We start from the raw sequence: 54,407 nt of genomic DNA, 5'->3' as shown, positions 1-54,407 counted from the left end.
AGGCCTCCGGTCGGTGAAGCGGTTCCTAGACACCTCCACTTCACAACCGGAGGCCTTCACCTGTCAGCACGACAGGCCGCCGCTGGTCACCTCAAATCGGGACAACGTCCCTGGACATCACACCTAGCGGTCCGCTCGCCCCAGCGGCTGTGCGCGACGGGGCGAACAGCGGCCGTCATGTTTCACGTGGAACCGGATTCGTCTCGATCCGACCCGTAGCTGACCGCTGGGCGAGTGGAGTTGTCCACATCTGCGGTCTGTCGGCTCGTTTTCGCGTCGACATCAGGGACAATCTAATGAGCGCGGTTTCACGTGAAACCCGCGGACGAGGAGTAGCCGGAGTGAGCTTGGAGCAGGCCGCGGTAGCGGTGCGGACCGCGGCGGAGCGAGTGTTCGGCGCGCACGTCGACCAAGCGGCTGGGTATGTCGAACTCCTCGAGAGCCACGGCGTCGAGCGGGGGCTGATCGGTCCGCGGGAGGTCGAGCGCCTCTGGGAACGGCACGTGCTCAATTCGGCGGTCATCGGCGAGCAGATGCCCGAAGGGGCTCGCGTGGTCGACGTCGGGTCGGGTGCGGGGCTTCCGGGTGTACCGCTCGCGATCGCGCGACCGGACCTCGATATCGTCTTGCTCGAACCTATGGCCCGCCGGGTTGACTGGCTGGCCGAGGTGGCCGAGAAGCTGGAACTCCCGATCACCATCGTCCGTGGACGCGCGGAGGAGCGGCCTGTGCGTGAGCAGCTCGGTGGCGCCGACATCGTCACCGCTCGCGCGGTCGCCCCGCTCGCCCGGCTCGCGGACTGGTGCTTGCCGCTGGTTCGTCCGGACGGCTTCCTGGTTGCCCTCAAGGGCGCCAGCGCGGCGGACGAGATCGAGCGGGACGGTGCCGCCATCAGGAAGGTCGGCGGCGCCGACCCGTTGATCGTGGAGTGCGGTGTGGCAGTGCTAGAGGTCCCCAGCACGGTCGTGAAGATCCGTCGCCTGCCGTCGAAGACGGGGAAGCCGCGGAGCAGGAAGCGCTAGCGCAGACAACGGGCCGCGATGTTCCACGTGAAACGACGCGACTCGTCCATCGACCAGACGTCTATATGGAGGAGGTGTCGAGACCGGTGAATCCCCCGCCGTCCGACTCCACGGAGACCAGCCACGACGTGGGCTGGACGCCGATCGCCGAAGAAGCCACCCGCGCCGCGCGTCTGCTGCACCCGGACGGGTCGCTGCCCCGGCCTGGCCGTCGCCGCGTGATGACCGTCGCCAACCAGAAGGGCGGCGTCGGCAAGACCACCAGCACGGTCAACCTCGCCGCCGCGCTCGCCGTCCACGGGCTCAAGACGCTCGTCGTCGACCTCGACCCGCAGGGCAACGCGAGCACCGCGCTCGACGTCGACCACCGGTCCGGGACGCCCTCCATCTACGAGGTGCTCATCGGCGAGGTGACGCTCGCCGAGGCGGCGCAGCCGACTGAGCAGTCCCCCAACCTCTTCTGCGTTCCCGCCACGATCGACCTCGCCGGCGCCGAGATCGAGCTCGTCTCGATGGCGTCGCGCGAGTCCCGGCTCAAGGAGGCCATCTCCTCGGAGATCCTCGACGAGATCGGCGTCGACTACGTCTTCATCGACTGCCCGCCTTCGCTCGGCCTGCTGACGGTCAACGCGATGGTCGCCGCGCAGGAGGTGCTCATCCCGATCCAGTGCGAGTACTACGCGCTGGAAGGTCTCGGGCAGCTGCTGAGCAACATCGAGCTCGTGCAGCAGCACCTCAACCGCGAGCTCCGTGTCTCCACGATCCTTCTCACCATGTACGACGGCCGGACCAAGCTGGCCGACCAGGTGACGAACGAGGTGCGGAACCACTTCGGCGACACTGTTCTGAAGACCGTCATCCCGCGCAGCGTGAAGGTGTCGGAGGCACCCGGGTACGGCCAGACCGTGCTCGCCTACGACCCCGGTTCGCGCGGGGCGATGAGCTACGTCGACGCGGCGAAGGAGATCGCCGAGCGAGGTGCACTCATGGAAAGGGGTAGTTCGACATGACCGAGCGCAGAGGAGGGCTGGGGCGCGGCCTCGCCGCTCTCATCCCGACCGGGCCGGCCGGTGGTCCGCTGCCCGCGCCCGGTGAGGGGTCGGCCGCGGAGAAGAAGGCGGCCGAGGAAAAGGGCTGGTTCGCCGCGAACGGTCAGGCGAAGCAGCACAGCGGCGAGGTCGCCGGCGCGGTCTACCGCGAGATCCCGGTCGGCTCGATCAAGCCCAACCCGAAGCAGCCGCGGCTCGCTTTCGACGAGGAGGCGCTCGCCGAACTCGAGCACTCGATCCGCGAGTTCGGGCTCATGCAGCCCATCGTGGTGCGCGAGCTCGGGAACGACGAGTACGAGCTCGTCATGGGCGAGCGGCGGCTCCGGGCGTCGCAGCAGGCGGAGCTCGAAGCGATCCCGGCGATCGTCCGGCAGACCGCCGACGAGTCGATGCTGCGCGACGCGCTCCTGGAGAACATCCACCGCGTCCAGCTGAACCCGCTCGAAGAGGCGGCGGCGTACCAGCAGCTGCTCGACGAGTTCGCGGTCACGCACGAGGAGCTGGCGAGCCGGATCGGCCGCAGCCGGCCGGTCATCACCAACACGATCCGGCTCCTCAAGCTCCCCCTGCCGGTGCAGCGCCGGGTTGCCGCGGGCGTCCTCTCCGCCGGGCACGCGCGTGCGCTGCTGTCGCTGGAGGACCCCGAGAGTCAGGAAGAGCTCGCCGCGCGCATCATCGCGGAGGGCATGTCGGTCCGGGCGACCGAGGAAGCCGTCACGCTCAAGAAGAGCGAGAAGCCGGCCAAGCCGAAGCCCGCGCCACGCAAGCCGATCCAGGCGCCCGGACTGCAGGATCTCGCGAACCGGCTTTCGGACCGCTTCGACACCCGCGTGAAGGTCGACCTCGGCCGCCGCAAGGGCCGGATCGTGCTCGAGTTCGGCTCGGTCGACGACCTCGAGCGCATCGTCTCGATCATCGACGCGAATGGGGCGAATCAGACACCGGAAACCGATTAGGGATCACCCCAGGGTGTTTCGTCACGGTGATGATTGCTCCACGCGGTTGCGGTGACCACGTCCGGTGATGGACGCTCGCGACACGAAAAAGGCCACCACGGAGGTTTCCGTAGTGGCCTTTCGCGTACGTAAAAGTCAGCGGGAGATCGCGCGCCCGATCAGGTCGGCGAAGACCGTGCCGAGCGACTTGCCCGCCGCGTCGATCGCCATCGGGACCGTCGACGTCTCGGTGAGCCCGGGTGACGGGTTCACCTCCAGGAAGTGGACCGTGCCGTCTTCGGCGACGATCGCGTCGGTCCGGGAGATGTCCCGCAGTCCGAGGACGCGGTGCGCGGCGACGGCGAGTTCTGCGACGGCCTTGGCCGCGGCGTCGTCGAGCCGGGCCGGGGTGAAGAAGTCCGTCAGGCCGGCGGTGTAGCGGGACGTGTAGTCGTACACGCCGCTCTCCGGCACGATCTCGACCGCCGGCAGGGCCTCGGGACCGTTCTCGCCTTCGATGACCGTCACGGCCACCTCGACGCCGGCCACGAGCCGCTCGGCGAGCACCGTGTCGCCGTAGGCGAAGCAGCCGACCATCGCGGTGGGCAGCTCCGCCGCCTCGCGCACCACCTGGGTGCCGAGCGCCGAGCCGCCCTGGTCGGGCTTGAGGATCAGCGGCAGGCCGAGGCGCTCCACCATCGCGTCGAGCACCGCCTGGGCGCCGAGCTCGCGGAACGTGCTGTGCGGCAGCACGGCCCAGGCCGGCGTCACGAACCCGGCGTTCTCGACGAGCGCCTTCGCCGTCGGCTTGTCCCACGCGCGGCGGCAGCCCTGGGAGCCGGTGCCGACGAACGGCACCTCCAGCATCTCCAGCACCGTCTGCACCGAGCCGTTTTCACCCTCACCGCCGTGCAGAGCGACGACCACCGCGTCCGGCCGCTGGGTGCGCAGGCGCTCCAGCAGGCCCGCGTCGGTGTCCCACTCCTCGATGCCGAGGCCTTCGGACTTGAGCGCCGCGGAGAGCCGTCGCCCGGACCTCAGCGAGACGTCGCGTTCGTGCGAGAGCCCGCCGGCGAGCACGGCAACGGTACGGTCGACCACCGTGGAAACTCCTTAGCTGGAATGAATTTCAGACCGTGTCCGGGGACGGGTTCTGCGGCCCCTGGATCTGGCGCGAGCCCACGTTACCGAAGGTGCGGGCCAGGTCCATTTCGGACTCCAGCACCGCGGCCAGCCGCCGGACGCCCTCGCGGATCCGCTCCGGCGTCGGGTAGCAGTAGGACAGGCGCATCTGGCGGCTGCCGAACCCGTCGGCGTAGAAGCCGGTTCCGGACGCGTAGGCCACCCGCGCGGTCACCGCGCGCGGCAGCATCGCCTTGGTGTCGACACCTTCCGGCACGGTCACCCAGACGTAGAAGCCGCCGTCGGGCTTCGTCCACGAGCAGCCCGGGGGCAGGTACTGGTCGAGCGCCGACAGCATCGCGTCGCGGCGCTCGCGGTAGTTCTCGCGGAACTTCTTGATCTGGCCCTTCCAGTCGTGCGTGGCCAGGTAGCGCGACACGATCATCTGGTTGAAGGTCGGCGGGCACAGCGTCGCCGACTCCGCGGCCAGCACGAGTTTCTCGCGCACGGCGTGCGGCGCCAGCACCCAGCCGACGCGCAGGCCCGACGCGAACGTCTTCGAGAACGAGCCGAGGTACACGACGTTCTCGGGGTCCGTCGAGCGCAGCGCCGGGTACGTCTGCCCGTCGAAACCGAGCATCCCGTACGGGTTGTCTTCGACGACCAGCACTCCGTGCTCGCGGCAGATCTCCAGGATCTCCGCGCGGCGCTCCACAGCCAGCGTCACGCCGGCCGGGTTGTGGAAGTTCGGGATCGTGTAGAGGAACTTGACGCGCCGGCCGGCCTTCTCCGTCTGGACCAGCGCCTCGCGCAGCAGTTCGGGCACCAGGCCGTTCTCGTCCATCGCCACGTGCACGACCTGCGCCTGGTACGCGGCGAACGAGCCCAGCGCGCCGACGTAGGACGGGCCCTCGGCGATCACGACGTCACCCGGGTCGCAGAACAGGCGCGTGACCATGTCCAGGCCCATCTGGGAGCCGACGGTCACCACGACGTCGTCCGGGTGTGCCTTGATGCCCTCCAGCGCCATGATTTCGCAGATCTGCTCGCGCAGCACGGGGACGCCGTGCGCCGAGCCGTACTGCAGGGCCACCAGGCCGTCTTCGGCGATGATCTCCGCCACCTGCGCCGAGAGCGTGTCGAGCGGGAGCGCGGCCAGGTTCGGCATGCCACCGGCGAGGGAGACCACCTCGGGCCGGCTGGCCACCGCGAACAGGGCCCGGATCTCGGAGGCGGTCATCCCGGCGGTGCGCGCGGCATACCGCTCGAGGTGCGGGTCGAGGTTCTGGCGGCCGCTCAGAGACGTTTTCTGGGGCTTGCCGGGGCGGTTCTCGGTCATCGACGATTCACCCGGGGGTCGGTGGACAAAGGCCCGCTCCCGCACGGGAGCGGTAGATCCATCGAGTGTAACCGGGCACCCATCCGGGACCCCTGACCTTTCGGTGCTTCTCACATCGGCCTACCATCGACTCTGGCTACCGTGTTCGTGCTGTGGTTCCGCGCGGCTTGACGACCGGGCAGCCTGTCAGGGGAGCGCAGGTCAGGGAGGTCGCGGGTGTCGCGTCGCGTCGTGGGCGTCACACTGGACAACCTCGAGCACTTGCCGAAGAGCTGTCGCAGGTGTGTGTACTGGGAGCTGGCCCCGCACCTGAAGAACCAGGCCGAGGAGTTCGGCGCCACCGAGGTCGAGAAGGAAGCCTGGGTCTCGAGCGTCCTGCTTGAGTGGGGCTCCTGCGGCCGCATCGTCTACAGCGACACGCTGCCGGTCGGGTTCGTGCTGTACGCCCCGCCGAACGCCGTCCCGCGGTCGCTGGCCTTCCCGACGTCCCCGCCGAGCGCGGACGCCGTGCTGCTGACCGCGTTCCAGGTGCTCCCCGAGTTCCGCGGTGGCGGTCTCGGCCGGATGCTGGTCCAGGCGGTCGCGAAGGACCTCACCAAGCGCGGTGTCCGCGCCATCGAGGCGTTCGGTGACGCGCGCCCCGACGAGACGGACCCGGACGGCGGCCACAGCTGCGTGCTGCCGGCGGCCTTCCTGCAGAGTGTCGGCTTCAAGACCGTCCGACCCCACCAGAAGTGGCCGCGCCTGCGCCTGGAACTGCGCTCGGCGATCACCTGGAAGGAAGACGTCGAGGCGGCGCTGGAGCGCCTGCTCGGCCAGGTGACGATCACCACGGCCGAGCCGAGCCTCGGTCGCGCCTGACCCTCCCGCAAACGTTTGCGACCGTGTTACCGCAGGCCGGTAACACGGATTCCGCAGGGTGTGCACGGCTGTGGAAGAAGAGCCGAGTTATCCACAGAGCGCTGATAGGCGCGGTGGACAAGCTGTGGATGAATGCGCCAAAACCTGGGGACGGCGGGTGCGCGTCCCCAGGTGTGGTGGAGCAGGTGAAGGTGAGCCGCTAGGGGTTGTGGTCGCCCTATTCGGCCTTGGCGAGCTCGTGCGCCAGGACGTCGGCGAACGTGAACGTTCCCGTCGGCTGGTCGCCCTCGCCGAGCAGGTACAGGCGCTTGACGGCGATCAGGATGCCCTCGGCGACGATGTCGCGGAAGGCCGGGTCGCCGAGCTTGCGGCTGTCGTCCGGGTTCGTCAGGTAGCCGATCTCGACCCGGACCGCCGGGCAGCGGGTGCGGGTGAAGATGTCCCACGACTTGTAGTGCGTGCGGTTGTCCTGCAGGCCCGTGCGGGCCGCGACCTCGCGCTGGATGAAGCCGGCCAGCAGTTCACCCACGGTCGACGTCGTGCCGTTGCCGTTGCCGAAGTGGAAGCTCGCGACACCCTGGGCGCGGGGCGAGGAGTTCTTGTCGCTGTGCAGCGACAGGAACAGGTCGGCGCCCGCGTCGTTGGCGAACTTCGCGCGCTCCAGCTCCGTCGGGCTGTGGTTCGGGCCGCGGGAGATCAGCGCCTCCATGCCGGTGGCCTTCATCCGGCCTTCCAGGCGGCGCGCGAGGTCCCACGCGATGTCGGCTTCGCGGAGCCCGCCGGCGACCACGCCGAGGTCGTCGCCGCCGTGGCCCGGGTCGATCACGATGCGCTTGCCGCGCAGCCGCGGACCGGCCTGGCGCACCTGCTCCTGCTCGCGCAGGAACACGGGGCGACCGCCCCGGGCCCGCGGCGAGGACAGGCGGTGCAGCTCACGGATGGTCGCGGGACCGCACATGCCGTCCGGCGTCAGGCGCATGTCGCGCTGGAACGTCTTGAGGGCGCGCTCGGTGGCCGCGCCGAAGTAGCCGTCCGGGCGGCCGGCGTCGAAGCCGAGCTCGGTCAGCCGCTCCTGCAGCGTGAAGACGTCGTCACCCTGGATCGGGGCCGCGATCGTGTACGACAGCAGGCGGCTGCCCAGGTGGTAGCTGGCGCCCTTGAGCGCCTGGAACGTGGCCTGACCCACGACGCCGTCGGTCATCAGCCCACGGCTCTGCTGGAAGGCCCGCACGGCGTTCTCGACGGCGACATCGAACGTGTCGTAGGCGTCGGTACCGGTGACCGGCGGGAGCAGGTCCATCCCGGCCAGGATGGACCTGATCTCGGCGACGTCCGGACCGGCGTCACCGCGGCGGAGTACCCGCATGCACTCCTCGCTCTTCCTCAGGCGCCGACTCGGGGGTTCGGCGCGGGCAAAACTTCGGGGGAAAACCATCACTGAGACGTGCTCAGGTCTTCTATTGTGCCTTGCGAACTCTCGGTGACACCGCAGGCCCGGTCGGTGCGTCAAGAGCCCGTTCGTGGCGTACCTCCCGTGGCCATCGTCACGCAGGATTCACCCACACCGGTGAGATTCCCCCGAACGACGAGAACCCGGGGCCCGCAGGAGGGTTCCCGCAGGCCCCGGGTTCGCCGGGCTTGTTCGGTTCAGAGAACGTCGGCGAGATCCGACAGCAGCGCGGCCTTCGGCTTGGCGCCCACGATCTGCTTCACCGGCTTGCCGCCCTGGAACAGGATCAGCGTCGGAATGGACATCACCTGGTAGTCACGCGGCGTGTTCGGGTTCTCGTCGATGTCGATCTTGGCGATGGTCAGCTTCTCGCCGTTCTCGGCCGCGATCTCCTCGAGCACCGGGGCGACCATCTTGCACGGCCCGCACCAGGTGGCCCAGAAGTCGACCAGAACGGGCTTCTCGCTGGTCAGGACCTCGTCGACGAACGTCGCGTCGGTCACCTTGACGGTGTTGGACATGGTTTCTCCTTCAGGTGGTTGTACGCCGGAAAGTCAGTTGGTGCTCGCGCCGTAGCCGCCGCCGACGAGCTCGGCCGCCTCGTGCGCGTCCGAGTCGCCGTGCTCCGCGAGCCAGCGTTCCGCGTCGATCGCCGCGCTGCAGCCCGAGCCGGACGCGGTGATCGCCTGCCGGTAGGTGCGGTCCACCAGGTCACCGGCGGCAAAGACGCCGTCCAGGTTCGTGAAGGAGCTGCGGCCCTGGGTGATGACGTAGCCGTCCTCGTCCAGGTCGACCTGCCCGCGCACGAGCTCGCTGCGGGGGTCGTGCCCGATCGCGACGAAGAAGCCGGAGACGTCCAGGGTCGACTCGGAGCCGTCCTGGGTGTCCTTCAGCTTCAGGGCCTCGACCTTGGTGTCACCGACGACGCCGGTGATCTGCGAGTTGAGCTTCCACTTGATCTTCTCGTTCGCGCGGGCGCGCTCGAGCATGATCTTGGAGGCGCGGAACTCGTCACGCCGGTGCACCACGGTGACGGACTTCGCGAACTTCGTCAGGAAGGTCGCCTCCTCCATCGCCGAGTCGCCACCGCCGGCGACCACGATGTCGTGGTCGCGGAAGAAGAAACCGTCACAGGTCGCACAGGCCGACACACCGCGCCCGAGCAGCTCCTGCTCACCGGGCACGTTGAGGTACCGCGCCGCGGCACCCATCGCGAGGATGACCGCGCGGGCGGCGTAGCGCTTGCCGTTCGCGGTCACGTACTTGACCTCGCCGGTCAGCTCGACCGACTCGACGTCCTCCGCGCGCAGCTCGGCGCCGAAACGCTCCGCCTGCTTGCGCATCTCCTCCATCAGGTCCGGACCCATGATGCCGTCGCGGAACCCGGGGAAGTTCTCGACCTCGGTCGTCGTCATCAGCGCGCCGCCGAACTGCGTGCCCTCGAACACCAGCGGTTCCAGCTGGGCCCGTGCCGCGTAAACGGCAGCGGTGTATCCGGCAGGACCCGACCCGACGATGATCAGGTTCCTGATTTCCTCGGCAGCCACCCGTGACCTCCGCTCGTAGTGACCCGTGTACCAGGCTCAACACGATCGTAGGTGGCCATGTTCCCAGGCGTGACAGCCGCTACTTCTCCCCGACTACCTTGTCGAACAGGACGGCCGGGTTTCCCGGTCCGCAGTCCGCCCCGAAGGCGACCAAGCGGAACTGGGCCAGCTTGCCGGTGGTCAGGATGATCATGACGCCGGCCTTGCCGTCGACGTTGACCGGGCGGATGCCTTCAGGCCGCACCTTCGCGTCCAGCCCGGCGGCCGTGATACAGGCGTCGAGCCGGTCTTCGGTGCCCAGCGGGCCGAAGTCGCGGACGCCGACCGCCTTGCCGATCAGGGCCTGCGCGCCGCTGCCGTCGCTGCCGACCGTCGGGCCAGACGGCGGCGGGGCCGCGACGTTGGGCGTGCCGCTCTGCTGGGAGGTGCTCGGGATCGCGACCGTCACCGCGACGACGGCCGCCGCGGCCGCGGTCAGGACGCCGGCGACCCAGCCGAGCCGCTTGTTCCGGCGCCGCCGGGCCGCCGCGAGGTCCACCACCTGGGCGTCCCCGGTCCCGGTCTGCTCCGGTGCCGGCGCGGTACGCTGCTGCGGAAAGGTGGCGGCCGCTTCCGCGGCCAGTGCCGCGTCGAGCCGCGCCGCGAACTCCGCGGGCATCGGCGGTGCGGGTGCCTCGGCGAGCGAGGCCAGGTCGGCCTGCGTCGCGTCGAGGGCGTCCAGGATCGCGCGCGCCTCCGGGTCGGCGTTGACGACCGGCCACAGCTGCGCGGCCCGGTCGTCGTCCAGCACGCCGGCGTGGAGGTCGGCGAGCACGTCGACAGACCAGGGCGGACCGACGGTCCCCCCGATCCCCCGGCTTTCGTCCGTCATCGTCCCTCCCCGCTACCCGGCTGGCGCCCGGCCCGTTTGCTTTCGTGAGTTGGGACGTTCGCAATCGCATCGGGGTTCCGCAGGTGTCCGAGAACCTTCGCGAGTTTTCCCCGGCCCCGGGCGCAGCGGCTCTTCACCGTGCCCTCGGCGATGCCGAGCATCTTCGCCGTCTCGGCGACGGAATAGCCCTCGACGTCGACGAGCAGGATGGGCGCACGCTGGTCTTCCGGCAGTTGGTTGAGCGCCTCGCGCACCAGCAGGCTGGTCTCGCGCTCGGCCATCGAATCGCGCGGGGTGGCCGGCTCGTTGAAGCCGGTCTCCGGCAGCGGGACGGTCGGGCGCGTCTGACGGCGGCGGATCCGGTCGAGGCAGGCGTTCACCACGATCCGGTGCAGCCACGTCGTGACCTGCGATTCCGCGCGGAAGTTGCCGGCGGCCCGGAACGCCGAGATGAAGGCGTCCTGCAACGCGTCGGCGGCTTCCTCGGGATCGCGGACCGTGCGCAGGGCGACCGCCCACATGCGGTCGCGATGTCGCTGGACGAGTTCGCTGAACGCATGAGGGTCCCCCGCGGCGTGAGCCGCTATCAGATCCGCATCCGTGGGAGCTGCAGCTGTCACCCGCAAGAGCCTACTGACCCTGTCGGGTGCGTCACCCCGCAGGCAGGAAGGTCAGGTCGGCCATTTCGGTCTGGAACTCCCCGTCGGCGCCACCCAGCTGAGTGATCCAGACGATGAAGTACTCACCTTGGGTGGGCTGGGCCAGCGGGATCGTCGTCTCGCCGTCCTTCAGGTCGCCGTTGCCGACCACCTTCGTGTCGGCCAGGTCTGGGTTCTTCTCGGTCGCCGAGCGGATCTCGACCTTGGTGCCCGGGGTGCCGCCGTCGATCTTCACCTGGCTGAGGTTGATCGGGTCCTTGAAGGTGACGACCAGGCCGACTCCCGGCTTGATGGCGGGGAACTGCTGCTTGTACTGCTCGGTCCGCCACTGGGTCTCGGGCTTGCCGTCGGTCGCGTACTTCGCCCGGGCGGTGTTGTCGCCCTTGCCCTCGGGGTTGTAGACGGCCACGGCCTGTGGCTTCACCGCGGCACCCACGGACGGGGGTGGCGGCGGGGCAGGCTGCTGGCTCGACGCGGGCGGCGGCCCGGCCGGCTGGCTCGAGGCCGGCGGCGCCGCGACGTTGATCGTCGGGCCGCTCGCCTTCGAATCACCCTGGAAGACGTTGATCAGCATCAGCCCCGCCCAGGCGAGGATGACGACGGTGGCGACCACCAGCACGGTGACGCCGAGCGCGAGCTTGCGCCGCCGGGCGACGTCCTTGACCGGCTTCTTCGTGGTCCAGACGGTGCCCTCGGTCTCGGCCGGGTCCCCGCCGACGGCCTTGATCAGCTGGGTGCGCTCTTCCTCCTCGGCCACCTGGTCGAGCATGCGGAGGATGGCCGCGCTGGTGCGGATGCCGCCGTTGCCGCCGTCCTCGATCGTGCGGACGGCCAGCGACGACAGATCGGCGGGCACGGTCGGGATGAGCTGGCGCGGCGGGACGATCCGGCCCTGCGGCGTGGTCGGTGCCGGCGGGATCGCGGGCGGGCCGCCGGGCAGCGCCCAGCGTCCGGTGAGCAGTAGGTAGAGCACCGCGCCGAGCGCCTTGACGTCGTCGCGCAGCGTCGCCTCCGGCAGCGGGCCGGGGAACGCGAGCTTCAGCGCGCCGTTGGGCGTCAGCCGGAGCCGCTGCGGGTGGTCGAGGCCGAGGACGAGGCCGTTCTGGTGGGCCTGCTCGACCGCTTCGGCCAGCGCCTGCACCATGCGGGCGGCCGCGCCGGGCGCCACCGGCCGCTGCGCGACCAGGTCGACCAGGTCGCTGCCCTTGGTCCATTCCGCGACGACGACACCGAGCAGGCCTTCACTGGACGTGATGCCGCTGCCGAGAGCGAGCACGTCGAGCACGCGGGCGACGCCGCCGTGGCCGAACTTGGAGGCGTGCGTCGCGCGTTCGAGGGTGCGCCGCGCGAGCCGCGCGGCTTCCGGGTCGGCCGGGTCGCCGACCAGCAGGGTCAGCGCGACGTCCCGCTTCAGCTGGCCGTCCCGCGCGCGCCACAGGTGCGCGTCACCCCGTTCGTCCACGCCGAACTGTGCGAGGAGGCGGTAGCGGCCGTCGCCGACCACACGTCCGGGGGCGAGCGATCCGACCTGGGTCTTGCCCACGTGGTTCGCACCCCCTGCCTGTTCGCTGCGCCTCGTATCCACCCGCACTCTCCCGTTAGCTCCCCGCGTCGAGGGTACCCAGAATACGACGCGGGAGTCGTCGTCATCCGTACCGGAATCGTTACCCTCGCTTGATCAACCGGGTGAACCTGCTCGTGGCCGGCTGCAGCTCCTCCACCTTGAGCGCCATCAGGACGCCGAACGAGACGACGATGCCGACGGTGCTCTGCAGCAGAAGCTTCACCCAGGCACCGAAAGTAGGCCCGAACGAGTCGGGGACGACCTTGCCCACGAGCCACGCCGCGGCCACCCCGAGCCCGCTGGCGACGACCGTGAACAGGATCACGCCGATCACCCGCTTGCTCCGCAGGTTGCCCAGCGTCACCCAGAGCCACACCTGGCCGAGGATCGCGCCGACGACGAACGTCAGCGCGTTGACCATCATCACGCCGAGCACGACGTTGTCCGGCGACAGCAGCACCGGGCACAGGTACAGCAGCGGCACCTTGACCAGCGTCATCACGATCATGATCAGCGTCGGCGTCCGGGCGTCCTTCATGGCGTAGAAGACGCGCATCTGGAGCATGACCAGCGCGTACGGCAGCAGCGCGAACGCCGAGATGGCCAGCGCGTCGCCGAGCCGCTCGGCCGTCTCCACCGTGCCCTTGCCGAAGGTGAACAGCGCGATGCCGATCGAGCCCCCGACCACGGTCATCACCGCGGAGATCGGCACCAGCATCACCGTCGAGATCCGCGACGCGTAGGAGAGGTCGCCGATGAGCTTCTTGTGGTCGCCGTCGGCGGCCGCGCGGCTCATCCGCGGCATGATCGCCGTCAGCAGCGACACGCCGATGACGCCGTACGGCAGCTGGAAGAGCAGCCAGGCGTTGCTGTACGCCGTCACACCGCCGGGGGAACCGCTGGTCAGGACGCGGGTGTTGATCGTGTAGCCGATCTGGCTGACCGCGACGTACCCGAGGATCCAGAGCGCCAGGCCGCCGAACTCCTTCATCTGCTTGTCGATGCCCCAGCGCCACTTGAACCGGAAGCCCGACCGCAGCAGCGGCGGGACCAGCAGGATCGCCTGCGCCACGATGCCGCCGGTGACGCCGATGCCCAGCGTCAGCACCTTCGGGTCGGTGATCGACGGGTGCACGGTGTCGATGTCGCCCGGCATGATCCAGACGACCAGGATCGTGAAGATGACGACCAGGTTGTTGATCACCGGGGCCCAGGCCGTCGGCCCGAAGACCTGCTTGGCGTTCAGCACCGCCGAGAGCAGCGCGAACACGCCGTAGAAGAAGATCTCCGGCAGCAGCAGGTAGGCGAACGCCGTGGTCAGGCCGGAACTGGCCTTGCCGGAGCCGTCGACGTACAGGCTGGTGAACGCCGGCGCCGCGAACACCGCGACCACCGTGCCGAACAGCAGCAGCGTGAAGGCGACCGTGATGAGCCGCTGGGTGTAGGCCGCGCCGCCGTCGGGCTCGTCCTGCGAACGCACCAGCAGCGGCACGACCACGCTGGCCAGCACGCCACCCATCAGCAGTTCGAAGATGATGTTCGGCATCGTGTTGGCGACGTTGAACGAGTCGTTCGCGATGCCCTGGCCGATCGCGCCGACCAGCAGCAGCTTCCACAGGAAGCCGGTGATCCGGCTGATCAGCGACGCGATCGCCATCCGGCCGGACGCCTTCGCGAGCGACGGCGCCTTCGCCGGGGCCGCGGCCTCCGTGCCGGGTTCGACCGGCTTGACCAGCGGCTTGCCGATCGCCGGCATGACCTGCGTCGCCAGCGCGTCGTACGGCCGCATGACGTCGGGGTCGGCGACCGGCCAGCGGGAGGCCATCGGGACGCCGGCGGTGCGCGGGATGAACCGGGTCGCCTCCGGGTCGGCGGGCCGCTGGGCCTCCTCCTGCCACGGCCGGACCGGCGCCGGGCGGCGCGGTCCGCGGCCGCGGGGCGGCACCGGGGTGCCCGGGGGCGGTGTCCCCACGGCCGGGTTGCCCACGGCCGGCGTGCCCGGCGGCGGCGTCACGGGCGGCGCGACCGGTGGGATCACCGGCGGCGCGGGCTGCGGCAGCCGTCCCTGGTGCGAAGGCGGGCCCTGCTGCGGAGGCGGGCCCGGCGGGTTCTGCGGTGGTGGCGGTCCGGGCGGCACCGGCTGGACGCGGGTGGGTGCCGGGCCGGCCGCGTTGCGTGGTGGCTGTCCGCCACGCGGCGGCTGGGGCGGTGGCCCCTGCGGTGGCGGGCCCTGCGGCGGCGGGACACGCCGGAGTGGCCGGTCGTCACGCAGCGCGCGATCCGGGTGGTCGTCGGGTCGCTGGTCGCGGACCGGACGCTCGTCGTGCACCGGCCAGTCGTCCCGGGGCGGGCGCTCGCGGGCCTGGCGGTCGTCCTGGACCGGTTGCTTGGCGCGGGGCGGCCGATCGTCCTGGACCGGCGGCTTCGCTCGGGGCGGTCGGCCGTCGCGCGGTTCCTCGCGCGGCGCGCGGTCGTCCCGGGGAGGACGTCCGTCGCGGACCGGACGCTCGTCGCGCGGCGGGCGGCCCTCGCGGACGGGCTGGTCTTCGCGGGGCAGCTGGCGGGTGTGGCCGTTGCGCGGCGGCTGGCGGCGGCCGCGCTCCGGCGGTGGCGGAGGCGGCTGCTGCTTCGGCGGGGGCTGGCGGCGGACCGGCTGCGACGCTCGGGGCGGCCCCTCACCCCGTTGCGGGGGCGGGGCGCCTTCGCGCCGAGGACGACTCGCACGCTCGGGTGGTAAGCCCGGCTCTCTCTCCAACGCGTGCCCAATCCTCAGTGCTCGGTCCCGGTGCCGCGGCCTGGCGCCGCGCACGTGCGGACCCAGGGTAATCGGGAACGGCGCGGAACACTCGAAGGCCGAAGGATCAGTCCACCAAGTCGCGTCCGGCCTTCGCGTCCTTTACTCGCCGGTAGATGCGCCGGGAGGCCAGCAGAAGCAGGGCCGCACCTGCGGCGACGGTCGCGATGATGGTGATCGCGCCGTACTCCGTCGACGTCAGTTCGAACCGTGCGGATGACCCGAGCGGGGTATCGGTGGAGGTGCGCAACGACACATCCACGCTGAACCGGCCGGCCCGCAGCGCCTCGACGGGGAGGAAGTAGTTCTTGCCGCCGCCGGCCGGGAAGTACCAGGCCTTCGCGTCGTCGGAGCGCAGGCCGGTGTTGTTGGTCAGGACGAACCGGGCGTTGATCCCGACCGGCAGGTCGTTGCTGACGTACACCGGCAGGGGCGAGTTGCCCGACGCCAGCGCGATCGTCTGCTTGGGCTGCGAGACGGACACCTGCTCGCTGATCGCCGACAGGTCGGCGCGCGCGTTCGCGGTCGCCGCGTCGGCCGGCAGGCCCCGCCACGCGGTGGACGCGCCCCGCAGCTCGGCCAGCCGGACCGGCGCGACCACGTCGTCCGGTTTCACCCGTTTGGTGGGATCCAGCTGCATCGCGGCGGCCAGGCCGGTGGTCTTGTCGTCGAGGTCCGACAGCGTCGAGACGAGGGCGGGATCGGCCGCGGCCGGGTCCTGGCCGCCGTCGCCGACCGGGCCGGAGCCCGCCGGTTCGGCGGCCAGCAGGGTCGGGAGCGAGGTCGCCGTGACGAGCCCGGCGTCGAGGTAGTTTCCGACCTGCAGCAGGTACGCGGTGAGCTCGGCAGCCGGGGCGTCCCAGCGGCGCGGGGGCGCGACCAGCAGGTGGGCCGGCCGCTGCTGCCCGGTGGGCAGGCCGAGGCCGGCGCGGAAGGCGAGCGCGCCGAGACCGTTCTGGCTCGCGACGGCCGCCTGGGTGGTGGCCGGCACGGTGACCGAGTCCGGCACGGTCGGCACACCCGTCATGGCCGAGGCGATGAGCGAGTCGGTCGGCTGCGCCCGGACGCTGCTGCCCTGCACGGTGACCCCGCCGCCGGTCGCGGCGGGCGCGAGCTTGCCCGCGTCGGTGACGACGGTCCGGATCCCGGCCTGCGCCAGCGCGGCGAGCACGGACTCGTTCGGCGTGCCGTCCGGCCAGAGCACGCCCGGCTGCGGCGTGACGCCGGTGAGCTCCTGGATCGTGGCCGCGCCGGCCGCCGCCTTGGTGACCAGCGCGGAGTCGCCGGGGTGGATCTGCGAGACGGTGTTCAGGTCGGCGTCCGCGAAGGGCAGCGCCACGACGCACCGGTTGCCGACCAGCGAGCGGAGGGCGGCCAGCCACGTCTGCGCGGTCCCGGCGCCCTTGCCGTCGATGTTCCCGGCGTCGGTGTGCACCTGGTAGCCGTGGCTCATCGCGTCGACGGTAGCCAGCAGGTCCGGGTCGAGCGCGAAACACATCGACCGGGCCAGGTTCGAGTCACTCTGCACGGCCGTGTGCGCGGCCGTGACCAGCGCGTTCAGCCGGCCGTCCGGCCCGATCTCGTCGGCGAGGCGGTCGTCGGCCAGCACGGTCCTGCCGCCGAGCGGCGCCGCGTAGACGTGCGGGACGCTGCTGGTCAGCGGCCAGAGCAGGGTCATGCTCGGCGCGCCGGACGGGTGGGTGGTCTGCTTGCCGGGGCCGGTCAGCACCGGCATCAGCATGCTGACCGCGCCCAGCCGGGCCGGGCCGCCGAACTCGGGCGTGCCGTTGACGTTCACCAGCAGCGGGTAGACGCCGGGTCGGCTGAACTGGGCCGCGCGCTGGCCGGTCAGCGTCACCGAGATGTTCAGCGGTGCGCTCTGCCCGGGCTCCAGCACGTCGGCGACGGAGGTGAAGTCCGTCAGCGGGCTGTCCTTGATGACCGCGCCGGACAGCACCTCGCCGATGCCGCGTTCGGTCGTCTGCCGCTCCCCGACCTGCAGCCGCACCTGCGGCCGGGTCACCTTGCGGTCCCCGGTGTTGGTGACGGTGCCGGCGACGGTCAGCGTCGTCGTCGAACCGGTGATCACGCGCGGGTTGAGCTGGTTGAGCTCGACGCGTAGTCGGGCGCCCTCTTCCGCGTGGGCCACCGTGGCGCCGGCCAGGGCGGGGACGGCCAGGAAGAGGACGGAAAGGAAGGCTGCGGCGAACCGCTTCACTCGGGGGCTCCCTCAGGGGCGTGCTCGTCTCGTCCGTGGACGTCCGGGCGCGCCAAAAGTTCCTTGGCTTTCCGGACGAGCTTCCGCTCGTCGGAATAAGCGAGTTTGGTCTCCAGCTCGGCCAGCGGGACCCAGGCCACCTCGGTGACCTCGACGTCTTCGTCGGACAGCTCACCGCCGAGGCCTTCGAGCAGGAAGTGGTGCACGGTCTTGTGGATCCGCCGCTTCTCGGCCACGAACCAGTAGTCGATGGTCCCCAGTGGCCGCAGGACACGCGCGGAGATGCCGGTTTCTTCCTTCACCTCGCGCACGGCCGTCTGTTCCACCGTTTCACCGTCCTCGATGTGGCCCTTGGGCAGCGACCACAGCAGTCTGCCGTGCCGGTCGAGCCGGCCGATCAGCACCGCCTGTTCGCGCGCCGCGTCCAGCACGAGGCCACCGGCCGACGTCTCGTCGACCGTGGTCAGGCGCCTGCCGCGCTGACGCCTCCGCCGCCTCCGCGGCTTCGAGGCGCCGGGGCGGCCGGCTGATCCAGACATGCTGCGATGCTAGAGCAAACGGTTGCCCCGGTAGGCTGGCTCTCCGTGTCCTGTCCGGTGGTGCCTGTAGTAATCGCACCCGAACGTAGTGGGTTTTCCGTGAACGACGTGGTCGCCAAGCAGAACGCGGTGGTGGAGCAGATGCAGGTCTCCCCCCTGGCGGAAGAGCTGGCGGAAAGGTTCGCCAGGGCGGGTCACCGCCTGTACCTCGTCGGCGGCAGCGTGCGTGACGCGCTGCTCGGCCGTCAGTCCGGCGACCTCGACTTCACCACGGACGCGCGGCCGGACCGGGTGCTGAAGATCGTCAGCGAGTGGGGCGACGCGGTCTGGGACGTCGGGATCGCCTTCGGCACGGTCGGCGTGACGAAGAGGGGCATGCAGCTCGAGATCACGACGTTCCGCGCCGACACCTACGACCGCGTCGGCCGCAACCCCGAGGTCACCTTCGGCGACACCATCGAGGGTGACCTGCTGCGCCGCGACTTCACGGTCAACGCGATGGCCATCGAGCTGGCGTCCAAGACGTTCATCGACCCGCACGACGGGCTGCACGCGCTGGCCGAGCGGGTGCTCGACACCCCGGCAACGCCGCAGGAGTCCTTCGCCGACGACCCGCTGCGGATGCTGCGGGCCGCGCGCTTCGCCGCCCAGCTGGGCTTCACCGCCGCGCCGCGGGTGGTCGACGCGATGACGTCGATGGCGGAGGAGATCGACCGGATCACCGCCGAGCGGGTGCAGGCCGAGCTGTCGAAGCTGCTGCTGGCCGCCGACCCGCGCCCGGGCCTGGAGCTGCTGGTCGACACCGGGCTGGCCGACCGCGTGCTGCCCGAGGTGTCCGGGATGCGGCTGGCGATCGACGAGCACCACCAGCACAAGGACGTCTACCAGCACTCGCTGACCGTGCTGGCCCAGGCCATCGACCTGGAGACCTCGCACGAGCCGACGTCGGAGCCGGATCTGATCCTGCGGCTGGCGGCACTGCTGCACGACGTCGGCAAGCCGGCGACGCGGGAGTTCCAGGCCGGCGGCGGGGTGAGCTTCCACCACCACGAGGTGGTCGGCGCGCGAATGGCCCGCAAACGTTTGCGGGCGCTGAAGTTCTCCAAGGAGATCATCGACGACGTCTCCCAGCTCGTGTTCCTCCACCTGCGGTTCCACGGCTACGGCAAGGGCGAGTGGACGGATTCGGCGGTCCGCCGGTACGTCACCGACGCCGGCCCGCTGCTGAGCCGGCTGCACAAGCTCGTCCGCGCCGACTGCACCACGCGCAACCGCAAGAAGGCGGCCGCGCTGCAGGCGACCTACGACGACCTCGAGGCCCGGATCACCGCGCTCAAGGCCAAGGAGGACCTCGACCGCGTGCGGCCGGACCTCAACGGCGAGGAGATCATGGAGCTGCTCGGCCTCAAGCCGGGCCCCGACGTCGGCAAGGCGTGGAAGTTCCTCAAGGAGCTGCGCCTGGACCGCGGGCCGCTGGACCACGACGACGCCGTCGCCGAGCTGAAGCAGTGGGCGGCCGAGCAGGGAATCGGAAACTCCTGACCAACTCACCATGAATTCCGTGGAACGCTGGACCTGTCCGCCACGGATTGGAGATACTCCGGACCTCGGCTCACCGACGTGACCAGGGAGTTGTCTGCGCGATGTCCACCGAAGCGCCCGACTCGCCGAAAGCGGTGGGCGGGGGCAGCTTCTTCGTGGCGTTGCTGCGCCAGGGCGCGCCCGCGATCGCGACGGCGACCAGCGAGCTGTCGGACGAGATCGGCGACCCGACCCCGATCCACGCGCTGAAGCGGATCTCGAAGATGGCCGGGCCGATCGACCCGGCCCAGCGCGACGGCCTGCTGCTGCGGGCCACCCGGTACGTCGTGCTCATCCCGCTCGCCTACCGGCTGCTCGCCGTGCCGGGGCAGTTCACCTTCCACGTCTTCGAGCACGGGACGACCGGGTTGCTGCCGGTCGGCCTGTTCACCCTGCTCTCGGTCGTGCTGAACGTCATCGGCTTCCGCTGGATGTTCCGCTCGGCGCCGTTCCGCGGCCGCGACGCGGGGAAGCTGCTGGCCGTCGACCTCGCCTTCACCGTGCTCTCGCCGCTGGTACTGGCGCTGACCGTGCCGCAGGAGGCCTACTTCGACGCGCTCGCGGTCAGCAGCGTCCACCTGTTCGGCGAGGCCGGGCTGCTCACGCTCGCCCTCGGCGTCCCGGCCGGGCTGGTCTTCGCGCTGGTCAGCTTCCCCCTGCGGATGCTGGCGAACTGGCTGAACACCGGCCAGTTCCACGTCGGCGCCGCGTTCTCGACGTACTCCGCGCTGCTCGCGCTGATGTTCCTGGCGACCGCCGCGCTGGTGCTGACCGGCCTCGGCACGCGGCTGGCGCTGGCCTACGGCACCCGCAACGGCCGGCTCGCCGAGCGCGCCCAGCAGCACCGGATGCTGCACGACACCGTGCTCCAGACCCTCGAGGCGATGGCGCTGGCCGGCACCACGAACCCCGAGGAGCGGCTGGTCGAGATCCAGCGGCTGGCCCGGGCGCAGGCGATGGAGATCCGGCACACCATCGAGTCGGCGGCCTCCGAACGCGCGGAGGCCGGGGCGCGGCCGCTGGGTGAGAAGCTCGCCGCGCTCGCCGCCGAGATGGCGCGCGACGGGCTGCGCGCCCAGCTCGTGGTGGCCGAGCTGGACGACGACACGCTGTCCGAGGTCCGCCAGATCGCCATCCGCGACGCCGTCCGCGAGGCCCTGCGGAACACGATGAAGCACTCCGGCACCGACCGGGTCGTCGTGCGCGTCGAGGAGCGTGACGGCGGGATCGCGGTCATCACCCGCGACCACGGCACCGGCTTCAGCGCGGCCGACCGCCCGGCCGGGTTCGGCATCAGCGAGTCGATCACCGCGCGCCTGGCCGAGGTCGGCGGGACGTCGCTGGTGGAATCGAACCTGCCCGGTGGGGGCACGCGGGTGACGTTGTGGGTCCCCTTCTGATGCTGCGCCCGATTGATACCAATCCGACCACAGCCACGGCCGAATGTCTTCGTGGCAACGGTTACTTGCCGCTTGGGGGGCGGCCTGCTTTTGGTCGAATTAGTATCTCCTGAGCATGACCTCGATCGAGCTGCTCGCCGACGCCCTCGCCGCCCACCGGGCCGGTGACCGCGACCAGGCCGCCGAACTCGCCGCCCAGGCCGGCCGCGCCGGTTCCTTGCTGGCCGACGAGCTGCGGACCTACCTGGCTTCGGACGGCTCGGCGCCGGTGTACGACCAGCCCAGCGCGTTCACGGCGTTCATCCGCGGCGGGGGCAACGTCGGCCTCTACCGGGCGCTGAGCACCGAGCTCGCCGCGCGTTACGACGCCGCGAAGCCGGAGTCCCTGCTGGACCTCGGCTGCGGTGACGGGCTGGCCGTGGTGCCCGCCCTCGAGCAGGCCACGCACGTGCCCAGCCGGATCGACCTCGTCGAGCCGTCGGCCGCGCTGCTCGAGGGCGTCCACGAGCGGGTGCCGTCGGCGCAGTGCTGGCAGTCGACCGCGCAGGAGTTCCTGGCCCGCGACGACCTCGGCTGGGACTTCGTCCAGTCGACGTTCGCGCTGCAGTCGATCGAGCCGGAGCAGCGTGCGGAGGTGCTTCGCACCCTTCAGCAGCGCACCGGGACGCTGGTGCTCGCCGAGTTCGACGTCCCGGAGTTCACCGAAGGTTCGCCCGAGCACCTTCGCTCACTCGTCGAGCGCTACGAGCGCGGCGTCGCCGAATACGGCGAAGACGCGTCGCTGGTCGCGCAGGGATTCCTGCTGCCGGTGCTGCTCGGTCTCGTCGCCGGGCAGGAGCGGACGAACTGGGAGCACCCGGCCGACGTCTGGGCCGAGCAGCTGAAGACGGCGGGCTTCACCGACGTCGGCGTCGAACCGCTCGCCGACTACTGGTGGTCGCCCGCCGTCTTGATCACTGCCTGCTGAGCGAGCCCGTTTCGAGGTGCTGGGCGAGCGGCCGCGGCAGCAGGTACGCCACGGCGCCGCCCGGCATCCCGCCCCACGGCGCGGTGACGCCGGTCAGCACCCGCACGGCGCGCTGCACCCGGTACAGCCGCCGCTCCCGCTCGCGCTCGAACGCCAGCGACGTCTCCACGAACCGCGTCGGCTCGGCGTGCACCAGGTTGCCGGTCTCGTTGCCGAACCGGACGACCGTGGTGCCCGGCGGGAGCACGATCACGCGCTTGCCGCGGTAGAAGTTCAACGGCGGTTCGCCGCGCATCGGCAGGATCGGCCAGTCGGCGGGCTGGTCGGACTCCTCCGCCGGGCGTGGCGGCTGCATCAGCAGCGCGCCGAGCAGGAACCGGGCCGCGTCGCCGAGCGAGCCGAACGCCACCGGCTCGTCGGCGGGCGGCCGGGAGACCTCCCAGCCGTTCTCGGCCCGGCGGAGTGTCCAGACGCCTTCGGCGGGAACCTCGGTCGCGCCGATCCGGTAGGCCGCGGCCGGCACCCCGTGCTCGGCGAGCCGCTGCTGGAGCAGCTCCAGCGTCTCCGCGCCCTTGAGGTTGCGCACCTGCTCGCCCTGGGCGACGCGGGTGAGCGCGCGGGCGTCGGGCAGGTCGGCGGCCGACTGCGGCGGCCGCGGGTGGCCGGCGACCTCCGCCTCCGCCGTCGCCCGGACGAGCTCCCCGACGAACGGCGGCCGGAAGCCCGCGGCGCGCGCGTGCTCGACCAGCTCCGGCTCCGGCGGCACCCCGTACTTGCGCAGGTAGTGCGGCACGGCGGCGGGCCAGATCCAGGTGCCGTCGGTGTGGAACGCGTTGGGCACGTCCGGCGGCGCGCCGGGCTTGCCGAAGATGTCCGGCAGCGGAGCGGGCCGCCGCACCGCGACCGGCGCCCGGAACAGGTAGTCGAGCACCGCGCGGACCTGGTCCGGCGGCACCGGCGGCCGGTTGACCACCGGGCGCTCGCCCTCGGCGTGCGAGTCGGCGGCCCTGGCCACCCGGAAGGTCAGGTCCAGCGGCAGCCCGGCGCGGGCGGTGAGCCACGTCGGCAGGTGCTTCGCCGACCGCGGGAACGTCGCCAGCTCCAGCTCGTAGGCCGCAGTCGAGGGCCGGCCGCCGTCGTTCGGCGGGACCCGCCAGTCCGGCTCGCGGTCGGCGTCGAAGTCGAAGTCGAACGACGACGCCGAGTCCAGCGTGAACGTGCCCTGGAACCACGTCCCGGACTCGGGCTGGTACATCGCCGAGCGCAGCTGCGCGAAGAGCCCGCCGAGGCGCGGCACCGCGGGCAGCGACACCGAAACCGGGCCGTCCTCGTCGCCGACCGCGCGGAGCTCGATCTCGGAGTAGTCGCCGACCTGCCGGAACTGCGCGCCGACGCGGGCCCAGCCGCCGGGCACCGTGTGCAGCAGCGTCCGCCCGATCGCCCGCAGCAGTGCGTTCTGGTCGCCGGTGCCCGGCTTCGGGCGAGCGTCGGGCGACTCGGTGAAGTCCTGCCGCGCCTGCCAGATCGCCTTGACCTGCTTCGCCGGCACGGTCGTCGAGAAGTCGGTCAGGCCCAGCTGCGCCGCGCGGGCGGCGTCGTCCCGGACCCAGCGCAGGGTCAGCTCGGGTCGCTCGCCCGGAGCGACCTCGAAGACCTCGTCGTCGTACTCGCAGTAGGTGCGCAGCGTGAACGTCGACGAGACCTCGCTCGCCGGCACCACCCGCGCCGGACGCCCGTCGTGCTCCTTGTCGAAGCCGTTTGGCACGGAATCTTCTGGCAGCACCGACAGCAGCACCGTGCCGTCCGTCGTGGAGCGTTGCGCGCGGAAGGTCCCCTCACCCCACGCCGCGTACAGGCCGTCCGGGCGTTCGGCCACCTCAACCCGGTAACGCACGTTTTGTCCTCCCCTGACCCCAGTGACCCCAGAAATCTAGTCGAGCGGGTACCGAGCGAACCACCGGTCTTCGTCCGGCGCATCCGCGCCGAACTCGGTGAGCGCGTCGTCCGCCAGCTCGACCATGACATCGCGGAGCTCGAGCTGGTCGAGCCAGCTCCGCCGCAGTGCTTCCTCGCCGTACATCGCGCCGACGAGGTTGCCGCAGACCGAGCCGGTCGAATCGCTGTCCCCGCTGTGGTTGACCGCCGCGAGCAGGGCCGAGTCGGGGTCCGTCGTGGTCAACGCGACGTACACCGACATCGACAACGCCGTCTCACCGACGTTGCCCTGCCCGAGCGACTCCACCTTCTCCGGCGTCGGCGGTCCCTGCTCCGCCAGCGCCAGCGCGGCGTCGAGGGCCGCGCTCTGTTCCTCGTGCGCCGGGTACTTCACCAGCTCGGCCCGGGCCGTCGCGACAGCGTCGAGCAGGGCCTTTCCGTGCAGCAGTTCGTGCACGACCACCGCGAAGCAGCCCGACGACAAATACCCGCTCGGGTGACCGTGGGTCAGCGCCGCGCTCTCCGCGCCGAGCCGGAAGACCTCGGCGAGGTCGTCCGACCAGAGCGCGATCGGCGCCGCGCGCATCACCCCGCCACAGCCCTTCGAGTTGTTCACCGGCCGGTCCATGGTGCCGCGGACACCGGACCGGCCGTAGGCCTCCAGCTCACCGAAGCACGTCAGCCCCGGCGCGCGACGGCTGAACAGCTCCTGGTGCGTGATCAGCCAGCCGTCCGGCGCCTCGACGCGCGACTGGGGCCCGCGCGCCCGGTCCCACGCGACGCCCTGGGTGTGCAGCCAGCGCTGGTAGGCCAGCTGCAGCGAGTGCGCGACGTCGGCGGAGCCTGTCCGGCGGCACTGGGCGTGCGCGCGGATCAGCGCCTCCAGCGTGAACAGCGTCATCTGCGTGTCGTCGGTGATCCGGCCGACGCCGCCGTACGCGGGGATGAAGTCGGTGATGCCGTCCGGTCCGGCCAGCTCGCGGATCCGGTCGATCGAGTCGAACTCGGTCTTCGCGCCGAGCGCGTCGCCGATCGCGCCGGCGAGGATGCTGCCGCGCAGCCGTGAACGCAAGTCCGGTCCTTTCGGCGCTTCGGGGGTGAACCGGCCGCTCGGGTACCGGCGCTCCCAGCGCGCGTGTTCGGCCGTCTCCGTCTGGACGCCGTTGCGGTTGAAGTACCAGAAGACGTCGCCGGCGACGTCTTCGAGCAGCCCGAGGTCCGGCAGCGCCGCCACCCAGGTCGCGGGCAGGCCGGGCACGCCGAGCCGCGCGCCGGCCAGCGCGCCCGCGAGCGCTCCGGCGACCGGGCCGGAGCGCGCGGCGAGCGTGATCGCCGCTTCCGGGTCGTAACCGCGCTTGGCCGCGGCGAACAGCGCGCGCCCCAGCACCGACCGGACACTCCGGCCGTCGCCGATGCTCTCCAGCTGCGCGACGTCGTCGGCGTCGCGGTCCTCACGCAGGGCCAGCGTCGAGGTCGCCAGCTCGCCGCCGATCTCGCGCAGCCGCAGGTGCACCGGCAGCGCGTACTCCTCGCGCGTGAGCAGGGCCTGGAAGAGGGCGACCAGCAGGTCGACGCCCTCGGCGATCTCGCCCGCGGCGTCGCCGGTCAACGCGCGGGCGACGTCCTTCGCGTACTGCTCGCCGTCGACCCCTTCGATGGCAACGGCTCCCGCCGGCGTCGCGGCCAGCGCCGTGACCAGCAACGTCGAGAGATCGTCGGGCGCGGGACCCGCGCGCCGCGTCGCGACCGCCAGCCAGCCGACCGGGTCCGGATCCGGCAGCGTGGCCGGCACCTCGCCGGTCGGCACCGGCGGCAGGCCGCGCAGCACGATGTCGGTGTGGAACAGCAGGTGCCGCGTCAGCCCGCCCAGCGGCAAGGTGCCCGTCGCACCGCCTCCGAGAGCGTCACCGATCGCGAACCCGACGTACGCGCCGACGATCCGGTGCCACGCGAACCGTCCGGCGAGCGTGCCCTGCGCGAAGAACTTGCCGAACGTCCACGGCACCGGCCGGACGCCCGCGTCCTCGCCGACGTGCGCGATCAGGCCGTTCGCACCCAGGTCGGCCGGCCATTCCGGGGCCTGGCCCGCCCGGCGCCGGACGCCGTTGCGGTACTGCCAGGCGAAGCCGCGCAGGTACCGAAGGCATTCGTCCGGCGTCAGCTCGACGCGGTGGTCACGCGCCTGGTCGACGGCGTACCGCAGGTGGCGGGTGAGCAGGTCCGGCGGCTCGATCCCGAATTCGGCGACCAGCGCGGGCAGGGCTTCGGCGACCTCCGGACCGGCCTCGGGCGCGGGCTCGTCGATCCACGGCCGGGGCTCGGTGTCGGCCTGGGCCGCCACCAGCTCGGCCGCGGCCAGGCTGCGGACGAGGCCGGTGCCCGGGTCGAGCGTCAGGCCGGTCCCCGGCCGGTGCCGCAGCAGCTCGCGGACGACCACCCGCCAGCGCTGGGAATAACGGCCGGGCACCTTCGCGGACGCGCTGTAGGCGATGACCTCGTGACCCGACGTCCCGGGCACCGGGCGCAGCAGCGGCTCGCCGTCGGGCGTCGGTACCAGCACCTCGACGTCCAGCAGCGCCTGTGCGAACTCGGCGCGGCTGATCCAGTTCGCGCCGAGGTAGTTGAGGAGCTTCCCGGCGTCCGTCGCCGGCTCCGGGAAGCCGCGCCAGACCGGGCCGGAGGTGTACTGCTCGTTGGCGCGGTGGCGGCCCGTCGGCTCCCCGTACAGCGTGAACTGCGTCCAGCCGCGGATGGCGCGCACCGGGATGCCGAAGTCCGGGAACGCCTTTTCGTCGAACTCCGGGTCGACGTCCGGACGCCACTCGACGAAGCTGTCGTCGATCTCGCTCATGCTCCCCATCCTCGAGCTAGTGCCGCGGGTACCGCTCGATCCACTGGTCGCCCAGCGCGCTCAGCGCCGAGTGCCGGTCGAAGTGCCAGTAGGCGTCCGAAGCCACGTTCTCGACCAGGTAGCGCAGCTCCAGCTGGTCGACCCACTTCTGCGGCAGCCCGGGGATCCCGGTGCGCGCGCCGAGCAGGGCGCCGGCGATCGCGCCGGTGAGCGCGCTGCGGCCGGAGTGGTTGACCGCCCGCAGCAGCGCCTGTTCCGGGTAGTTCTCGAACCCGGACAACGCGGCGAACGCGCGTCCGAGCACCGAGAGGGTGGTCTTGCCGTCGCCGATCAGCTCCGGCATCCGCAGATCGGGCAGGCCGTGCTCACCGAAGAACGGCACCGACTCGGCGACCATCTCCTTGATCTCGGTCCACTCCGGACCCTGCTGGAAGGTGTTCTCCGGGTTGAGGACCTCCCGGCCGAGGTTCCAGATCGGGAAGCTGAACGCGTCCTTGGTCAGCGCCTGTTCGAACAGCCAGGTCAAGTACGTCGCCGTGGCGAGGTCCTGCTCGCCGGGGTGGGTGACGCCGGCCAGCTCGCGCACGACCTGGCGCGCGCCGCCGCTGAACCCGCTACCGGGCCCGGCCATGGTGAGCGCGGCGGGCAGCGCGGGGATCAGCGCGGCCGGACCGCTCATCGGCGGCGCCCCGGCGGCCCCGGTGGCGAGCTGGTGGTAGGCGTTGAGCTCGGCGTCGTCGGCGTCGCGGCGGGCGTGCAGGTCGGCGACCTGCACGAGCCAGCCGTCCGGGTGCTCCAGGGGCGCGCCCTGGGTGCGCAGCCAGCGTTGCAGCGCCCCGCGGGTGACGTCCGGGAGGAGCTGCTCGGCCTCGCGCGACTCCGGCTGCTCGCGGTGCGGGCTGCGGATCACGGCCTCGGTGTAGAACAGCAGCCGCTGCGTCAGCGAGCCGATCCGGCCCGGCTGGTCGAACGCCTGGACCAGGTCGGTGACACCTTCGATGCCGAACTTGGCGTGGATGTCGTGGAGCGGCATCCGGTCGACCGCGGCGCCGAGCGCCTCGCCGAGGGCGAAGCCGACGTACGCGCCCGTGACGCGCTGCCAGCCGTAGCGGAAACCGTCGAGGTCCCGCTCGAAGTACTTGCCGAACGTGTCCAGCCGCGGCACCGCGCGCCCGGCGTTGTCGTAGGTCGGGGCCAGGCCGTTCGCGCGCAGGTCGTTGGGCTTGCTGCGCGGCGGCTCGGGCATGGTCATCCGCTTCAGCCACGACTCGCCGAGCACGGTCTTCGCGCACTCCTCGGCGGTGAGCTCGTAACCACGCTTGCGGGCCTTCTCGGCCGCGGCGAGCGGCGGCTTGACCGGGTCCGGCAGCCCCATCCGCGACGCCGTGTCGGCCGCGACGCGGATCAGGTCCTCCTCGGCCTCCGGGCAGCGGCCGTGCACGTCGATGCGCGGCTCGTGCCGCGGGAACCGCTTGACGATCTCGGCGAGTTCGCCGCTGGAGACGTCTTCGATGGTCGTCGGGCCGCCGTTGATCACCAGGTTCGGCGGGTGCTCGAACTCCGCGAGCGTGGCGACGTCGACCCGCCACCAGCCGTGCTCGCGCGGGGGCAGGTGCCGCGTCGAGCTGAAGACCTTGAGCTCGTTGCGCTCCTCGGCGAAGTAGAACCGGTCCGTCTTGCCGGTCTCCAGGTCGAGGGGAACGAACACCTCGCACCGGATCAGCCCGATGAGCAGCAGCTCCCGGGTCAGCCAGCCGACGCTCGCGAACGACAGCAGCGTCTCGAGGGTGTTCTCCGGCTTCGGGTAACCACGGCGGATCGGCCCGGCCTTGTACTCGGGGTTTTCGCGCTCCTCGCCGGTCTGGTTGCCGTCGGCGTCGACCTTCACCCAGCCGGCGACGGCCTGCAGCGGCACGCCCAGCTCGCCGAGCCCGGCCTTCACGTACTCGGGGTCGACGACCTCGCGCCAGTTCTCCTGCCCGGGGAACGCCACCGGGACCGACAGCCCGCCCGGGTGCGGGTGCGCCTGGCGCAGCTCGCCGTCCGGCTCGCGGACCACCACCGACGGCGGCGGGAAGATCTCCTTGTCCGGCCGTCCCTCGTCGAGGAACGCGATGGTGTTGTAGGGCACCGACCAGCCCTCGGGGATGCGCAGCACCTTTTCGGTGTCCACCCGGAGCCCGGCGGGACCGGAGACGTCCGGGCCGTGCACCGCGCGCAGCCACTGGCCGACCTTGGCAATCGCTTCCGCCGCTTCCACCTACTCGATCCTCTCCAGGCTTCCGTCGGACTCGTGCTCGGCGATCGTCTTCGGCAGCACGCAGGCCACCGCGCCACCCGGCAGGTTCGCCCACGGGACCGTGATGCCGGTGATCACGTGCAAGGGGCGTCTCAGCCGGTAACTCCGCCGCACCCGCTCACGTTCGAGTGGCAGCGACGTCGTGGCGAACCGTACCTCCCCGTGGTGAACGAGGTTGCCGGGTTCCTCGCCGAAGCGCAGAACGACCGTACCCGCCACCAGCCGGGTGATGCGCTTGTTGCGGAGCAGGGTGAGGGGAGGCTCACCCGGGGCCGGGTGGACCGGCCAGTCGTCCAGTTCCCGGGCGGTCTCCAACGGCGTTTCGTGGCCCGCGGTCATCCGGGCGGGGTGCAGCAGCAACGCCCCGAGCAACTGCTGGGCGGCGTCCTCGAGCCGGTCGAAGTACTTCGGCTTCCGGGGTGCGCCGTCGGCGTACGCCGCGACCTCCCAGCCGTCCGGCGTGTAGTTCAGGCACCACGTGCCGTCCGCGCGGTCGCCGACGCGGTAGGCCTCCGGCCACACGCCGTGCTCGCCGAGCCGTCGCACGAGGACGGTCAGCAGCTCCTCGTCGTCCAGCCGCGGGTCCGGAGTGGTTTCCAGCTCCGCGACGACGTCTCCCCCGGTCGTCTTCACGTCGGCGCGGCTCGCCTTCGGGCGCGGCTTCCCCAGCAGGTCCGCCTCGGCGGTCCGCCGGACGAGCTGCTCGACGTACGGCGGCTGGTAGTGGAACCGCCGGATGTGCGCGACCAGGTCCGGTTCGGGCGGAAGGCCGTACTTCGCCAGGTAGTGCGGTACCGACGCGGGCCAGATCCAGGTGCCGTCGGTGTGGTGGCGCTCGGGGACGTCGGCCGGCTCCTCGGGCGCGAAGACGTCCACGCCGAGCCCGTCACCGTCCAGCACGACGGCCTCGCGCTCGAGGTACTGCAGCACCAGCGGCGCCTCGGTGTCGGTCAGCGGCGGCCGGTCGACGTCCGGCCCGCCGACGTCGGCGTACCGGAACACGACACCGAGCGGCAGCTGCGCGCGCAGCCGCCACCAGTCCGGGATGTGCTCGTCGGCCCGCGGGAACTCGCCGAGCTCCTCGGGGTAGGCCGCCGGCTCGGGCGCGTCCGTCCAGACCGGATCGTCGTCGAGCGCGAAGTCGAAGTCGAAGGTGCCGTCGGGGACGAGCGTGAACCGCGCCTGCAGCCAGGTGCCGCGGTCCTCGGTGTACATCCCCTGCCGCAGCCGGGTGAAGAGCTCGGCGAACTCGTCCGGGGTCGCGGCGTTGTGCCCCTCGATCTCGACGTGCTTGCCGACCTGCCGGAAGTCGACGACGGCGGGCCGTTCGGCGTCGGCCCGGTGCTCGCGCACGAGCTTTCCCAGCCGCACCAGGAGGGTGCGCTGCTCATCGGGCGAAAGTCGTTGTTCCACGTGAATCATTGCCTCGGGTAGCGCGGCTTGGCTTCGAACGTCGGCGCTTCACCGGCCGCACGCCGGGTGGCTTCGTCCTCCCACATCTTGAACGTGCGCTTGTAGATCGACCGGACCAGTGCGGACTCCTGCGGTTCCAGCCGTCGGCTCTCGCGTTTCCTCGCCTGCTCGTAGAGCCCGCCCACCGTCTCGTAGAGCGCGAAGATCGGCCCGTCGCCGGTCAGGTGGAAGTCCCGTTCGCGCTCGGTCTCCTGGACGAAACGGTCTTCGTCGAAGGGGCCGCCGATGTCCGACTCGGTGGTCGACCAGATGACCTCGCGGATGTGGCTGCTGTCCTGGACGAAGAAACCGGTCCGCAGGTCGAGGAGGAAGCCGACCAGACCGCCGTCCGGCGTGGAGTCGATCCGGTACGTCTGGGAGTAGTACTTGTAGAACATCGGGGTCTGGAAGGCCATCAGCCGCTCTCCTCGGATGTCAGTCCCCGCCGGAACGCTTCTTCGAAACGGCCTCGGACCTGCTCGGTCAACGCCGCGTCGAGCGCCGCTTCTTCGGGCGACAGGAGGCCGTCGCGCCCGTCCTTCCTGCTGAAGGTCTCGAAGTCGCGACGCACCTCGTAGAGCGCGTGTTCGTACGACGCCACCTCGTCGATGTGCGTCAGGTGCAACCGCAGTTCGGCCACGTGCCCGTTCGGCAGCCGCACGTTGAGCTGCAGGTCCCGGTAGCCGCTGCCCTTCGGCTCGGCCAGCCGGTCCGTGAAGTCGACGATCGTCAGTTCGGGATCGTTGCGCACCGCGTCCAGCGCGCGGTACATGTCCGCCACCCGCTCGAACTGGATCTTCGCGCCGACGAGGTCGGTCAGCTTCCCGCCGTTCCAACCGTGCTTCTCGATCTTGGCCAAAGCGCGTACGTCGTCCTTGGGCTCCGGCCGGAACCCCGCGTGGCCGTCGGTTTCGCCCGCGATCCGCTCGGTGATGCGGTTCAGCGTGCCCTGGGTTTCGGGCCAGCGCTCGCGTTCCTCGGCGACCCACTGCCGGCAGTACTCCGGATCTCCCGCTCTGCCGAGGTCGAAACTCTCGTGCAGCCGCAACCCCCGGTCGACGTCCATGGCGATCGCCGCCACGTCGGCGGAGATCTCCGCCTGCTCCGGAGTCGGGTCGAACGGCTCGACGCCCTGGTGCTCGACGTCGTCGGCCACGCTGTACCCGCGCTCGTTCACCTCGTGAACGGCGTCCTCGAGGATCGGGATCGCCTCGGGGTGCCTGAGCAGGCTGGCCAGCGTCTTCGGGTTGTCGAGCAGCGAGCGCGTCAGGTAGCCGTTGGCCGGATCCGCGAGCACCCGCACGAGATCGGGGTGTTCGCCGAGGTGGGCGCGGATGTAGTCGGCGTCCGCGTGGCCGTCCAGTGCCGCGGCGACGTCGTCACGGTCCAGGAAACCGGGTTCGGAAACGCCGTAGCCGCCGTGTTCGCCGTGCACCTCGGTCCGGACGTGCTCGGTACCCGGCGTCCCGACGTGCAGCAGCTTGATGTCCTTCGGCGGGTGCGGCAGGTGCATCAGGTCGCCGGACTGCGGGTCGATGAACGCGACACCGTCGCGGGTGTGCACGACCATCGCCACGTGCCCGTACTCGACGCCGTTCGGGCCGTCGTACTTCACCGCGACCACCGCGTGGTGGTCCACCGGCCGCTCGCGCATCTCGCGGATGACGTCGTCGTAGCTCGCGCGGTCGGAGAACGTCTCGCCGAAGCGGCTCTCGATGTGCTCGAGCGTGCCGCGGGTGCCCATCTCGTGCAGCGGGATCGGCTCGGCCGTCGCGTCGCCGCCGTGCAACCGGTCCCAGTACGCCTCGGGGCCGCGGGTGCAGTTGGAGACGTACCCGTTCTCCAGCGCGCCCGGCTCGTGGAAGCCCGGGTTGACCTCACGCAGGTGCGGGTGGCGGTCCTGGACGTAGGCCGCGCGCTCCGCCGGCGTCGCGGCACCGGCGTGGATGGCCGGCTCGGCGGGCGGGTTCGTCGCGCGCGCCAGCGACGAATAGTCGTGCACCGGGGCAGGTTCGATGTGCTCGGCCGGGCCGTCGAGGACGTCGCTGACCGACGTCGGGTGGTGCTCCACCACCGGCTCGTTGAGCCCGCCCAGGCGCTCGGCGATCGACTCCAGCCTGCGGCGTTCGAACTCGGCCGCGTTGTGCTCGTTCTCGGCGCGCCGTTCGGCCATCTTCCGCTGCGCGGCCTCGGGTTCGAGGTGACGCGGGTGGCCGGGCCCGATCTCCTCGGCGTCGATCACCCACTTGCGGCGGCCCTCGGGCGTGATCTCGAGCCGCTTGTCGTGCACCAGCAGCTGCGTCCCGGGCGGCGAGAGGGATTCGCGCTCGCCCGGGTTCTCGGCGAGCTTCGAGATGTCACGGAGGTTGTCCGAGCGGACGTGCAGCTCGACGTCGTCCCCGAACTTCGACGTCGAGAGCTCGCCGGACTTGATGGACGCGCTGGAGAACGCGGGCTCGACGACGACCGCGCCCGGCTCGTACGGCCCGGCGACCAGCTCGGCCAGCCGCGGGTCACCGCCGACGTCGACGCCGCGGACGGTCTCGCCGGACGTCCGCGGCACCTGGTTGAGGCCGTCGACGATGGCGCGGGTGTTCTCGTGCGCGAGGTCGAACCCGGGGTGGCCGGGCCCGCGGCGCAGGGCCTCGTTGACGTCGTAGGCGTACTCGCCGCGGGTGTAGCCGTGGACCGCGACGGCGCCCTCGTCGGTGAGGGGCAGACCGGCGGCGTCCCGGCGAGCGAGCGCGCGGTCGCGGATGTCCTGGTAGACACCGTCGTCGCCGACCGCGCGGCGGATGCTCTCGTGGTCGGCCGGGGTGGCGTGGTGCTCGCCGTCGAAAAGGTAGTGCTCGTCGTGCGGGACGCGCTCGGGCGCCGGGTTGAGCCGGTCGGTGATGGCCGGCGTCTCCTCGTGGTGCCCGAGGGGCATCTCGTGGATGCCGGTGGCGTCGTGGGGCAGCTCGGCGAGCCGTCCGGTGACGGGATCGGCGAAGACGATGCCGTGCTCGGTGTGCACCCCGGCGACCAGCCGCGGCTCGCCGCCGGTCTCGAAGGCGACGGCCGTCCGCGCGCCGACCGGACGTTCACCCAGCTCGTGCGCGACGTCGGCGAAGCTGTCCCGGCTCTGCCACTGACCGCCGAGCTGCTCGCCGACGCGCGCGAGGCTCGGCTGGTTCGTACCCGGCCCGGCGACGACGTCCTCGCCGTTCATCCGCCGCTCGAAGGCGGCCATCGACTCGGCGGCGTTGGTGCGGAAACCGCGTTCGAGGGCGTCCGGGCCGTAGTGGTTGCGGGTGTTGACCGAGGCGAGCTCGGGAACGGCGTCGCGGACAAGACGTGCGTGTTGCTGCGCGGACTCGACGGACCCGGCGTGCAGCACGGGCGCACCACCGGGCGTCAGCGGCTCGGCGAGCCGCGACCAGCCACCCTCGGGCGCCCGCGTCGCCGGCACCCGCCGCTCGGGCGCGGGCGGTGCGGTGTCGTCGCCGCCCAGCAGCTTGAACAGGTTGCCGCTCGGCTTGAGCTCGGGGTGCTCGGCGTAGAACCGTTCGAGTTCGGCGTCGGCCTCACGCTGGAACCGCTCTTCGTCGCCCCGCTCCTGGGCGCGGCGTTCGTCGATCGCGCGCTGGGCGTCGGCCTCTCCGAGATGCCGCGGATCCCCCGCGGTGACCTCTTCGGCGTGCAAGATCCACTGCGGCTGGTCCATGGTGCCGCCGGAACCGCGGACGTAGTCGGGGTGCTCCGGGTGGCCCGGCCCCTTCTCGATGCCGGTGATCTCGAACTGCGACCCGGCCTTGAAGAGGACCTCACGCTCGCGCCCGATGCTGGCCATGGACTCGACGTCCCGGCCGGTCCGGGAGTCGATCCGCATCTCGACCTCGCCGGGAAAGCTGCTCCGCGGATGCTCGGCGTCGACCTTCGACGAGCTGAGGAAAGACGGTTCGGTGAGGTGCGCGCCCTCGTGAAACCGCCCGAGGAAGGCCTGAAGGCGAGCCGGATCCCCCCGGAAGTCGATCCGCCGAGAGACGGTCCCGACATGCGGCGGCATCTCGTTCAACCCGGAAACAAGCGCCCCAGCCTGCGGCGCGAGGTCCACCAGTTCGGGCCCACCGAACCGAAGCGCCCGGTTGAGCGGCCCGACCAGCTCGTGCCGCGTGTAGGCGTGGACGGCGAAGGCACCGTCATCGGACATGCCGGGGTGGAACTCGTCGCGCCGGAGTAGCGCCTCCCGCCGAACCTGCTCGTGCCGCCACTCCCCGCTCTCGGAACTCTGCCGCCCGGAGTCGATGAAGGTGTCCTCGATCCGCCGAACCCCAGCGGGATCGTCGGTGTGGAAGTGCTCATCGATGAGGTAGGGCTCGTCAGCGTGTCCAAGCTGCTCGCCGTATTGCTCGGCCGGCACGTGTTCACCCGCTGCCGGGTCGGCAGGTTGTTCGCCCGCGGGTGCTTGCTGCTCAGCGGCAGGGTCTTGCCCAGCGGCAGGCTGTTCGGCCGCACGGCCTTGTCCGGCAGTTGCCGAGTCGGCGGGCCGTTCACTCGCGGGCGCCTGCTGCCCAGCCGCACGGTCCTGACCGGTAACCGGCTGCTGTTTCGCGGCGACCTCGTGCTGCTCGGTCGCGCGGTCTTGCCGTGCGGCGGGCTGCTGTTCTGCGGCAGGCCCATGCTGCTCAACCGCGTGATCGGGCGCGGCTGTGTGCTCAGCGGCAGATCGCTCGACCGCCCGGTCCGGAGCCGCGTGATCGGCAGGCGGCTCAGCGGCGCGTGCATGTCCAGCCGGAGTCGGTTCCGTCGGACCTGTGGGCTGCCCCTGCGGCAGAGCTTGCTCGGCAGGCCGCTGGCCCTGAGGCAGATCCGCCGGCCGGTGCGGCTGCTCGAAGGCCCTCGGCGGCTGGTTGCGCGGCAGGTTCTCCTGCGGCGGCCCGAAATGAGGCGGCGGCACCTGCGGCCCCACCGGACGCGGCGGACCCACCCGCGGATCGTGCGGCGACATCGGCGGGCGGCCACCAGGCGGAGGCGGCATGGACGGACGACCGCCCGGCCCCTGCGGCCCACGCGGCTGGTTCGGATACCCCGCCGGACGCTGCCCACCCGGCATCGGCGGCCGCTGCTGCGGCCCACCCTGCGGCGGCCCCGGCGGCCACCCACCAGGCGGCATCCGGCGCGGATCGTTCGGATGCCCCCCACCCTGCGACGCCTGCCCGTGCGGCGGCTGCCCACCCTGCGACGGATGACGTTGCGACGGATGCCCCTGCGGCGACTGCCCACCTCGCGCCAGCCCACCCTGCGGCGGCTGCTCACGCCGGGGCGGCTGTCCACCCTGCGACGGCTGTCCACCCTGAGGAGACCGTCCGCCCGGCGACGGATGACCAGCCTGCGGCGGCTGCCCACCCTGGGGCGACTGTCCGCCCGGCGACGGGTGACCACTCTGTGACGGATGACCGTTCGGCGGCCCACCCTGGGGCGGCTGCGCCGACCGCTCACCCTGCAACGGCACCCCGTTCGACGGAACCTGCCCACCCGGGAAGGGCCGCCCACTCTGCGGCGCCTGTCCACCGTGGGGTGGCTGCCCGGTCTGCGGTGCCTGTCCACCGTGGGGTGGCTGCCCGGTTTGCGGCGCCTGTCCACCGTGCGGAGCCTGCTCGCCCCGCCATGTCTGCGCGGCGTGAGGAGCCTGCCCACCGTGGAGCGGCTGCCCATCCCGTGGCGGCGGCCCACCCTGAGATGGCTGCCCCGGCTGCAGCCCACCGTGCAGCCCTTGCCCTCCACGGGGCGATTGCCCGGCCTGAGATGGTTGTCCAGCTTGAGTTGGCTGCCCCGGCTGCAGCCCACCGTGCAGCCTTTGCCCTCCATGGGGCGGTTGCCCGGCCTGCGGTGGTTGTCCACCTTGCGTGGGCTGCCCAGGCTGCGCTCCACCGTGCGGCGCTTGCCCAGCTCTCGATGCCTGTCCACCCTGCGGCGCTTGTCCATTGTGCGGCGCCTGGCCGCCGCGAGGCGGTAAGCCGCCGGGTACTGCTTGCCCGACGTGCGGGAACTGCTCGCCGTGCGTCGGTTGTCCGCCTTGCGGAGGCGGCCCGCCGTGGGGTGGCTGTCCAGTCTGCGGTGCCACACCACCCTGCGGGGGTTGACCACCGGGCGGCATCCGGCGTGGGTCCTGCGGTGCCGCGCGTCGCGGCTGTTCGGGTGCGGGCTGGCCACCTCGCGGGGGCATCGGCTGCGGCGCCGGTCCGCCCTGGCGGGGACCCGGGCTACCTGTGCGCCCGCCCGGAGCGCCGCCGTTCGGCATTCCGCCGGGGGGTGGCGTGAATCCGCCCGCGGGCGGGGGCGCCGTTTGCTGTGGTGCCCCGCCGCCCTGCGATGGCCCCGCGTCTGCGGCCAGCGGCTGGCTCGGGCCACCAGCGAACCCGGCCGCGCCGACGTTGTCCGCCGGACGTCCGCCGCTCTGCCGCCCCGGCTCGGCGCCGGAACCCGGCGGGGCCATGCCGTAGCCGCCGCTCGACGAACCCCCGGCGTGTGATGGGCCGCTCGTGGCAGCCGGACCGGCCGAGCCGCCGCCGTGGGGCACCCCACCCGACGAGCTCGGCATCCCGCCGCCATTCGTCGGCGGCGTGGATTCACCTGCGGGACCGTCCGGCGCCACCCGATGCGTTTCGGGCTGCTGCTGCGCGACGGGCTCCGGGCGTTCCGCTTGCTGCACGGTCTGCCGCTCAGGTCCCTGCTCCGGACGTTGAGACGCAGCTTCCGACGACGTCTCGCTCCGCGATTCCGGCTCGCGATGCGAAGACGCCTCCTGCCGTGACTCCGGCTCGGGCGCCGCCTCGTTCCTCGACTCCGACGACGACTCCGCCCGCGAAGGCGGCTCCTCACCCCGCGACTCCGGCTCCGATGACGAACTCGGCTCCTCCGAGCCTCGCCGCGAATCCGTGGACTCGTCGGCACCCCGGGACTCACCGGAATCCCCGGCACCGCGCGACTCCCCCGACCCGCCAGAGCCCGAGCCAGACTCCCCGGAAGGGCGCGACTCCCCGGAGCCTGAGTCGGACTCGCCAAAGCCGCGAGACTCCCCAGAGCCGGAATCCGACTCCCCGGATCCAGCAGAGCCTCGCGACTCCCCGGCATCTCCCGAACCCGGCTCCGACGAGCCGGAACCAGAGTCCCGGGATTCCTCGGAATCTCGCGATCCGGAGCTCCCGGACTCCTCCGAGCCCGGCTCCGAGGAGCCAGAGCCAGAGCCCCGGGATTCCTCGGAATCTCGCGATCCGGAGCCCCCAGACTCCCCCGAGCCCGGCTCCGAGGAGCCGCCACCAGGGTCCGAATGCGGGATGTTCGCCACGTGCACCGAGTGCAGCTGCTCCTTGGCGCCCCCGACGGCCCCACCAACCGCCCCACTGGACGCGCCCGTCAGCAGCTGCTCCGGCGTCAGCGACCCCAAGTCCCCGGTAACCGCCGCCTGACCGACCGTCTGCGCAACGCCCTCGACCGCACCACGAGCCCCGGCCCGCATCGCGGCATCGGCGATCTGCCCGCCCGCGCTGTGCGACAGTCCCTCGGTCGCGCCGCGGCCGATCGCGCCACTACCTGCGCCGACGACGCCGCCGACCGCGCCCGAGATCGCCGAATCGCTGGTCTTGGACCAGTCCCAGCTCTGACGATCACCCTTCGCCATCTGCAGGCCCTGGATGCCGGCGTCCATCCCGAGGTTGATGGCCTCGTTCTTCAGGACCTCCATGCCGATCTTCTTGAGGCCCTGCTTGAGCAGCTTCTCCAGCAGCTCCTTCGCGACCTGCTTGAACCCCTGCTGCGCCAGCTTCTCGAGCAGCTGCCGGAACAGCATCTGCACGGTCATCCGCGTCGCGACCTGGGCCGGCGCGATGCCCGCCGTCGAGCCGCCGAACGTCACCGCCGCGGCCGCGATCATCGCCGCGATCTGGGCGGCCAGCACGATCAGCGAGATGATGATCATGTACTTCGTGTACTCGACGTCCAGCGCCGTCTGGTCGCACGAGTCGCCCAGCGCCTTCGTCGCGTCGGCCAGCTGCTTGAAGTACGCCTCGTCGCCCTCGACGAACTTCTTCCACTGCTCCGCGAACGCGTCGGCGCCGTCACCCGTCCAGTTGTCGCGGATACCGGAAGCCGCCTGGTTGCCCGCGTCCGACGCGGGGCCGATCGCGGACGACGCCGTGTGCCACGCGTCCCGCAGCGCGCGCAGCTTGGTCTCGTCGCCCTTCGGCCAGCTCTCCCCGACGACGATGGGCAGCAGCCACTTGACCGCGTCGGGCATCTCCATACCCACGCGTCATTGCCCCTTGCTGAGCTGCGAAGTCACGTCTTCGTCGGCGCCCGACAGGGCCTTCATCGACTTGTCGACGTTCTGCTGCATCCCGCGCAGCCCCTGCACGAGGTTGGTGAAGCCCTCGACGGCGCCCTGCGACCCGGGCACGTAGTCCTTCGCGAACTCCTTGCCGGAGTCGTCGCCGCCCCAGCACTCGCCCTGCGCGGACAGTGCGCCCTGCAACGCCTTCAGCGCGTTGTCGAGCCCGTCGGCCGCCGTGACCAGGCCCTTCGACGCACTCAGCACCGCGTCCGGCTCCGCGGTGAACCCGGAACCCCCGTCCGGCATCAGTCGCCCCTCGTCATCCAGGACGACGGCGGCTCCTCGTCCTCGTCCGCACGCGGCGGGCGGACGCGCTTGGGCGCGGGAGCGGGCGCCGGCGGCTGGTCGTCGCGCAGGATCGGCCCGGCGTCTTCGAAGGATTCGGGGCGCGGCGGCTCGGGAGCCGTCTCCTCGTCGACGAACTCCGGGATCGGCGGCACCAGCCCGGCCAGCGACGGCGCGCCCTCGACCAGGTCGGCGAGGTCCGGCAGGCCTTCGGTGATCGGCGCCATCAGGTCCGCGATCTTCTGCTTGACCTGCAACGATCCCTGACGCACCAACGTCTGGACGGTGTTCGCGAGCTGCGCGGGAGTCGTGCGCTCGAACGTGGTGGGCGCGAACTCGAGCTTCGCGAGGCTGCCGCCGGCGTCGATGGTCGCGCGGACCAGCCCGTCGGAGGACGCGACCTGGGCGGTCGTCTCGGCGGCCGCGGCCTGGGCGTCACGCAGCTGCGCCGTCTGCCGCTCGAAGTTCTCCAGGAGGGTGTCCATCTGGTCCTTCATCGCGGCATTGCGTGCTTCAAGACGTGCACGGTCGTCGCCCGCGGTGGTCACAGGAGCCCCCGGTGTCCCTCGAACCTACTAATGACTTGCCGTCACCCTAATGCCAATGGAGCAGTCATCGGAGTCGGTTCGGGCTTTTGCCTCAGCTGATCGCTCGGCGCCGGGCGACCAGGTATCCCACGCCGCCGACCAGGTAGCAAACGGTTGCGGCGATCAGCAGGCCCGGCGAACGGCCGTCGTCCGGGACGATCAACGCGCCCAGCGATACCGCCGCCACCTGGGTGATGTTGAAGAGCGTGTCGTAGAGCGCGAAGACGCGGCCGCGGGCCTCGTCGGCGACGTCGAGCTGGATCGACGAATCGACGCACAGCTTCAGCACCTGGCCCGCGCCGGTGATGAAGAACGACGCGAGCAGCGCGCACGGCAGCACCATCGGCAGGCCGAGCGCGGACTGCGCGATCGCCGCGACGACCAGCGCGCCGAGCACCGCGCGCACCCGTCCGGCGCGGCGGATCAGCCGGGCCGTCAGCAGGCCGGCGATGAGCAGCCCGGCCCCGGCCAGCGCCGCCATCTGCCCCAGCCCGGGCAGGCCGGCGCGCAGGAGGCCGTGGTCGGTGAAGTAGTTGCGCATCAGCAGCACGGTGACCAGCAGCGAGACGCCGAACGACGCCCGGTGCGCGAACAGCGCGATGAACCCGGCGGTGACGCTCGGCGCGCGCCACGCGTGCTTCGCGCCGTCGGCGAGGCCGCGGGCGACCGCGAGGAACGGGTTCGTCGGCTCGTCGACGACGGACGGCCCGAGCAGCCCGCGCGCGAACCCGCGGGCGATGAACGCCGCGACGAGGGTGCCGAGCACCGCGAACGCCGTCGTGTACGCCGAACCGACGTCGTCGCTGCCGAACAGGGCACGCAGCCCGATCGCGCAGCCGCCGCCGATCACGGCGATGACCGAGCCGATGGTGGTGGCGAACGCGTTCGCCGTCACGACGCTCTGTTCTTCGACGACGTGCGGCAGCGACGCCGAGAGCCCGGAGCCGATGAACCGCGAGATCCCTTCCGCGGCCAGTGCCAGCGAAAACAGGCCGATCCCGCCCTGTCCGAACCCGACGGCGGCGGCCGACGCGAGGATCGCCAGGCCGCGCAGGAGGTTCGCGAAGATCAGGACCTTGCGCCGGTCCCAGCGGTCCAGCAGGGCGCCCGCGAACGGGCCGACCAGGGAGTACGGCAACAGCAGCGCCGCGAAGCCGCCCGCGATGGCCAGCGGATCGGCGCCGCGTTCGGGGTTGAAGAGCACTGCACCGGCGAGCCCGGCGCGGAAGACGCCGTCACCCCAGCTGGCGGCGAAGCGCGTGAAGAGCAGACGCCGGAAGGCCGGGTCCTTGAGAAGCTCCCGAGGGCCCCTTCGGCCCGTGGCCACGTCGGCGCTGATCGTCACGAAGCCAGAGTAGAGGGTGGCCGACGCACTGAGGTCGCCTCTCGGCGGCTATGCGCAGTGTGGCTCCAGCCGGACGGTATTCCACAAAGGCGGTTCTTCAGTGAGCCCGGGGGACACGGAGTGCGCCGACCACTGTTTCAAACGGGGCGGGTGGGGCGATTGTTCCCGAGCCGAAGTAATTCCCCGGGCCAAGGGTGGGATCATGGGTCGCGTGCCAGCGGACGCCGAGGTTGAACCGGGAACGCTCCTGGTCGCCGCCCCCACGATGGTCGACCCCAACTTCAAGCGGACCGTCGTGTTCGTCATCGATCACCGCGACGAAGGCACGCTCGGCGTCGTCCTGAACCGCCCGAGTGACGTGGCCGTGCACGACGTGCTGCCGAACTGGGGCGGGCACGTCGCGGAGCCGCAGGCGGTGTTCGTCGGCGGGCCGGTGGAGAAGAAGACGGCCCTGTGCCTGGCCGCGCTGCGCACCGGCGAGACCGCGGCGAGCGTGCCGGGCGTGATCGCCGTCCGCGGGCCGGTCGCGCTGGTCGACCTGGACACCGACCCCGAGATCCTGGTGCCGAAGGTCCGCGGCGTGCGCGTGTTCGCCGGGTACGCGGGCTGGGATTCCGGCCAGCTGGCCGGCGAGATCGAGCGGGACGACTGGGTGATCGTGCCCGCCCTGCCGAGCGACATCCTGGCCTCGCCGAGCGGCGACCTCTGGAGCCAGGTGCTGCGCCGCCAGGGCGTCCCGATCGCGCTGCTGGCCACCCATCCGGGTGACCTCCAGCGGAACTAGCTCGGCAAAGGATCAAGCCTTCTTGAAGACGCCGCAGCCGCCCTCGCCGCACGCGCAGCCGCTGCAGCCGGCGGGGGCGGCCGGAGCCGGGGCGGGGACGGTCAGCGCGGCCCGGTTGCCGAGCACGCCACCGCCTGCGACCAGCACGAACATCGCGACGACGCCACCGAGCGCGGCGGCGACCAGGCCACCGGTCGACGGCATCGCGAGCCCGGCCAGCCCGGAGAGGATCGAGATCGCCCCGCCGGCCGCCGTCGGCATCCCGGCGACGCGGTTGGCCAGCTTGAACGCTTCTTCACTGCGCAGTGCGGCTTGTGTGCGCACACCGGTGCCGCCTTCGCGCGTCAGCTTTTCGCGGACGCCGAGGACACCACCCCAGCCGACGACGACACCGAGCAGGATCGGAACCAGCGCGATAGCGAACACGGGTCCAAGGATAAGCGTGACGTTCCGGCAACCTGCTGGATACCCTGGTCGACTGTGCTACAGGCCATGTCACCCCGCGTACTGCCCACCGTGCTGGCTCTTGCTCTGATCGGGGGATTGGCCGCCGCTGCGCCGGCCAGTGCCACCGAGAGTCACCAGCGTCCGATTCGGCTGATCGGCGAAAAGATCGTCCCGAACTCCCTGCCGTACCAGGGGACGATCGTCGGCGGCCTCTCCAGTATCGACTACGACCCGCGGACCGGCGGTTACGCCCTGATCTGCGACGACCGGTCGGCGATCAACCCCGCCCGGTTCTACACCGCGACCTTCCCGGTGACGGCGAAGGGCGTCGGCGACGTCACCTTCACCGGCACGAAGCCGTTCCTGCGTCCCGACGGCACGCCGTACCCGCCGCTCACGCAGAACGACCCGGCGAAGCCGCAGAATGAGCAGACGATCGACCCCGAAGAGCTGCGCGTCGACCCGTGGACCGGCGACTACTACTGGTCGCAGGAGGGCGAGCGCACCGCGACGACGCTGATCGACCCGTCGATCCGCGAGGCGCGCCGCGACGGCGAGTACGTCCGCGACCTGCCGATCCCCGCGAACGAGAAGATGACGCCGACGAGCGGCCCGCGGCAGAACCTGGTCCTCGAGGGCATCACCTTCACCGGGTTCGGCGCGCTGATCGCGAGCAACGTCGAGGGACCGCTCCTGCAGGACGGCCCGGAGTCGACGCGCACGACCGGCGGCGTCTCCCGGATCACGCTGCAGGGCCGCTACGGCCCGGTGCTGGCGCAGTACGCCTACCCGCAGGAGCCGATTTTCGCGTCACCGGTGCCGGATGGCGCGTTCGCCACGACCGGCGTCTCCTCGATGCTGGCCGTCGACCAGGCCGACCCGACCAAGTACCTGATGATGGAACGCTCGTTCGTCACCGGTGTCGGCAACAAGGTGCGCGTCTACGAAATCGACACGAAGGGCGCGACGAACATCCTGAACGTCAAGTCCCTGGCCGACGCCAAGAACGTCAAGCCGGTCAAGAAGCGCCTGCTCTTCGACGCGGCCGACCTCGGCCTGTCCACTGTGGACAACCTCGAAGGCATGACGTGGGGCCCGAAGCTGCCGGGTGGCGAGCGCAGCCTGGTGATCGTCAGCGACAACAACTTCTCGGCCACCCAGGTCACGCAGTTCGCCGCAGTGGCGGTCCCCTCCGAACGGCTTTGACCAGCAAGTTACGATGAACGTGTGAACACGGCTCGGCTGCTCCTTAGCTTGCCGCGCTGACCGGGCCCGGCCCGGCCGGCGCGGCGACCCCTCATGCCCTCGCGGCTGAGGGGTCGAGTTGTTTCTGGAGCACCTCGCGACGAAGGATGACGGCGATGACTGAGGCGACAGGGACCGACGTCCCGGCGCACCGCTACACGGCCGCGCTGGCCGGTCAGATCGAGCGGCGCTGGCAGGACTTCTGGGCCGACCAGGGCACGTTCCACGCGCCCAACCCCGTCGGGCCGCTCGCGGTCGAGGGGCAGCCGGTCCCCAGCGACAAGCTGTTCGTCCAGGACATGTTCCCGTACCCGTCGGGCTCCGGCCTGCACGTCGGGCACCCGCTGGGCTTCATCAGCACCGACGTCTTCGCCCGTTTCCACCGCATGATCGGGCGCAACGTGCTGCACACGATGGGCTTCGACGCGTTCGGCCTGCCGGCCGAGCAGTACGCGGTCCAGACCGGGCAGCACCCGCGCAAGACGACCGAGGAGAACATCCGGACCTACCTGCGCCAGATCCGGCGCCTGGGCCTGGGCCACGACGAACGCCGTCGCATCTCCACGATCGACCCCGAGTACTACCGCTGGACGCAGTGGATCTTCCTGCAGATCTTCAACTCCTGGTACGACACCGAGGCGGGCAAGGCGCGCCCGATCGCCGAGCTGGAGGCCGCCTTCGCCGACGGCTCGCGCCCGGTGCCCGGCGGCAAGGACTGGGCGTCGCTGAGCGCCGCCGAGCGCAAGACGATCATCGACGACCACCGGCTGGTCTACATCTCCGAGGCGCCGGTCAACTGGTGCCCGGGCCTGGGCACGGTGCTGTCGAACGAAGAGGTCACCGCCGACGGCCGCAGCGAGCGCGGCAACTTCCCCGTCTTCCGCCGCAACCTGCGGCAGTGGATGATGCGGATCACCGCGTACGCCGATCGCCTGGTCGACGACCTGGACCTGCTGGACTGGCCGGAGAAGGTCAAGGCCATGCAGCGGAACTGGATCGGCCGCTCGCACGGCGCCCGCGTCACGTTCAAGGCCGGCGAAGACGCGATCGAGGCCTTCACCACCCGCCCGGACACCCTGTTCGGCGCCACCTACGTGGTGCTGGCGCCGGAGCACCCGCTGGTCGACAAGCTGACCGCGGCGACCTGGCCCGAAGGCGTCGACAAGCGGTGGACCGGTGACGCAGCCACGCCGGCCGAGGCCATCAAGGAGTACCGCGTCGCGGCGTCCCGCAAGTCCGAGCTGGACCGGCAGGAGAACAAGGAGAAGACCGGCGTCTTCACCGGCGCGTACGCGACGAACCCGGTCAACGGCAAGCAGATCCCGATCTTCGTCGCCGACTACGTGCTGATGGGTTACGGCACCGGCGCGATCATGGCCGTGCCCGGCCAGGACGTCCGCGACTGGGAGTTCGCCGAGAAGTTCGGGCTGGAGATCATCCGGACCGTGCAGCCGTCCGAGGGTTTCGACGGCAAGGCGTACACGGGTGACGGCCCGGCGATCAACTCCGGCTTCCTGGACGGCATGGACGTCGCCGAGGCCAAGAAGACGATCATCGAGCGGCTGGCCGAGGACGGCACCGGCGTCGGCACCGTCCAGTTCAAGCTGCGCGACTGGCTGTTCTCACGGCAGCGCTACTGGGGCGAGCCGTTCCCCGTGGTCTACGACGAGGACGGTGGCGTGCACGCCGTCCCGGAGTCGATGCTGCCGATCGAGCTGCCCGAGGTCGCCGACTACTCGCCGGTGACGTTCGACCCGGAGGACCGCGACTCGACGCCGTCGTCGCCGCTGGCCCGCGCGACCGACTGGATCGAGGTCGAGCTGGACCTGGGCGACGGCCCGAAGACCTACCGCCGCGACATCAACACGATGCCGAACTGGGCGGGTTCGTGCTGGTACCAGCTGCGGTACGTGGACCCGACGAACACGGACACGTTCTGCGCGCCGGAGAACGAGGCGTACTGGATGGGCCCGCGCACCGCCGAGCACGGCGCGGACGACACCGGCGGCGTCGACCTGTACGTCGGCGGTGTCGAGCACGCGGTGCTGCACCTGCTGTACTCGCGGTTCTGGCACAAGGTGCTGTTCGACCTGGGCCACGTGACGTCCAAGGAGCCGTACCGCAAGCTGTTCAACCAGGGCTACATCGAGGCGTACGCTTACACGGACGCCCGCGAGGTGTACGTCCCGGCCGAGCAGGTCGAGGAGCGCGACGGCAAGTACTTCTTCGAGGACGAGGAAGTCCGCCAGGAGTACGGCAAGATGGGCAAGAGCCTGAAGAACGTCGTCACGCCGGACGAGATGGCCGAGAACTACGGCGCCGACACGTTCCGCTTCTACGAGATGTCGATGGGCCCGCTGGCCATGTCGCGCCCGTGGGCGACCAAGGACGTCGTGGGCTCGCACCGGTTCCTGCAGCGGCTGTGGCGCCTGATCGTCGACGAGACCACCGGCGAGCTGCGAGTGTCCACTGAGGACGCTTCGGAGGCGGACCGCAAGGTGCTGCACCGCACCGTGGCCGGCGTCCGCGAGGACTACGCGGAGATGCGCTTCAACACGGCGGGCGCGAAGCTGATCGAGCTGAACAACCACGTGACGAAGACGTACGGCGCGGCCGCGTCGACGCCGCGCGAGCTGGCCGAGCCGCTGGTGCTGATGCTGGCGCCGCTGGCCCCGCACATGGCCGAGGAGCTGTGGCGGCGTCTGGGTCACGCGGATTCGCTGGTGCAGGGCCCGTTCCCGGTCGTGGACGAGAAGTACCTGGTCGAGGACTCGGTCGAGTACCCGATCCAGGTCAACGGCAAGGTCCGCTCCCGCGTGACGGTGGGCGCGAACGCTGCGTCGGACGACGTCCAGGCGGCGGCACTGGCCGACGAGAAGGTCGCGGCCCTGATCGGCGACGGCACCCCGCGCAAGGTGATCGTGGTGCCGGGCAAGCTGGTCAACATCGTCCTGTAGCGCCACGTCGGAAAGCCGCCGGTGGTCGACGGTCATCCCCGATTTGATTGAACGGTCAAGGAAATCCGTTCGATCGAAGGAGAACCGGGGATGACCCTCGACAGCAAGGTGGCGCTCGTGACAGGCGGCAGCCGGGGCATCGGCGCGGCCACGGCACTGCGGCTCGCCGAGGACGGCGCGGACGTCGCGCTGACGTACCAGCACAACGCGGGGCAGGCGGCCGAAGTGGTCGACAAGATCAAGGCCCTCGGCCGCCGTGCCCTGGCGATCCAAGCGGACTCGGCGGACGCCGACGCCGCGTCGGCGGCCGTTTCGGCGACGGTCGCCGAGTTCGGCCGGCTCGACATCCTGGTGAACAACGCCGGCGTCGGCTTCGTCGGCGCGCTGGCGGAGACGTCCTTCGAGGACGTCGACCGCGTGCTGGCGGTGAACGTCCGCGGCGTGCTCGCGGTGACCAAGGCGGCGGCCGGCCACCTGAGCGAAGGCGGCCGCGTGATCACGATCGGCAGCTGCGTGACGGACCGCGTCCCCGGCCCGGGCATGGTCCTGTACGCGACCAGCAAGGCGGCGATGACCGGCCTGACCAAGGCGTTGGCGCGCGAACTCGGCCCGCGCGGCATCACGGTCAACCTGGTCCACCCGGGCCCGACGGACACCGACATGAACCCGGCCGACGGCCCGTACGCGGCGGACCAGCGCGCCCTGACGGCGTTCGACCGCTACGGAACGGCGTCCGAGGTGGCTTCGGCGGTGGCCTACTTCGCGGACCCGGCCAACGCGTACGTCACGGCGTCGACCCTCTCGGTCGACGGCGGCCACGCGGCCTAGCTGCGGTCGAGCCCGATCTCCCGGGCGAGGTCGATCAGCATGGCCTCGAACAGGACGTCCGGCTTGGACATCGGGATCGGGTAGTTGCCGAAGACCTCGAGCGTGACGTGCCCGTAGAGCCGGGCCCAGAACTGGATCATCAGGTACGTCACGCCGAGGTCGAGCCGCTCCGCGGGGATGTTCTGCCCGGACTCGGAAAGCACGTCGGCCAGCGACTGCTGAAAGGTCATGAGGTCGTCACGCAGCTCGTCCGGTACCCCGCTGCTGGGCGGCGTGACCAGGTCGTGCATCGCCAGCACCCGCCCAGCGGCGGCCAGGAAGATCCGCCCGAACGGCTCGTCAACCCGGCTCAAGGCACTGCCGGCCGCGGACCCGACCCCACCGGTAGGTGACGCGAAGACGAGCGTGAACTCCTTCGTGTGGGTGAGCGCCCACCGCCGGAAGCCCTTGCAGATGGCGAACAGCTGCAACATCCCGTCATCGGGCAACCCGGCGATGTCCTCGGCCAGCTCGTCGGCCAGGTCCGCGCAGACGTCCAGCCGCAGGTTCTCGACCAGGTCATCCCGAGATTCGTAGTACCGGTACAACGCGGGCGCGGTGATCCCCAGCTCCCGAGCAATGGCACGCAGAGTGACCGCCTCGGGCCCCTGCTCGACCAGGAGCTTCCGAGCGGTCCGCCGGATGTCCAGTTCGGTAGCCGCACGCGCGCGACCCCTCCGCGTGGGGTGGCTCATCCGAACAGTCTAGGCGCTTACTGCGACAAGTCTCGCATTAACGCGGGCTCAGGCCCGAGCCTTGAGGTTGGTCATCACCGTGTCGGCGACCTGCGGCCCGAGATCGAACGAGTCCTTGCCTTCGCTGGTCGCCTTGTCGCCCAAGGTCAACGAAACCGAGTACGCGAGCGAGTCGGTCACACCTACCACGATGACACCGGCTCGCTTGTCGTCGAAGTCCGAATAGGCGATCGCGGGATAATCCTGGATCGGATCGAGGACTTTCCACCGCGCTGCTTTGGGCTGAACATTTTGATAGGCGAGTGCCAAGCCCTTGTCCGACTTCGTCTGGTAGGTGACCGTTATACCGGCCCCCGTTCCCGACGCGCTGCTCCATTGGCACATGGTACCCAGCGAGCTTTCCTGCGGGGCGGCCGGAGTTGATTTACCCAGAAACCCAGAAACTTGTTCATTGGTGAGCGCGCTGTCGCAGGGGCTGCCGTCGAGCACAGTTGCTGGCAAGGGATTCGGCACCTTGGGCACGTCGTCGGCGGGCGCAGAGGTGCTTGGCGATGCCGTGTTACTGCTCGTCGGCGTCTCGGGGCTCCCTGTGCAGGCGGATACCAGCAAGGTGCTCGCTATGACAGCGGTGATGGTCGAGCTGTACCTGAGCTTCATTCCAGGGTCCCGGTTGTCTTGTTCATTCCGTCGGCAGCTTGCTGGTCGGCAGACTCGACTATCCCGAGTGCACCCTTCAAGCGTGTGATCAGTTCGGAGAGGTAATTATACTGATACTGGAGGTGGCCTTCGTAGTAGCGTCCAGTGAAATTCACCCCGTTCGGCCCCGTGACGGCTTCGATGCTGACCGGTTCCGGAGCGGGCGGATCAGCTTGGGAAAGTGTGTGGGCCGCGTCGCGTTGCTGCTGGACCGTGATTCGCAAGTTCTCGGCCTTCTGCAGTAAGGCCCGCATCTCCGAGCTGCTCATCGCGAACCCCTGCCCACCAGCCGGCGGCGGACCTCCGCTGGGCATGTCCGTAGCCCAGAAGCCGACGTCGCTGAAGATCGCGCTTCCCGGGTCCGTCATCGAACTCCTCCCATCCCGTTGAGCGTCGCGTACAGCACCTCGGTCATAGCCGCTCGGCTGCCCGGTTGGAAGCTGACCATCCGCTCACGTCCTGGGAACGCGTACGTCAGCACCCGCCCGAATCCCACCGCGTCGACCGCGGTGATCGGTGCGCTTCGTGTGCCTCGGTTGACCGCGTAGCACTGGTGCAGCCCCGTCCGTTTGGCCGCCATCAGGCGACGGGCCCACGGCAGCGGGTCGCGGGTGCCGTCGTCGACGGTGTGGTCGGTCTGGTCGTACGAGTCCTCCTGGGCCTGGCCCGTGAACCGCGCCTGGGGGATCGCCACCCGCTCGATGCGGGCCGGTGGGACCGGCGGCAGGACGTCCACCAGGGATTCGGCGAGTCGTGACGGCTCCACCGTGTCGATCCGGACCGTGTCGTCCTTGCGGATCAGGCGGAACGCGTCCGGGCCGTCGGCCGAGACCAGGACCGTGCCCGACTCGTCTGCCTCGATGTCGCCCAGCCAGGCCGTGAACTGCCGCGATCCACGCGCCAGGACGCGCAGGACGTCGCGGAACTCGCGTGTCAACGTTCCGCCGGCAGCTAGCCGGAGGGACGCGAGGACGTCGAGCACCTTCTCGTCGAGCCGTTTGCGGGTCTCGTCGCCGAGCCAGAGGTTGTCCGGGCCGAGGACCGCCGGGGGTGGGCCGTGCCGCTCCCACTCCCAGGCCGTGAGCAGCGCGGACTTGGGCAGGTAGAGCACCGTCACAGCCCGATCACCGGCGGCACGGTCCGCTCGTCGGACCCGCCGAAGACGCTCTCCGGGTCGGCCTCCACCAGGTACGACGCCCGCTGGTGCTCTTCGTCCTCGGTCTTGCCGCCCTTGGCGCCCTGGCCCATGCCGCCCATGCCCGGCGAGCCCGGTTTGCCCGCTGCGCCGCCGCGGATTCCGCCGGCCATGCCCGGACGTCCTTCGCCGGGAAGGCCCGCCCCGGTGGACGCGCCGGGGCCGCGGGCACCGGTGGAGCCGCCCGCCCCCGATGACGATCCAGACGACCCGGACGACCCCGAGCCCGGACCGAAGCCGCTGCTGCCACCGGGACCGAAACCGCCACCCGGGCCGAAGCCGCCGCCGGGACCGAAGCCGCCGCCAGGGCCGAACCCGGTGCCCGGCGAATAGGGCGAATTCCCGGGCGGCTGGTAGCCCGGCGGGAACTGCGTCGACGGCGGGACGTAACCCTGCGCCCGGACGCTGTCGTCCACACCTGGGACCTGCGTATGCGAGCCGGGCGGTGGCGTGACCTGGCCTGGGGGCGTGACGTGGTCCGGAGGCGGCGGCTGCACGACCGGCGGATGGACCGCTGGCGGCGGCTGCACCTGCGCGCCGATCGAGTGGTCGTGGTCGCTGCGGACCTGGGAGCGTTCCTTCTTCTCCGGCGGCTCGACCGGGTCCTTCACCTCGAAGTCGCCGCCGTCGTACTCGCCGAGCTGGCCGTAGTCGATCGTCCGGCCTGCGGTGTTCGTGCTGGACTGCTGCGAGTACGCCGTGTACCGCTCGACGTTCTCCTGGGCCTTCTGGTTGTACTGGTTGATCTGGTCTTCGGTGTCGGTGTCCCACGGCGTCGCGACGTCCCAGGCGCTGCGGGTCGGCGGCTGGTCGGTGACGTCCGGGTGCAGCGAGTTCTTCATCTGGTGGAACTGGTCGATCTGCGCCTGGGACAGCGTCGAGTTGCGGTCCAGGGTCGCCGACGCCGAAGTCGCCGACGCGGTCAGCGGCTGGAGCCGCGCCCGGGCCGCGTCCGACGCACCGCCGGTCCACGCCGACTCGAGGCCGGACGTCAGCTCGCGCGTTCCCTGCTCCAGCTGCCGCTGGTACGTCGACTGGTCGACGCCCGCCTTGTGCACTTCCTGCAGCGAGCCGGTGCCCGGCCCGGTCATTACGGCCTGCACCAGCTGGCCCGGCGACAACCCCGAGGCTTGGGGGTTGTTCGCCCCGGTACCCGTTTGTGAAGCGATGTAGCCGCCCGCGATCGCGCCGAGCGGGCCGCCCGCGAGCATGCCGATGCCGGCCCCGTTCAGGACCTTGCCGAGCCCATCCGCCCCCGACTCGACGGTGTGTGCGATCTCCGACCCGACGTGCTTGGCAGCGTCGAGCATGTCGCCGAACAACCCCACCGAACTGCGCTCCCCTCGCGTTCGATCTCCCCTCTTGCGTTACGCACAATAGCGCACCGGTTACACCTGGTGGGAGGAAACGACCTGGTAGGGGAACCACGGCGGCGTTCGTCACAAAGAGCGGAACTCCCCGCGACCGTCGGTGCCTTATGCCACACTCGGTCGCCGTACGGCTACTGACGTGAACGGGGAGGTTCGCGTGACGAACCCTGAGCAACTTCTAGCGAGCTTCGACGCCAAGATCGTCGAAGCCAAGCAGCGCGGCGAGCGCATGCAGGCCGAGATGGCGACCGTCTCGGTGTCCGAGCGCAGCCGGGACGGCCAGATCTCGGTCAGGGTGAACCACCTCGGCAACCTCGTCGGCCTGGAGATCGGGCACGCGGTCCGGGAGAAGCCGAACCTGGCCGACGAGATCCTCCGGACCGTCCAGCTCGCGCAGAGCCGGCTGGCGAGTGCCGTCCAGACCGGGATTCCGTCGATCGCGGGTACCGAGACCATGAACGAGCTGGTCAGCCAGCTGCACCGGGAGTACCCGGAACCCGAGCCGCAGGGCTTCGTCGAGGGCGGCCACACACCGCCCGCTTCCGAGGGGGCCCGATTCGTCGCCGAGGAGGAGCCACCGCCTCCTCCCGTGAGGCCCGCTCCGCCGAAATCACCGGCCGCGCCGCCGCGCCGTCAGCAGGAGGACGGCGTTGACGACGACTACTTCAGCGACGGCGACTACCTGCGCTGACCAGCCGGACGAGGGAGGGAAGAAACGTGAACAACCCACAGCCGGACATCCGGATCCACCCCGCTCAACTGCTGTCCCACGCGAAGACGCTCGAACCGCTCGTCGAGCGGTTCGCGAAGGCGCTGGATGCGGCGGGGCAGGTCGTCGACCCGATGGCCTTCGGCCTCATCGGCCAGGCCTGCGGTCTCGGAGCGATCTGCGGTGTCGCCCAGACCTTGGGAAGCGACTCCCTCGGCCACGCGAAGACCGTGGCCCAGGACCAGATCGACCGGGTTCGCACCTGGTCCCAGCACGTCGACTGGCGCGAGCAGGACGTGAAGTCGTACTTGGACGGTATCCAAATTGACTGAGAACGCGCTGGTCACTGCGGCCAAGAAGAAGGTCGACGAAGGATCGTCCGCCCTCGAAGGGGCCGGCATGGCCCAGGACTTCTGGGACGCGGCGTCGAAAGCGGCCGACGGTGACTGGGCTGAGGGCCTGCTCAACGCCGGTTTCGGTGTCGCGGGCGTGGCCGAGTTCCTCCAGGACCCGATCGCCGGCCTGGCCAGCATGGGTCTCGGCTGGCTGATCGAGCACGTCGAGTTCCTGCGAGCCCCGCTCGACTGGGTCACCGGCAACCAAGAACAACTCGAGGTCATGCAGGAGACCTGGGGCAACATCAGCGACGAGATCGAAGGCGTGGCCAAGGATCTCGCGGAGGCCGTCAAGAAGGACAGCGCGGAATGGACGGGCGAGGGCGCCGACGCCTACCGCGCGTTCGCCGCCGAGCTCGGTGACATGTACTCCGGCGTGGCCGGCGGCGCGAAGGCCATCTCGGTCCTGATCGAGGTCTGCAAAAGCATCCTGAACGTCGTGCGCAGCGTGCTCCGGGACCTGCTCACCGAATGCATCGGCAAGCTGATCAGCATTCTCATGCGCTACCCCGGTCCGGCAGCGCCCGCAGGCTTGGCCGGTGAAGGCACGGTCGAGATCGTCAAGACCGGCGAGCGGATGATGGAGTGGCTGCGGAAGCTCACGCGGGCCTTCCAGAAGGGCTTCAGGCACTTCGACGACCTCAGCGGACTGTTCAAGATCGTCGGCGGGAAGCTGCTCGACGCGCTGAAGGACGCGGGCCACGCGGCTCCCGGCGTCTTCAAGGAGGGCCTCGAGGAACTGCCCAAGGCGCTCGGTGAAGAAGCCGGCAAGGAGGCGGGCAAGAAGACCGCGGGGGCGTACGACGAGACCGACAAGAAGTACCGCGAAAACCATTACAACCAAAAGCCGGCGGAGCCGGTCTTCCAGCAGCAAGGCGGCCAGCGCATTTCCGGGTCGATCTAGCGGCCATGGTGTCGACGACTCCCGACGAGCCGGACACGGCCGTGGTACGGGTTCGGCTGCCGGTTCACGACCGGCCCGCCGACCTGCGGAGGTTCACCGGGTGCGCGGCCGTCTTCGGCGCGGTGCTCGCGGTCGCGGCCGGGTTCGTGGTGTGGCTGTCCGGTCGAACCACGGTCGCTTACGTGGTCGCGGTCGCGCTCGTTGTCCTGGCGTTGGTGTGCTTCAGCCTCAGACCGGTGGTCCGGCGCCAACTTCGTCTCAGGGGCGCGCTGAAGACGGCGAGGGTCGAGTTCGGGCCGGACGGATTCCGGCAGCCGTTGGAAGACCGGACCACGCTTGTCCTGCCGTGGGACGACGTCCGCCGGTTCGTCTTCCGGGAAGGACAGCAGTACGACCGGATCGCGCTGTCCGTTTCGCTGGTGGACGCCGATGCGGTCCGGAACCTGAACCCCGACTGCCGTGACGAATCCGAGGACGGTTACATCCTGTCGTCGGCCATGGCCCGGGAAGAAGCCGAGAAGGCCGCGGCGGCGATCGAGCGGTACCGGCCCGGACTCGGGCGCTGGTCCTCCAAGAACGTCCGTCGTGGCGGTTTCGGTGTGCCGCGACCGGTGCAGCGGCTGATCCGGCGCATGAACTCCGAAGAACCGCGATCAGTGGTCCGCGCGGAGAAGGCTTCGTCGGGCCGGTTGTTCGTCCTGTGGGCGGGCTGGCTGATCGTGATCGCCGACTTCACCGCTCCTGCCTTCTACGACATCCCGCCGGGAATTCCCCTGCCGGTCGCCTTGGCGATCTGGGTACTGCTGTACCGGACGCGCTACCGCGGTGAAGACGGCGAATTCGCGCTGACCACCGGCGTGATCACCTGGCGGCCGAAGGAAGGCGACCCGGTCGTGGTGCGACGGCTCGACCTGGCCCGGCTGAGCGTCGAGCAGATGGCGAAGAGCGCCATGCGGCGCTACGTCGCCATTCACGCGATCCTCCGAAACGGCCGAGATCTGCCGTTGGCCACGAAGGTCTCCCCGGGCGCGGCCGACATCGTCCTGCGCGACGTCGATGTCAGGACGAGGGCCGGATGACCGACAGCGTCGTGGTTTCCC

44 protein-coding genes (1 of these 44 only partly in view) are annotated in these 54,407 nt (G+C 70.9%); 18 read left to right on the top strand and 26 right to left on the bottom strand.

Annotation, left to right across the window (positions count from 1 at the left end; translation table 11 throughout):
* Window positions 1-341: 341 nt before the first annotated feature.
* The 3 genes from rsmG (at window position 342) to ACGFMK_RS09820 (ending at window position 3,027) form a co-directional block, all read left to right on the top strand.
* Window positions 342-1,022, top strand: a complete 681-nt coding sequence (gene rsmG / locus ACGFMK_RS09830; RefSeq protein WP_392760083.1) for a 16S rRNA (guanine(527)-N(7))-methyltransferase RsmG — start codon at window positions 342-344, stop codon at window positions 1,020-1,022.
* Window positions 1,023-1,108: 86 nt separating this feature from the next.
* On the top strand, window positions 1,109-2,032 hold the full coding sequence (locus ACGFMK_RS09825; protein ID WP_392760081.1) for a ParA family protein: 924 nt from the start codon (window positions 1,109-1,111) through the stop codon (window positions 2,030-2,032).
* The gene (locus ACGFMK_RS09820; RefSeq protein WP_392760079.1) at window positions 2,029-3,027 is read left to right on the top strand and encodes a ParB/RepB/Spo0J family partition protein; all 999 of its coding nucleotides are present in this window, start codon (window positions 2,029-2,031) and stop codon (window positions 3,025-3,027) included. Before ACGFMK_RS09825 ends, ACGFMK_RS09820 begins: the two co-directional genes overlap by 4 nt.
* Before the next feature lie 135 nt (window positions 3,028-3,162).
* Here the strand turns inward: ACGFMK_RS09820 and ACGFMK_RS09815 are convergent, their stop codons facing one another.
* A complete protein-coding gene (locus ACGFMK_RS09815) occupies window positions 3,163-4,107 on the bottom strand; it encodes a D-alanine--D-alanine ligase (RefSeq protein ID WP_392760077.1) in 945 nt (314 codons plus the stop codon).
* Between the two features lie 28 nt (window positions 4,108-4,135).
* Entirely contained in the window at window positions 4,136-5,467 is a 1,332-nt protein-coding gene (locus ACGFMK_RS09810) for a PLP-dependent aminotransferase family protein (protein ID WP_392760076.1), read from the bottom strand.
* Window positions 5,468-5,683: 216 nt separating this feature from the next.
* On the opposite strand from ACGFMK_RS09810, the gene ACGFMK_RS09805 reads away from it, so the two are divergent.
* Window positions 5,684-6,328 carry a GNAT family N-acetyltransferase gene (locus ACGFMK_RS09805; RefSeq protein ID WP_285477676.1) on the top strand — a complete coding sequence of 215 codons (645 nt, stop codon included), beginning with the start codon at window positions 5,684-5,686 and terminating at the stop codon, window positions 6,326-6,328.
* 217 nt (window positions 6,329-6,545) lie between these two features.
* On the opposite strand, the gene ACGFMK_RS09800 is transcribed toward ACGFMK_RS09805, so the two are convergent.
* From ACGFMK_RS09800 to murJ, 7 genes are all read right to left on the bottom strand, one after another.
* Window positions 6,546-7,694 (bottom strand): N-acetylmuramoyl-L-alanine amidase, encoded by a 1,149-nt coding sequence (locus tag ACGFMK_RS09800; RefSeq protein ID WP_392760074.1) that lies wholly within the window; start codon window positions 7,692-7,694, stop codon window positions 6,546-6,548.
* A gap of 281 nt (window positions 7,695-7,975) precedes the next feature.
* On the bottom strand, window positions 7,976-8,299 hold the full coding sequence (gene trxA / locus ACGFMK_RS09795) for a thioredoxin (RefSeq protein WP_020642536.1): 324 nt from the start codon (window positions 8,297-8,299) through the stop codon (window positions 7,976-7,978).
* 33 nt (window positions 8,300-8,332) lie between these two features.
* A complete protein-coding gene (gene trxB / locus ACGFMK_RS09790; RefSeq protein WP_392760071.1) occupies window positions 8,333-9,325 on the bottom strand; it encodes a thioredoxin-disulfide reductase in 993 nt (330 codons plus the stop codon).
* Between the two features lie 79 nt (window positions 9,326-9,404).
* Window positions 9,405-10,196 carry a hypothetical protein gene (locus ACGFMK_RS09785; protein WP_392760069.1) on the bottom strand — a complete coding sequence of 264 codons (792 nt, stop codon included), beginning with the start codon at window positions 10,194-10,196 and terminating at the stop codon, window positions 9,405-9,407.
* Window positions 10,193-10,816, bottom strand: a complete 624-nt coding sequence (sigM, locus tag ACGFMK_RS09780) for an RNA polymerase sigma factor SigM (protein WP_392760067.1) — start codon at window positions 10,814-10,816, stop codon at window positions 10,193-10,195. The genes ACGFMK_RS09785 and sigM overlap by 4 nt, the downstream gene beginning before the upstream one ends.
* Window positions 10,817-10,847: 31 nt before the next feature.
* Window positions 10,848-12,440, bottom strand: a complete 1,593-nt coding sequence (locus ACGFMK_RS09775) for a protein kinase family protein (RefSeq protein ID WP_392760065.1) — start codon at window positions 12,438-12,440, stop codon at window positions 10,848-10,850.
* Between the two features lie 79 nt (window positions 12,441-12,519).
* On the bottom strand, window positions 12,520-14,244 hold the full coding sequence (gene murJ / locus ACGFMK_RS09770; RefSeq protein ID WP_392760123.1) for a murein biosynthesis integral membrane protein MurJ: 1,725 nt from the start codon (window positions 14,242-14,244) through the stop codon (window positions 12,520-12,522).
* A gap of 243 nt (window positions 14,245-14,487) precedes the next feature.
* Between murJ and ACGFMK_RS09765 the strand changes: the two genes are divergently transcribed.
* Window positions 14,488-15,156, top strand: a complete 669-nt coding sequence (locus ACGFMK_RS09765; protein WP_392760064.1) for a hypothetical protein — start codon at window positions 14,488-14,490, stop codon at window positions 15,154-15,156.
* Between the two features lie 124 nt (window positions 15,157-15,280).
* On the opposite strand, the gene ACGFMK_RS09760 is transcribed toward ACGFMK_RS09765, so the two are convergent.
* Together ACGFMK_RS09760 and ACGFMK_RS09755 are read right to left on the bottom strand one after the other, a co-directional pair.
* A complete protein-coding gene (locus ACGFMK_RS09760; protein WP_392760062.1) occupies window positions 15,281-17,431 on the bottom strand; it encodes a DUF6049 family protein in 2,151 nt (716 codons plus the stop codon).
* Window positions 17,428-17,970: an NUDIX hydrolase gene (locus ACGFMK_RS09755; RefSeq protein ID WP_323325234.1), complete on the bottom strand. Its 543-nt coding sequence runs from the start codon at window positions 17,968-17,970 to the stop codon at window positions 17,428-17,430. The genes ACGFMK_RS09760 and ACGFMK_RS09755 overlap by 4 nt, the downstream gene beginning before the upstream one ends.
* Window positions 17,971-18,069: 99 nt before the next feature.
* On the opposite strand from ACGFMK_RS09755, the gene ACGFMK_RS09750 reads away from it, so the two are divergent.
* The 3 genes from ACGFMK_RS09750 (at window position 18,070) to ACGFMK_RS09740 (ending at window position 21,918) form a co-directional block, all read left to right on the top strand.
* Complete coding sequence (locus tag ACGFMK_RS09750) at window positions 18,070-19,512, top strand: CCA tRNA nucleotidyltransferase (RefSeq protein WP_392760060.1); 1,443 nt, start codon at window positions 18,070-18,072, stop codon at window positions 19,510-19,512.
* 101 nt (window positions 19,513-19,613) lie between these two features.
* Window positions 19,614-20,951 (top strand): sensor histidine kinase, encoded by a 1,338-nt coding sequence (locus ACGFMK_RS09745; protein WP_392760058.1) that lies wholly within the window; start codon window positions 19,614-19,616, stop codon window positions 20,949-20,951.
* A 115-nt stretch (window positions 20,952-21,066) separates the two neighbouring features.
* Window positions 21,067-21,918 carry a class I SAM-dependent methyltransferase gene (locus tag ACGFMK_RS09740; RefSeq protein ID WP_392760056.1) on the top strand — a complete coding sequence of 284 codons (852 nt, stop codon included), beginning with the start codon at window positions 21,067-21,069 and terminating at the stop codon, window positions 21,916-21,918.
* On the opposite strand, the gene ACGFMK_RS09735 is transcribed toward ACGFMK_RS09740, so the two are convergent.
* The 6 genes from ACGFMK_RS09735 to ACGFMK_RS09710 are packed head-to-tail and all read right to left on the bottom strand — an operon-like array spanning window position 21,905 to window position 34,857.
* Entirely contained in the window at window positions 21,905-23,812 is a 1,908-nt protein-coding gene (locus tag ACGFMK_RS09735) for a TNT domain-containing protein (RefSeq protein WP_392760054.1), read from the bottom strand. The two genes, ACGFMK_RS09740 and ACGFMK_RS09735, sit on opposite strands and share 14 nt — an antisense overlap.
* Before the next feature lie 36 nt (window positions 23,813-23,848).
* Window positions 23,849-26,704 carry an ADP-ribosylglycohydrolase family protein gene (locus ACGFMK_RS09730; RefSeq protein ID WP_392760052.1) on the bottom strand — a complete coding sequence of 952 codons (2,856 nt, stop codon included), beginning with the start codon at window positions 26,702-26,704 and terminating at the stop codon, window positions 23,849-23,851.
* 16 nt (window positions 26,705-26,720) lie between these two features.
* The gene (locus ACGFMK_RS09725; protein WP_392760050.1) at window positions 26,721-28,964 is read right to left on the bottom strand and encodes an ADP-ribosylglycohydrolase family protein; all 2,244 of its coding nucleotides are present in this window, start codon (window positions 28,962-28,964) and stop codon (window positions 26,721-26,723) included.
* Window positions 28,965-30,425 carry a TNT domain-containing protein gene (locus ACGFMK_RS09720; RefSeq protein WP_392760048.1) on the bottom strand — a complete coding sequence of 487 codons (1,461 nt, stop codon included), beginning with the start codon at window positions 30,423-30,425 and terminating at the stop codon, window positions 28,965-28,967.
* Complete coding sequence (locus ACGFMK_RS09715) at window positions 30,422-30,871, bottom strand: hypothetical protein (RefSeq protein WP_392760046.1); 450 nt, start codon at window positions 30,869-30,871, stop codon at window positions 30,422-30,424. Before ACGFMK_RS09715 ends, ACGFMK_RS09720 begins: the two co-directional genes overlap by 4 nt.
* Window positions 30,871-34,857 carry a toxin glutamine deamidase domain-containing protein gene (locus ACGFMK_RS09710; RefSeq protein ID WP_392760044.1) on the bottom strand — a complete coding sequence of 1,329 codons (3,987 nt, stop codon included), beginning with the start codon at window positions 34,855-34,857 and terminating at the stop codon, window positions 30,871-30,873. The genes ACGFMK_RS09715 and ACGFMK_RS09710 overlap by 1 nt, the downstream gene beginning before the upstream one ends.
* A gap of 825 nt (window positions 34,858-35,682) precedes the next feature.
* On the opposite strand from ACGFMK_RS09710, the gene ACGFMK_RS09705 reads away from it, so the two are divergent.
* The gene (locus tag ACGFMK_RS09705; RefSeq protein ID WP_392760042.1) at window positions 35,683-35,886 is read left to right on the top strand and encodes a hypothetical protein; all 204 of its coding nucleotides are present in this window, start codon (window positions 35,683-35,685) and stop codon (window positions 35,884-35,886) included.
* A gap of 2,862 nt (window positions 35,887-38,748) precedes the next feature.
* Here the strand turns inward: ACGFMK_RS09705 and ACGFMK_RS09700 are convergent.
* From ACGFMK_RS09700 to ACGFMK_RS09690, 3 genes are all read right to left on the bottom strand, one after another.
* Window positions 38,749-39,072: a WXG100 family type VII secretion target gene (locus ACGFMK_RS09700; protein ID WP_392760040.1), complete on the bottom strand. Its 324-nt coding sequence runs from the start codon at window positions 39,070-39,072 to the stop codon at window positions 38,749-38,751.
* Entirely contained in the window at window positions 39,072-39,608 is a 537-nt protein-coding gene (locus ACGFMK_RS09695; protein ID WP_392760038.1) for a YbaB/EbfC family nucleoid-associated protein, read from the bottom strand. The genes ACGFMK_RS09700 and ACGFMK_RS09695 overlap by 1 nt, the downstream gene beginning before the upstream one ends.
* Before the next feature lie 142 nt (window positions 39,609-39,750).
* Window positions 39,751-41,043, bottom strand: a complete 1,293-nt coding sequence (locus ACGFMK_RS09690) for an MFS transporter (protein ID WP_392760036.1) — start codon at window positions 41,041-41,043, stop codon at window positions 39,751-39,753.
* 202 nt (window positions 41,044-41,245) lie between these two features.
* Between ACGFMK_RS09690 and ACGFMK_RS09685 the strand changes: the two genes are divergently transcribed.
* Window positions 41,246-41,827 carry a YqgE/AlgH family protein gene (locus ACGFMK_RS09685; protein WP_323325207.1) on the top strand — a complete coding sequence of 194 codons (582 nt, stop codon included), beginning with the start codon at window positions 41,246-41,248 and terminating at the stop codon, window positions 41,825-41,827.
* A gap of 12 nt (window positions 41,828-41,839) precedes the next feature.
* Here the strand turns inward: ACGFMK_RS09685 and ACGFMK_RS09680 are convergent, their stop codons facing one another.
* Window positions 41,840-42,253 carry an SdpI family protein gene (locus tag ACGFMK_RS09680; protein WP_392760034.1) on the bottom strand — a complete coding sequence of 138 codons (414 nt, stop codon included), beginning with the start codon at window positions 42,251-42,253 and terminating at the stop codon, window positions 41,840-41,842.
* Between the two features lie 66 nt (window positions 42,254-42,319).
* Here ACGFMK_RS09680 and ACGFMK_RS09675 point away from each other — a divergent pair, with 66 nt between their 5' ends.
* From ACGFMK_RS09675 to ACGFMK_RS09665, 3 genes are all read left to right on the top strand, one after another.
* Window positions 42,320-43,480, top strand: a complete 1,161-nt coding sequence (locus ACGFMK_RS09675; protein WP_392760032.1) for an esterase-like activity of phytase family protein — start codon at window positions 42,320-42,322, stop codon at window positions 43,478-43,480.
* A gap of 155 nt (window positions 43,481-43,635) precedes the next feature.
* Complete coding sequence (leuS, locus tag ACGFMK_RS09670) at window positions 43,636-46,476, top strand: leucine--tRNA ligase (RefSeq protein WP_392760030.1); 2,841 nt, start codon at window positions 43,636-43,638, stop codon at window positions 46,474-46,476.
* A gap of 90 nt (window positions 46,477-46,566) precedes the next feature.
* Window positions 46,567-47,304 (top strand): SDR family oxidoreductase, encoded by a 738-nt coding sequence (locus ACGFMK_RS09665; protein WP_392760028.1) that lies wholly within the window; start codon window positions 46,567-46,569, stop codon window positions 47,302-47,304.
* Here ACGFMK_RS09665 and ACGFMK_RS09660 read toward each other — a convergent pair.
* The 5 genes from ACGFMK_RS09660 to ACGFMK_RS09640 are packed head-to-tail and all read right to left on the bottom strand — an operon-like array spanning window position 47,301 to window position 51,257.
* The gene (locus ACGFMK_RS09660; protein WP_323325199.1) at window positions 47,301-48,038 is read right to left on the bottom strand and encodes a TetR/AcrR family transcriptional regulator; all 738 of its coding nucleotides are present in this window, start codon (window positions 48,036-48,038) and stop codon (window positions 47,301-47,303) included. The genes ACGFMK_RS09665 and ACGFMK_RS09660 overlap by 4 nt on opposite strands.
* Before the next feature lie 48 nt (window positions 48,039-48,086).
* Entirely contained in the window at window positions 48,087-48,695 is a 609-nt protein-coding gene (locus tag ACGFMK_RS09655) for a DUF3558 domain-containing protein (protein ID WP_392760026.1), read from the bottom strand.
* Entirely contained in the window at window positions 48,692-49,102 is a 411-nt protein-coding gene (locus tag ACGFMK_RS09650) for a hypothetical protein (protein ID WP_392760024.1), read from the bottom strand. Before ACGFMK_RS09650 ends, ACGFMK_RS09655 begins: the two co-directional genes overlap by 4 nt.
* Window positions 49,099-49,851, bottom strand: a complete 753-nt coding sequence (locus ACGFMK_RS09645; protein WP_392760022.1) for an ESX secretion-associated protein EspG — start codon at window positions 49,849-49,851, stop codon at window positions 49,099-49,101. Before ACGFMK_RS09645 ends, ACGFMK_RS09650 begins: the two co-directional genes overlap by 4 nt.
* Window positions 49,848-51,257 (bottom strand): hypothetical protein, encoded by a 1,410-nt coding sequence (locus ACGFMK_RS09640; protein ID WP_392760021.1) that lies wholly within the window; start codon window positions 51,255-51,257, stop codon window positions 49,848-49,850. The genes ACGFMK_RS09645 and ACGFMK_RS09640 overlap by 4 nt, the downstream gene beginning before the upstream one ends.
* A gap of 199 nt (window positions 51,258-51,456) precedes the next feature.
* Here ACGFMK_RS09640 and ACGFMK_RS09635 point away from each other — a divergent pair, with 199 nt between their 5' ends.
* The 5 genes in view from ACGFMK_RS09635 to ACGFMK_RS09615 are tightly spaced (at most 26 nt apart) and all read left to right on the top strand, a layout consistent with a single transcriptional unit that may run on beyond the window.
* Window positions 51,457-51,990, top strand: a complete 534-nt coding sequence (locus ACGFMK_RS09635; RefSeq protein WP_392760019.1) for a YbaB/EbfC family nucleoid-associated protein — start codon at window positions 51,457-51,459, stop codon at window positions 51,988-51,990.
* A gap of 26 nt (window positions 51,991-52,016) precedes the next feature.
* Window positions 52,017-52,340, top strand: a complete 324-nt coding sequence (locus tag ACGFMK_RS09630; RefSeq protein WP_392760017.1) for a hypothetical protein — start codon at window positions 52,017-52,019, stop codon at window positions 52,338-52,340.
* Window positions 52,333-53,307, top strand: a complete 975-nt coding sequence (locus tag ACGFMK_RS09625) for a WXG100 family type VII secretion target (RefSeq protein WP_392760015.1) — start codon at window positions 52,333-52,335, stop codon at window positions 53,305-53,307. The genes ACGFMK_RS09630 and ACGFMK_RS09625 overlap by 8 nt, the downstream gene beginning before the upstream one ends.
* A 5-nt stretch (window positions 53,308-53,312) precedes the next feature.
* The gene (locus ACGFMK_RS09620; RefSeq protein WP_392760013.1) at window positions 53,313-54,386 is read left to right on the top strand and encodes a hypothetical protein; all 1,074 of its coding nucleotides are present in this window, start codon (window positions 53,313-53,315) and stop codon (window positions 54,384-54,386) included.
* Window positions 54,383-54,407: the beginning of a hypothetical protein gene (locus ACGFMK_RS09615; RefSeq protein WP_392760011.1), read on the top strand. Its footprint extends 1,034 nt past the window's final position; only the first 25 of its 1,059 coding nucleotides appear in the window; it begins with the start codon at window positions 54,383-54,385; its stop codon lies off the right edge, out of view. The genes ACGFMK_RS09620 and ACGFMK_RS09615 overlap by 4 nt, the downstream gene beginning before the upstream one ends.

The organism is Amycolatopsis sp. NPDC049252, from assembly GCF_043197175.1.
Classification (GTDB): Bacteria; Actinomycetota; Actinomycetes; order Mycobacteriales; family Pseudonocardiaceae; genus Amycolatopsis.
Note: the sequence above shows the minus strand (reverse complement) of the source record. Positions and strands in the feature narration are given on the sequence as shown.

Coding starts and splice junctions, on each gene's coding strand:
- murJ (WP_392760123.1), bottom strand. CDS start 14,244: ATGGCCTCCCGCTGGCCGGTCGCCGACCCCGACGTCATGCGGCCGTAC.
- ACGFMK_RS09720 (WP_392760048.1), bottom strand. CDS start 30,425: ATGATTCACGTGGAACAACGACTTTCGCCCGATGAGCAGCGCACCCTC.
- ACGFMK_RS09705 (WP_392760042.1), top strand. CDS start 35,683: ATGACGTTGCGACGGATGCCCCTGCGGCGACTGCCCACCTCGCGCCAG.
- ACGFMK_RS09740 (WP_392760056.1), top strand. CDS start 21,067: ATGACCTCGATCGAGCTGCTCGCCGACGCCCTCGCCGCCCACCGGGCC.
- ACGFMK_RS09730 (WP_392760052.1), bottom strand. CDS start 26,704: ATGAGCGAGATCGACGACAGCTTCGTCGAGTGGCGTCCGGACGTCGAC.
- ACGFMK_RS09820 (WP_392760079.1), top strand. CDS start 2,029: ATGACCGAGCGCAGAGGAGGGCTGGGGCGCGGCCTCGCCGCTCTCATC.
- ACGFMK_RS09755 (WP_323325234.1), bottom strand. CDS start 17,970: ATGTCTGGATCAGCCGGCCGCCCCGGCGCCTCGAAGCCGCGGAGGCGG.
- ACGFMK_RS09620 (WP_392760013.1), top strand. CDS start 53,313: ATGGTGTCGACGACTCCCGACGAGCCGGACACGGCCGTGGTACGGGTT.
- ACGFMK_RS09685 (WP_323325207.1), top strand. CDS start 41,246: ATGGGTCGCGTGCCAGCGGACGCCGAGGTTGAACCGGGAACGCTCCTG.
- ACGFMK_RS09800 (WP_392760074.1), bottom strand. CDS start 7,694: ATGCGGGTACTCCGCCGCGGTGACGCCGGTCCGGACGTCGCCGAGATC.
- ACGFMK_RS09675 (WP_392760032.1), top strand. CDS start 42,320: ATGTCACCCCGCGTACTGCCCACCGTGCTGGCTCTTGCTCTGATCGGG.
- ACGFMK_RS09745 (WP_392760058.1), top strand. CDS start 19,614: ATGTCCACCGAAGCGCCCGACTCGCCGAAAGCGGTGGGCGGGGGCAGC.
- ACGFMK_RS09695 (WP_392760038.1), bottom strand. CDS start 39,608: ATGAAGGACCAGATGGACACCCTCCTGGAGAACTTCGAGCGGCAGACG.
- ACGFMK_RS09810 (WP_392760076.1), bottom strand. CDS start 5,467: ATGACCGAGAACCGCCCCGGCAAGCCCCAGAAAACGTCTCTGAGCGGC.
- leuS (WP_392760030.1), top strand. CDS start 43,636: ATGACTGAGGCGACAGGGACCGACGTCCCGGCGCACCGCTACACGGCC.
- ACGFMK_RS09700 (WP_392760040.1), bottom strand. CDS start 39,072: ATGCCGGACGGGGGTTCCGGGTTCACCGCGGAGCCGGACGCGGTGCTG.
- trxA (WP_020642536.1), bottom strand. CDS start 8,299: ATGTCCAACACCGTCAAGGTGACCGACGCGACGTTCGTCGACGAGGTC.
- ACGFMK_RS09785 (WP_392760069.1), bottom strand. CDS start 10,196: ATGACGGACGAAAGCCGGGGGATCGGGGGGACCGTCGGTCCGCCCTGG.
- ACGFMK_RS09665 (WP_392760028.1), top strand. CDS start 46,567: ATGACCCTCGACAGCAAGGTGGCGCTCGTGACAGGCGGCAGCCGGGGC.
- ACGFMK_RS09650 (WP_392760024.1), bottom strand. CDS start 49,102: ATGACGGACCCGGGAAGCGCGATCTTCAGCGACGTCGGCTTCTGGGCT.
- ACGFMK_RS09655 (WP_392760026.1), bottom strand. CDS start 48,695: ATGAAGCTCAGGTACAGCTCGACCATCACCGCTGTCATAGCGAGCACC.
- ACGFMK_RS09660 (WP_323325199.1), bottom strand. CDS start 48,038: ATGAGCCACCCCACGCGGAGGGGTCGCGCGCGTGCGGCTACCGAACTG.
- ACGFMK_RS09715 (WP_392760046.1), bottom strand. CDS start 30,871: ATGGCCTTCCAGACCCCGATGTTCTACAAGTACTACTCCCAGACGTAC.